60 protein-coding genes and 6 tRNA genes (2 of these 66 cut by a window edge) are annotated in these 55,510 nt (G+C 61.6%); 41 read left to right on the top strand and 25 right to left on the bottom strand.

The window, feature by feature from the left end:
• Positions 1-489 carry the 3' portion of a M14 family metallopeptidase gene (locus tag C440_RS11390; protein WP_008320628.1) on the top strand. 366 nt of this gene lie to the left of the window's left edge, so 489 of the gene's 855 nt are visible here — the last part of the coding sequence; its start codon lies off the left edge, out of view; it ends in the stop codon at positions 487-489.
• Between the two features lie 27 nt (positions 490-516).
• Here C440_RS11390 and C440_RS11385 read toward each other — a convergent pair whose 3' ends face one another.
• The 3 genes from C440_RS11385 to C440_RS11375 all read right to left on the bottom strand — a co-directional run bounded on the left by C440_RS11385 (position 517) and on the right by C440_RS11375 (position 2,161).
• Entirely contained in the window at positions 517-1,152 is a 636-nt protein-coding gene (locus C440_RS11385; RefSeq protein WP_008320627.1) for an HAD family hydrolase, read from the bottom strand.
• A gap of 153 nt (positions 1,153-1,305) precedes the next feature.
• Positions 1,306-1,755 carry a UPF0179 family protein gene (locus C440_RS11380; protein ID WP_008320626.1) on the bottom strand — a complete coding sequence of 150 codons (450 nt, stop codon included), beginning with the start codon at positions 1,753-1,755 and terminating at the stop codon, positions 1,306-1,308.
• A 25-nt stretch (positions 1,756-1,780) separates the two neighbouring features.
• Positions 1,781-2,161: a DUF5820 family protein gene (locus C440_RS11375; protein WP_008320625.1), complete on the bottom strand. Its 381-nt coding sequence runs from the start codon at positions 2,159-2,161 to the stop codon at positions 1,781-1,783.
• Between the two features lie 527 nt (positions 2,162-2,688).
• Between C440_RS11375 and C440_RS11370 the strand changes: the two genes are divergently transcribed.
• The 6 genes from C440_RS11370 to C440_RS11345 all read left to right on the top strand — a co-directional run bounded on the left by C440_RS11370 (position 2,689) and on the right by C440_RS11345 (position 12,437).
• The gene (locus tag C440_RS11370) at positions 2,689-4,761 is read left to right on the top strand and encodes a PrkA family serine protein kinase (RefSeq protein ID WP_008320624.1); all 2,073 of its coding nucleotides are present in this window, start codon (positions 2,689-2,691) and stop codon (positions 4,759-4,761) included.
• A 2-nt stretch (positions 4,762-4,763) separates the two neighbouring features.
• Positions 4,764-7,037 (top strand): PrkA family serine protein kinase, encoded by a 2,274-nt coding sequence (locus tag C440_RS11365; protein WP_008320623.1) that lies wholly within the window; start codon positions 4,764-4,766, stop codon positions 7,035-7,037.
• Positions 7,028-8,347 (top strand): YeaH/YhbH family protein, encoded by a 1,320-nt coding sequence (locus C440_RS11360; RefSeq protein WP_008320622.1) that lies wholly within the window; start codon positions 7,028-7,030, stop codon positions 8,345-8,347. The genes C440_RS11365 and C440_RS11360 overlap by 10 nt, the downstream gene beginning before the upstream one ends.
• On the top strand, positions 8,344-10,353 hold the full coding sequence (locus C440_RS11355; protein WP_008320621.1) for a SpoVR family protein: 2,010 nt from the start codon (positions 8,344-8,346) through the stop codon (positions 10,351-10,353). Before C440_RS11360 ends, C440_RS11355 begins: the two co-directional genes overlap by 4 nt.
• Positions 10,354-10,361: 8 nt before the next feature.
• The gene (locus tag C440_RS11350; protein ID WP_008320620.1) at positions 10,362-10,910 is read left to right on the top strand and encodes a DUF7344 domain-containing protein; all 549 of its coding nucleotides are present in this window, start codon (positions 10,362-10,364) and stop codon (positions 10,908-10,910) included.
• A gap of 66 nt (positions 10,911-10,976) precedes the next feature.
• The gene (locus C440_RS11345) at positions 10,977-12,437 is read left to right on the top strand and encodes a DASH family cryptochrome (protein ID WP_008320619.1); all 1,461 of its coding nucleotides are present in this window, start codon (positions 10,977-10,979) and stop codon (positions 12,435-12,437) included.
• A gap of 3 nt (positions 12,438-12,440) precedes the next feature.
• Here C440_RS11345 and C440_RS11340 read toward each other — a convergent pair whose 3' ends face one another.
• From C440_RS11340 to C440_RS11315, 6 genes are all read right to left on the bottom strand, one after another.
• Entirely contained in the window at positions 12,441-12,869 is a 429-nt protein-coding gene (locus tag C440_RS11340; protein WP_008320618.1) for a disulfide bond formation protein B, read from the bottom strand.
• A gap of 299 nt (positions 12,870-13,168) precedes the next feature.
• Positions 13,169-14,530 (bottom strand): MgtC/SapB family protein, encoded by a 1,362-nt coding sequence (locus C440_RS11335; protein WP_008320617.1) that lies wholly within the window; start codon positions 14,528-14,530, stop codon positions 13,169-13,171.
• Positions 14,531-14,709: 179 nt separating this feature from the next.
• A tRNA-Glu gene (locus C440_RS11330) sits at positions 14,710-14,784 on the bottom strand.
• A gap of 87 nt (positions 14,785-14,871) precedes the next feature.
• Positions 14,872-16,848 (bottom strand): 3-hydroxyacyl-CoA dehydrogenase/enoyl-CoA hydratase family protein, encoded by a 1,977-nt coding sequence (locus C440_RS11325; RefSeq protein WP_008320616.1) that lies wholly within the window; start codon positions 16,846-16,848, stop codon positions 14,872-14,874.
• Positions 16,849-17,010: 162 nt separating this feature from the next.
• A complete protein-coding gene (locus C440_RS11320; RefSeq protein ID WP_008320615.1) occupies positions 17,011-17,592 on the bottom strand; it encodes a DNA-3-methyladenine glycosylase family protein in 582 nt (193 codons plus the stop codon).
• Positions 17,593-17,652: 60 nt separating this feature from the next.
• The gene (locus C440_RS11315; protein WP_008320614.1) at positions 17,653-19,011 is read right to left on the bottom strand and encodes a putative ATP-dependent zinc protease; all 1,359 of its coding nucleotides are present in this window, start codon (positions 19,009-19,011) and stop codon (positions 17,653-17,655) included.
• Between the two features lie 228 nt (positions 19,012-19,239).
• Here C440_RS11315 and C440_RS11310 point away from each other — a divergent pair, with 228 nt between their 5' ends.
• From C440_RS11310 to C440_RS11280, 7 genes are all read left to right on the top strand, one after another.
• Positions 19,240-20,265 (top strand): succinylglutamate desuccinylase/aspartoacylase family protein, encoded by a 1,026-nt coding sequence (locus C440_RS11310; RefSeq protein ID WP_008320613.1) that lies wholly within the window; start codon positions 19,240-19,242, stop codon positions 20,263-20,265.
• 109 nt (positions 20,266-20,374) lie between these two features.
• Positions 20,375-20,770: a succinate dehydrogenase, cytochrome b556 subunit gene (gene sdhC / locus C440_RS11305; protein WP_008320612.1), complete on the top strand. Its 396-nt coding sequence runs from the start codon at positions 20,375-20,377 to the stop codon at positions 20,768-20,770.
• A 1-nt stretch (position 20,771) separates the two neighbouring features.
• The gene (locus tag C440_RS11300; protein WP_008320611.1) at positions 20,772-21,143 is read left to right on the top strand and encodes a succinate dehydrogenase hydrophobic membrane anchor subunit; all 372 of its coding nucleotides are present in this window, start codon (positions 20,772-20,774) and stop codon (positions 21,141-21,143) included.
• A 2-nt stretch (positions 21,144-21,145) separates the two neighbouring features.
• Positions 21,146-22,027, top strand: a complete 882-nt coding sequence (locus C440_RS11295) for a succinate dehydrogenase/fumarate reductase iron-sulfur subunit (RefSeq protein WP_008320610.1) — start codon at positions 21,146-21,148, stop codon at positions 22,025-22,027.
• A 54-nt stretch (positions 22,028-22,081) separates the two neighbouring features.
• Positions 22,082-23,929: an FAD-binding protein gene (locus C440_RS11290; RefSeq protein ID WP_008320609.1), complete on the top strand. Its 1,848-nt coding sequence runs from the start codon at positions 22,082-22,084 to the stop codon at positions 23,927-23,929.
• 166 nt (positions 23,930-24,095) lie between these two features.
• A tRNA-His gene (locus C440_RS11285) sits at positions 24,096-24,195 on the top strand.
• A 239-nt stretch (positions 24,196-24,434) separates the two neighbouring features.
• On the top strand, positions 24,435-24,653 hold the full coding sequence (locus C440_RS11280; protein ID WP_008320608.1) for a helix-turn-helix domain-containing protein: 219 nt from the start codon (positions 24,435-24,437) through the stop codon (positions 24,651-24,653).
• Here the strand turns inward: C440_RS11280 and C440_RS18280 are convergent.
• Together C440_RS18280 and C440_RS17560 are read right to left on the bottom strand one after the other, a co-directional pair.
• Positions 24,647-24,805, bottom strand: coding sequence for a DUF7563 family protein (locus C440_RS18280; RefSeq protein WP_449404602.1), 159 nt, complete (start codon positions 24,803-24,805; stop codon positions 24,647-24,649). The genes C440_RS11280 and C440_RS18280 overlap by 7 nt on opposite strands.
• Before the next feature lie 41 nt (positions 24,806-24,846).
• Positions 24,847-25,005, bottom strand: coding sequence for a hypothetical protein (locus C440_RS17560; RefSeq protein WP_161605931.1), 159 nt, complete (start codon positions 25,003-25,005; stop codon positions 24,847-24,849).
• Between the two features lie 88 nt (positions 25,006-25,093).
• On the opposite strand from C440_RS17560, the gene C440_RS11275 reads away from it, so the two are divergent.
• Positions 25,094-25,510, top strand: coding sequence for a hypothetical protein (locus C440_RS11275; RefSeq protein WP_008320607.1), 417 nt, complete (start codon positions 25,094-25,096; stop codon positions 25,508-25,510).
• Positions 25,511-25,664: 154 nt separating this feature from the next.
• Here C440_RS11275 and C440_RS11270 read toward each other — a convergent pair.
• Positions 25,665-25,738 (bottom strand) — tRNA-Thr (locus tag C440_RS11270).
• 11 nt (positions 25,739-25,749) lie between these two features.
• Positions 25,750-26,268 (bottom strand): GNAT family N-acetyltransferase, encoded by a 519-nt coding sequence (locus tag C440_RS11265; RefSeq protein ID WP_008320606.1) that lies wholly within the window; start codon positions 26,266-26,268, stop codon positions 25,750-25,752.
• A 330-nt stretch (positions 26,269-26,598) separates the two neighbouring features.
• On the opposite strand from C440_RS11265, the gene C440_RS11260 reads away from it, so the two are divergent.
• Genes C440_RS11260 through C440_RS11245 form a run of 4 tightly spaced genes read left to right on the top strand, consistent with a single transcriptional unit; the run spans position 26,599 to position 30,477 of the window.
• Positions 26,599-27,537 carry a branched-chain amino acid ABC transporter permease gene (locus tag C440_RS11260; protein WP_193788403.1) on the top strand — a complete coding sequence of 313 codons (939 nt, stop codon included), beginning with the start codon at positions 26,599-26,601 and terminating at the stop codon, positions 27,535-27,537.
• Positions 27,534-28,859, top strand: coding sequence for a branched-chain amino acid ABC transporter permease (locus C440_RS11255; RefSeq protein WP_008320604.1), 1,326 nt, complete (start codon positions 27,534-27,536; stop codon positions 28,857-28,859). The genes C440_RS11260 and C440_RS11255 overlap by 4 nt, the downstream gene beginning before the upstream one ends.
• Positions 28,856-29,719, top strand: coding sequence for an ABC transporter ATP-binding protein (locus tag C440_RS11250; protein ID WP_008320603.1), 864 nt, complete (start codon positions 28,856-28,858; stop codon positions 29,717-29,719). The genes C440_RS11255 and C440_RS11250 overlap by 4 nt, the downstream gene beginning before the upstream one ends.
• Entirely contained in the window at positions 29,716-30,477 is a 762-nt protein-coding gene (locus C440_RS11245) for an ABC transporter ATP-binding protein (protein WP_008320602.1), read from the top strand. The genes C440_RS11250 and C440_RS11245 overlap by 4 nt, the downstream gene beginning before the upstream one ends.
• A 33-nt stretch (positions 30,478-30,510) precedes the next feature.
• Here the strand turns inward: C440_RS11245 and C440_RS18080 are convergent, their stop codons facing one another.
• Entirely contained in the window at positions 30,511-31,620 is a 1,110-nt protein-coding gene (locus C440_RS18080) for a hypothetical protein (RefSeq protein WP_008320601.1), read from the bottom strand.
• Between the two features lie 127 nt (positions 31,621-31,747).
• Positions 31,748-33,064, bottom strand: coding sequence for an ABC transporter substrate-binding protein (locus C440_RS11230; RefSeq protein WP_049915737.1), 1,317 nt, complete (start codon positions 33,062-33,064; stop codon positions 31,748-31,750).
• Positions 33,065-33,250: 186 nt separating this feature from the next.
• Here C440_RS11230 and udk point away from each other — a divergent pair, with 186 nt between their 5' ends.
• Complete coding sequence (udk, locus tag C440_RS11225; protein WP_008320599.1) at positions 33,251-33,946, top strand: uridine kinase; 696 nt, start codon at positions 33,251-33,253, stop codon at positions 33,944-33,946.
• A 30-nt stretch (positions 33,947-33,976) separates the two neighbouring features.
• Here the strand turns inward: udk and C440_RS11220 are convergent, their stop codons facing one another.
• Positions 33,977-34,297, bottom strand: a complete 321-nt coding sequence (locus C440_RS11220) for a DUF5785 family protein (RefSeq protein WP_008320598.1) — start codon at positions 34,295-34,297, stop codon at positions 33,977-33,979.
• A gap of 110 nt (positions 34,298-34,407) precedes the next feature.
• On the opposite strand from C440_RS11220, the gene C440_RS11215 reads away from it, so the two are divergent.
• Both C440_RS11215 and C440_RS11210 read left to right on the top strand, forming a co-directional pair.
• On the top strand, positions 34,408-34,926 hold the full coding sequence (locus C440_RS11215; protein WP_008320597.1) for a CNNM domain-containing protein: 519 nt from the start codon (positions 34,408-34,410) through the stop codon (positions 34,924-34,926).
• 100 nt (positions 34,927-35,026) lie between these two features.
• On the top strand, positions 35,027-35,758 hold the full coding sequence (locus C440_RS11210) for a GNAT family N-acetyltransferase (protein ID WP_008320596.1): 732 nt from the start codon (positions 35,027-35,029) through the stop codon (positions 35,756-35,758).
• A gap of 122 nt (positions 35,759-35,880) precedes the next feature.
• Here C440_RS11210 and C440_RS11205 read toward each other — a convergent pair.
• The 5 genes from C440_RS11205 to C440_RS11185 form a co-directional block, all read right to left on the bottom strand.
• Positions 35,881-35,964: transfer RNA gene (locus C440_RS11205), tRNA-Ser, on the bottom strand.
• Between the two features lie 46 nt (positions 35,965-36,010).
• Positions 36,011-36,766, bottom strand: a complete 756-nt coding sequence (locus C440_RS11200; protein ID WP_008320595.1) for a hypothetical protein — start codon at positions 36,764-36,766, stop codon at positions 36,011-36,013.
• A gap of 53 nt (positions 36,767-36,819) precedes the next feature.
• Positions 36,820-37,455 (bottom strand): uracil-DNA glycosylase, encoded by a 636-nt coding sequence (locus C440_RS11195; protein WP_008320594.1) that lies wholly within the window; start codon positions 37,453-37,455, stop codon positions 36,820-36,822.
• Positions 37,456-37,756: 301 nt separating this feature from the next.
• Complete coding sequence (locus C440_RS11190) at positions 37,757-38,071, bottom strand: hypothetical protein (RefSeq protein WP_008320593.1); 315 nt, start codon at positions 38,069-38,071, stop codon at positions 37,757-37,759.
• Positions 38,068-39,108, bottom strand: coding sequence for an Mrp/NBP35 family ATP-binding protein (locus tag C440_RS11185; RefSeq protein ID WP_008320592.1), 1,041 nt, complete (start codon positions 39,106-39,108; stop codon positions 38,068-38,070). The genes C440_RS11190 and C440_RS11185 overlap by 4 nt, the downstream gene beginning before the upstream one ends.
• A 153-nt stretch (positions 39,109-39,261) precedes the next feature.
• Here C440_RS11185 and moaA point away from each other — a divergent pair, with 153 nt between their 5' ends.
• From moaA to C440_RS11155, 5 genes are all read left to right on the top strand, one after another.
• A complete protein-coding gene (moaA, locus tag C440_RS11180; protein ID WP_008320591.1) occupies positions 39,262-40,224 on the top strand; it encodes a GTP 3',8-cyclase MoaA in 963 nt (320 codons plus the stop codon).
• Between the two features lie 218 nt (positions 40,225-40,442).
• On the top strand, positions 40,443-42,068 hold the full coding sequence (locus C440_RS11175) for a COG1361 S-layer family protein (RefSeq protein WP_049915734.1): 1,626 nt from the start codon (positions 40,443-40,445) through the stop codon (positions 42,066-42,068).
• 21 nt (positions 42,069-42,089) lie between these two features.
• Positions 42,090-44,561: an efflux RND transporter permease subunit gene (locus C440_RS11170; RefSeq protein WP_008320589.1), complete on the top strand. Its 2,472-nt coding sequence runs from the start codon at positions 42,090-42,092 to the stop codon at positions 44,559-44,561.
• 286 nt (positions 44,562-44,847) lie between these two features.
• Complete coding sequence (locus tag C440_RS11160) at positions 44,848-45,255, top strand: zinc ribbon domain-containing protein (protein WP_049915732.1); 408 nt, start codon at positions 44,848-44,850, stop codon at positions 45,253-45,255.
• Positions 45,256-45,274: 19 nt separating this feature from the next.
• Positions 45,275-45,982 (top strand): TetR/AcrR family transcriptional regulator, encoded by a 708-nt coding sequence (locus C440_RS11155; protein WP_008320586.1) that lies wholly within the window; start codon positions 45,275-45,277, stop codon positions 45,980-45,982.
• 30 nt (positions 45,983-46,012) lie between these two features.
• On the opposite strand, the gene C440_RS11150 is transcribed toward C440_RS11155, so the two are convergent.
• The gene (locus C440_RS11150) at positions 46,013-46,360 is read right to left on the bottom strand and encodes a thioredoxin family protein (protein ID WP_008320585.1); all 348 of its coding nucleotides are present in this window, start codon (positions 46,358-46,360) and stop codon (positions 46,013-46,015) included.
• Positions 46,361-46,566: 206 nt separating this feature from the next.
• Between C440_RS11150 and C440_RS11145 the strand changes: the two genes are divergently transcribed.
• The 13 genes from C440_RS11145 (at position 46,567) to rpsB (ending at position 52,675) form a co-directional block, all read left to right on the top strand.
• A tRNA-Ser gene (locus tag C440_RS11145) sits at positions 46,567-46,651 on the top strand.
• A gap of 23 nt (positions 46,652-46,674) precedes the next feature.
• Positions 46,675-47,175: a 30S ribosomal protein S13 gene (locus C440_RS11140; protein ID WP_008320584.1), complete on the top strand. Its 501-nt coding sequence runs from the start codon at positions 46,675-46,677 to the stop codon at positions 47,173-47,175.
• Positions 47,172-47,699, top strand: a complete 528-nt coding sequence (locus C440_RS11135) for a 30S ribosomal protein S4 (protein WP_008320583.1) — start codon at positions 47,172-47,174, stop codon at positions 47,697-47,699. The genes C440_RS11140 and C440_RS11135 overlap by 4 nt, the downstream gene beginning before the upstream one ends.
• Positions 47,696-48,088, top strand: coding sequence for a 30S ribosomal protein S11 (locus tag C440_RS11130; protein ID WP_008320582.1), 393 nt, complete (start codon positions 47,696-47,698; stop codon positions 48,086-48,088). Before C440_RS11135 ends, C440_RS11130 begins: the two co-directional genes overlap by 4 nt.
• A gap of 6 nt (positions 48,089-48,094) precedes the next feature.
• Entirely contained in the window at positions 48,095-48,877 is a 783-nt protein-coding gene (locus tag C440_RS11125; protein ID WP_008320581.1) for a DNA-directed RNA polymerase subunit D, read from the top strand.
• Between the two features lie 144 nt (positions 48,878-49,021).
• Positions 49,022-49,106: transfer RNA gene (locus C440_RS11120), tRNA-Leu, on the top strand.
• A 26-nt stretch (positions 49,107-49,132) separates the two neighbouring features.
• On the top strand, positions 49,133-49,483 hold the full coding sequence (locus C440_RS11115) for a 50S ribosomal protein L18e (protein ID WP_004060267.1): 351 nt from the start codon (positions 49,133-49,135) through the stop codon (positions 49,481-49,483).
• Positions 49,480-49,917 carry a 50S ribosomal protein L13 gene (locus tag C440_RS11110; RefSeq protein WP_008320580.1) on the top strand — a complete coding sequence of 146 codons (438 nt, stop codon included), beginning with the start codon at positions 49,480-49,482 and terminating at the stop codon, positions 49,915-49,917. The genes C440_RS11115 and C440_RS11110 overlap by 4 nt, the downstream gene beginning before the upstream one ends.
• A complete protein-coding gene (locus tag C440_RS11105) occupies positions 49,911-50,309 on the top strand; it encodes a 30S ribosomal protein S9 (RefSeq protein ID WP_008320579.1) in 399 nt (132 codons plus the stop codon). Before C440_RS11110 ends, C440_RS11105 begins: the two co-directional genes overlap by 7 nt.
• Before the next feature lie 12 nt (positions 50,310-50,321).
• Positions 50,322-50,516: a DNA-directed RNA polymerase subunit N gene (locus tag C440_RS11100; RefSeq protein ID WP_008320578.1), complete on the top strand. Its 195-nt coding sequence runs from the start codon at positions 50,322-50,324 to the stop codon at positions 50,514-50,516.
• Entirely contained in the window at positions 50,513-50,689 is a 177-nt protein-coding gene (locus C440_RS11095; RefSeq protein ID WP_008320577.1) for a DNA-directed RNA polymerase subunit K, read from the top strand. The genes C440_RS11100 and C440_RS11095 overlap by 4 nt, the downstream gene beginning before the upstream one ends.
• Before the next feature lie 4 nt (positions 50,690-50,693).
• A complete protein-coding gene (eno, locus tag C440_RS11090; RefSeq protein WP_008320576.1) occupies positions 50,694-51,893 on the top strand; it encodes a phosphopyruvate hydratase in 1,200 nt (399 codons plus the stop codon).
• On the top strand, positions 51,890-52,675 hold the full coding sequence (rpsB, locus tag C440_RS11085; RefSeq protein WP_008320575.1) for a 30S ribosomal protein S2: 786 nt from the start codon (positions 51,890-51,892) through the stop codon (positions 52,673-52,675). Before eno ends, rpsB begins: the two co-directional genes overlap by 4 nt.
• A gap of 117 nt (positions 52,676-52,792) precedes the next feature.
• On the opposite strand, the gene C440_RS11080 is transcribed toward rpsB, so the two are convergent.
• Positions 52,793-53,611: a VOC family protein gene (locus tag C440_RS11080; protein ID WP_008320574.1), complete on the bottom strand. Its 819-nt coding sequence runs from the start codon at positions 53,609-53,611 to the stop codon at positions 52,793-52,795.
• A 99-nt stretch (positions 53,612-53,710) separates the two neighbouring features.
• Between C440_RS11080 and C440_RS11075 the strand changes: the two genes are divergently transcribed.
• Entirely contained in the window at positions 53,711-54,673 is a 963-nt protein-coding gene (locus C440_RS11075; protein WP_008320573.1) for a zinc-dependent metalloprotease, read from the top strand.
• A gap of 280 nt (positions 54,674-54,953) precedes the next feature.
• Here the strand turns inward: C440_RS11075 and C440_RS11070 are convergent, their stop codons facing one another.
• Together C440_RS11070 and C440_RS11065 are read right to left on the bottom strand one after the other, a co-directional pair.
• Positions 54,954-55,184, bottom strand: coding sequence for a hypothetical protein (locus C440_RS11070; protein ID WP_008320572.1), 231 nt, complete (start codon positions 55,182-55,184; stop codon positions 54,954-54,956).
• 103 nt (positions 55,185-55,287) lie between these two features.
• On the bottom strand, positions 55,288-55,510 hold the end of the coding sequence (locus C440_RS11065) for a hypothetical protein (protein ID WP_008320571.1). It continues 338 nt past the right edge of the window; 223 of the gene's 561 nt are visible here — the last part of the coding sequence; its start codon lies beyond the right edge, outside the window — the gene reads right to left on this strand; its stop codon occupies positions 55,288-55,290.

The following is a 55,510-nucleotide window of genomic DNA, read 5'->3' as shown; positions in this document are numbered from 1 at the left end:
CCGCGTCTCCCGGTCGGAGTGGCCGTCGAGACGAACAATTTCGCCGAAGGGCGACTCATCGAGCACGCCCACACCATCGAAGTCGAGGCCGGTCTCCAGCACTCCGAGGAAGCCGCTGGCAACGCCTACTGGCTTATCCGCGCGTTTCTCACCGCGACGAACGTCCTCCCTGCACCGGCGGTCGCGGGCGACGGAAGCGGTGGTACAGTGTCCGACTCGCAGACCGAAGACGACCGCTTGAAACTCGGGATTCCGGAGGAAAACTGCCTCGACGTGTTCCGATTGCTCGAAGAACTCCCCAAGCCCATCGCCGAGGAGTACGAAGTCCTCGCCACCAATTTCGAGGCTCTCACGACGGGGACGACGTTCGCCCGCGCCGACGACGAACTGTTCGTCGCAGACCGCGATTTCTATCCGATTTTACTCTCCGCGAACGGCTACGCCGACATCTTCGGCTACGCCGGTGAGAAAATTGGAACGCTCCCGTAGTGCTCGGTGACCGGCCCGTACCACCGTTTAATCGAAGATGCGAGCGACCGCGTCCGCCACCGACTCGACTCGCATCGGGTCGTCGTCGGGACCGTCGGTACCGACGTGAAACGCTCGCCAGCCGGCCTGCCGCGCCCCGACGATATCCTCGTCGTATGTGTCGCCGACGTAGACGTAGCCGTCCGCGGGGAGGGCCGCTTCGGCGGCCTCGAAAATATCGGCGTCTGGCTTTCGGACGGCGATATCGGGGTCGTTCGAGACGATGACGGCATCGACATCGCTTTCGAGACCGTGTCGCTCGATTTTCGCTCGTTGCATCTCCGCTGTGCCGTTCGTCAGAATCCCGGACGGTCCCCGTGACGCGGCACGAGCGAGGGCATCGCGGGCTTGTTCGGGGACGGTCGTCGCCGCGAGTTCGGCTTCGGTGTGTCGCGCCGCGAGCGCTTCGGGGTCGGCGTCAACGCCGAACTCGGAGACGACGGCGCTGAACCCTTCGTAGTAGGGGTCCGTCGAAAGCCGGTCGAACGAGTCGAAGAGGACTGAGACGTACCGCTCGTAGGCTCCCGCTGGCGCGTCCGGAACCGCCCGCTCGAAGATGGTCTCGAAATCGGTCGTGTACTGGAGAAGCGTCGAATCGAGGTCGAAGTAGACCGCGGTCGTCATCGTTCTCGTATCACAGACGGCCGGTAAAACGGTAGGGGGAGGCGATGGATGGCGGTGGTGGAGAAGACGATTGGGGGAGTCGGTGAAGGGCGGATAGAGGCCAGACGAGAGAGGATAATCGGTGGCGTCGGAGCGCCGCGAGTGGCAGTTAGATTACTCGTCGGCCGCTTCGAACTCGACGAGCGTCAGGTTGCGGTCGAGATGGCAGTGGTCGTGCGGTGGGTCGCCGACGACGGTGCTGATGCGGTACTCTTGGTCGAATTCTGCGCCTTCGGGGACGCAGTATTGGTGGCTCGGACACTCGGTGTGAGGACACGGACCCTGAAGTGTGGCCTTGCTTCCGGCGTAGGCGCCTTTCGACGGGACGTTCGCCCGAACCGGTGCGGGTTCGACTTCGACGGCGCGGACGCCCTCGTCGTGGACGGCGCAGTCGAGTACCTGCGTGTTTTCGCGCACGCCGCGGACGCGGTAGCGGACGCCTTCGGTGAGGTTGAGACACTGCTGGCGGTACGGACACCCCTCACAGGCGCTCGACGCACCGCGATAGACGAATTCGGTTCCCGGGTCGGTTAACCGAGCGCCGATGAGCGTGATGGAGGTCATGGGTGCAAATTTATCCGCGGGTCGGTTAAGACTCTCGCCCGGTCAGTTCGTCGAGTTTGTCGAAGTAGTCCTCACGCGGAATCTGGTAGGCCTCTCGGTAGTCTATCTCGCCGTCCGCAAACTGCTGAGCGATGGCTTCCGCGCCTTCGAGAGCCGTCTCGCGGGAATCGAACTCCTCGACGACGGCTTCGATTTCGGGTTCGAGGTAGAGCACGGCGTGCCACGTTTCGGTTCGAATCTGGGTTGCACCGGGTCGTTTCGCCCGCGACCCGTTCCACACGAAAATCGTCGGCATGCACTCGGCGGGGAACGAACTCTCGTTGAACACGTCGGGCCGGTACGCGAGGATGCGACGGCCCTCCTGCTCGTCGTTCCAGAGCGTCCATCCGTCGGGCAGGTCGGTCATACGTACGATAGTCGGTCTGTGTCCTAAGCCTTCTCGCTTTCATCTAACGCGAGGATGTCCGCAGAAAATCGGTGTCGAAGACTGACGCGGTCCGCCGAAGACCCGCGACATGATTTCGGAGCGACTCGATTAACGAGACCGTCAGCGGACTGAATCGCCGATTAAATCGGTACACGCCGGTCCGTGGGTGGCTAGATTTCGATGAGACGTATCTGGATGTCCCCTAATTATTGTTATTAATTTGACTAAAAACGGAGAAAGCGTTATATGCTAACGTCCCTCACTTCAAAACAGTCTCGGTCACCGGGCCGAGCGAGCCGCCGCGCATCGCCAACTAACCGCGCCGATTCTGTTGCCAATCGCCGAGCCGTCGTGAGTGCGCAGCGGCGGCGACGTACTGCCCTCCCCGCTCACAGCGACACCCTCGTCGCGTGACGGATGTGTGGTGTGTCGTCTGCGACCCGCGGACGCGGGCGCGTCGCCCTCGACCGTCTTCAGACGGCTGGTCCGACGAGGCTCCACGAACAATGACCGGCGAAATCGAAACACTCGCAGACCTGAGCAAGCACTACAAAGACTCGGTGCCCGCGGACCTGCGCGAGGCGAAGAGTTTCGAGTGGTACTTAGAAGAGGTCTACGCAGACCCGAAGATCGCTCGCAACGCCCACCAACGCGTGGCGGACATGTTCGACTTTTACGGCACCCGTTACGACGAAGACGCGGGCGTCGTGGAGTACCTCATGGCCTCAGAAGACCCGCTTCACAACGGAGAAAACGTCTTCTACGGCCGCGAAGTCCACGAGTCGATACACGAGTTCGTCAACAAGGTGAAATCTGGTGCTCGCGGCCTCGGTCCTGAAAAACGCATCAAACTCCTCTTGGGTCCCGTCGGCTCGGGGAAGTCGCACTTCGACTGGCTTTCTCGACGCTACTTCGAGGATTACACGATGCGCGACGAAGGCCGCATGTACACCTTCCGGTGGTCGAACCTCGGCGACGTCATCCGCGACCAAGACCCCGCTGACGACGTCGTCACATCACCGATGAACCAAGACCCGCTCGTGTTGCTCCCGCAGGAACAACGCGACATCGTCATCGAGCAACTAAACGAGAACCTCGATGCACCCTACACGATTCGGAACGACCAGGCGCTCGACCCCGCCTCGGAGTTCTACATGGACCGCCTGCTCGCGCACTACGACGACGACTTAGAGTCGGTCCTGGAGAATCACATCGAAATCATCCGTCTCGTCGCCTCCGAGAACAAACGGCAGTGCGTCGAGACGTTCGAGCCGAAAGACAAGAAGAACCAAGACGAGACCGAACTCACCGGCGACGTCAACTACTCGAAGCTCGCGGTCTACGGCGAATCCGACCCGCGCGCGTTCGACTACGCCGGGGCGTTCTGTAACGCCAACCGGGGTATCTTCTCCGGCGAGGAACTGCTGAAACTCCAACGCGAGTTCCTCTACGACTTCCTGCACGCCTCGCAGGAACAGACCATCAAGCCGAAGAACAACCCCCGAATCGACATCGACCAGGTCATCGTCGGCCGGACGAACATGCCCGAATACCGGGAGAAGAAGGGCGACGAGAAGATGGAGGCGTTCAACGACCGGACCAAGCGCATCGACTTCCCGTACGTCCTCGAATACGAACAGGAATCCGAAATCTACCGGAAGATGCTCCGGAACGCCGACGTGCCCGACATCCACGTCGAACCGCACACACTCGAAATGTCGGGGCTGTTCGGCGTCCTCACGCGCATCGTCGAACCCGATTCGGACACCATCTCGCTCGTCCAGAAGGCGAAAGCCTACAACGGCGAGTTGGACGACGGCGACGACATTGACGTGCGAAAACTCCGCGAGGAAGGCGAGGCCAAAGCCGACATCGCCGAGGGCATGGACGGCGTCTCCGCGCGCTTCATCGGCGACGAAATCGCCGAGGCGATTATGGATGCGACCCACCGCGGCCGGTCGTACCTCTCGCCGCTTTCGTCGTTTACCCACCTCGGAGAGAACTTGGAGACCCACGGGTCGATTCCCGAAGAGAGCCTCGAACGGTACCACCGCTACCTCGAAATGGTCCGCGAAGAGTACAAAGAACGCGCCATCGAAGACGTGCGCCACGCCCTCGCCTACGACATCGACGAGATTCGCAGACAGGGCGAGAAGTACATGGACCACGTGATGGCCTACATCGACGACGCGACGGTCGAAGACGAACTGACGGGGCGCGACCAAGACCCCGACGAGAAGTTCCTCCGCGCCGTCGAAGAAAAGCTCAACATCCCCGAAGACCGCAAGGACGACTTCCGACAGGAGGTCTCCAACTGGGTGTCGCGTCGCGCACGCGAAGGCACGTCGTTCAACCCGCAAGACAACGACCGACTCCGCCGCGCGCTCGAACGCAAACTCTGGGAAGACAAGAAACACAACATCAACTTCTCGGCGCTCGTGAGCGCGAACGAACTCGACGACGACGAACGAAACGCGTGGATCGACGCGCTCGTCGAACAGGGGTACTCGCGCGACGGTGCCCGGGAGGTGCTCGAGTTCGCCGGTGCGGAGGTGGCCAAGAGCGAACTCGAAGGGTGACCATGCGAGATTACATCCGCGACGCTGACGAGGCGCTCCGCGGCACCTACGAGGAGCCGATGAGCCTCGCCGAGTACGTCGAATCGGCGTTCGAATCGCCCTCTATCGCGTCGCACGCGTCGAAGTATCTGCTCGAAGCCATCGAGTCGATGGGGACTAGAGAGGTCGTCGAACAGGGCGAGAAAAAGGAGCGCTACTGCTTTTTCGACGACCCGGCGAACGACGGCGAGCACGCCATCCTCGGAAATACGGACGTGCTCAACGCGTTCGTTGACGACCTCAGAACCATCGCCGCAGACCGCGGCAAAGCCGAGAAAATCGTCTGGTTCGACGGGCCGACGGCGACGGGCAAATCCGAGTTGAAACGCTGTCTCATAAACGGCCTGCGAGAGTACTCGAAGACCGATTCGGGGCGGCGCTACACCGTCGAGTGGAACGTCTCAAACGCCGACGACACCCGAGGACTCTCCTACGGCGGCGAAGTCGATGCCGACGACGAAGACTGGTACGAAAGCCCCGTCCAGTCGCACCCGCTTTCGGTCTTCCCGAGCGACGTGCGCAAGCAACTGCTCAGAGACCTCAACCGGACGAACGACGACCACATCCCGATCAGCGTTGATGAGGGTCTCGACCCGTTCTGTCTCGAAGCGTACAACTACCTCGAAGAGGAGTTCCGCCGCGCCGGCAAGAACGAACTGTTCAGCGCCGTCACGGACCCGAAACACCTCCGGGTGAAAAACTACGTCGTAGACGTGGGACGCGGCATCGGCGTCCTCCACTCCGAAGACGACGGGTCGCCGAAAGAGCGACTCGTCGGGTCGTGGATGCCGAGCATGCTCCGCGAACTGAACTCTCGTGGGCGTAAGAACCCGCAGGCGTTCAGTTTCGACGGCGTGCTCTCGCAGGGTAACGGGCTTCTCACTATCGTCGAGGACGCGGCCCAACACGCCGACTTGCTCCAGAAACTCCTGAACGTCCCCGACGAGGGACACGTCAAACTGGACAAGGGCATCGGGATGGACATCGACACGCAACTCGTCATCATCTCGAACCCGGACCTCGACGCCGAACTCGACAAGTTCGCCGACAGGAACGGCCGCGACCCCCTGAAGGCGCTCAAGCGCCGACTCAACAAACACGAGTTCCGCTACCTGACGAACCTCTCGCTGGAGGCCGAACTCATCCGGCGCGAACTGACGAACGAGACGAGCGTCTGGACCGACGACCCCGAGGCGATGGCCGAACGCGTCGCCGAGGCGGTCACGCTGGACGTACGAAAGGGACCGGGGAAGGTCAAACTGCGAGAACTCGCGCCCCACACCATCGAGGCGGCGGCGCTCTACAGCGTCGTGACCCGACTCGACCCCGACGACATCCCGCGCGACCCGGAACTCGAATTCGACCTCGTTGACAAGGCGCTGTTGTTCGACCGCGGCTACTTGCAGGTCGGCGACCAGCGACGCGAGGTGTCGGCGTTCGAGTTCATCGGCGACACCGAGGGGACACACGGCATCCCCGTGACGTTCACCCGCGACGTCATCGCCGACTTGCTCCACGACCGCATCGACCGCCGTCACCCCGACCTCGACGTGGCGTCGGTCGTGATGCCGACCGACGTACTCGACGCGATGGTCGAAGAACTGCCGGACGCGCCCGTCTTCTCCCGCGCGGAGGCGTCGGAGTACGAAGGCCGCGTCGAGATAGTCGAAGACCACATCTTCGACCAACAGGAAGCCGACGTGCTCGACGCGCTACTCGCCGACAAGGGCGTCGAGCGCGAGACGGTCGAGGAGTACGTCGAACACGTCTACGCGTGGGCGTCGGACGGGCAGTTAGAGACCGAACACGGGCCAATCGACCCGGACCCGCTCCTCATGAAACTGTTCGAGACCGAACACCTCGGGCGGTTTTCCCCCGACGACTACGAGGGCAACGACCCGTCCGAGGCGGTCGAAACCTTCCGCAACGAGAAGGTCATCACCACGCTCAACCGCTACGCGTGGGAGAACCGCGACGCGGGATTCACGGTCTCGGACGTTGACCTGACCGAGATTCCCGTCATCCGGACGGTGCTCGAAACCCACGACTGGGAGGACGTGCGCCGGCTGTTTCCGGACCTCGAACCGCGCCAGTGGGACGACCCGCCGGCGAACACCGAGACGGAGCGCGTCAAAGAACGCACCATCGACGAGATGGTCACACGCGGCTACACCACGGCCTCGGCCGAACTCACGAGTCGCGCCGTACTGAAGCGGGTGAGTCACACATGGGACTGAGAGACGACCTCGAACGATTCCGAGAAGTGGGCGAAGAGCGACGCGAAGACCTCAAGGATTTCATCTCCTACGGCGACCTCGGAGCCTCTGGCTCGAAGGACATCAAGATTCCAATCAAGGTCGTTGACCTGCCGGAGTTCCAGTACGACCGCCTCGACATGGGCGGCGTCGGGCAGGGCAAAGGCGGCACCCCCGACGTGGGACAGCCACTCGGCCAGCCACAACCCGAGCCGGGCGAAGGTGACGAAGGCGAACCCGGCGAGGAAGGGACCGAACACGAGTACTACGAGATGAATCCCGAGCAGTTCGCCGAGGCGCTGGACGAAGAGCTGGGTCTCGAACTCGAACCGAAGGGCAAGGAGGTCATCGACGAAATCGAAGGCGACTTCACCGACATCACCCGGAGCGGTCCCCACAGCACGCTCGACTTCGAACGCCTGTTCAAGGAGGGTCTCAAGCGCAAACTGGCGATGGACTTCGACGAGGAGTTCGTCCGCGAGGCGATGAAGGTCGAAGGGACCTCCGCGAAGGACGTCTACCACTGGTGCCGTGAGAACAACATCCTCGTCTCGATGGCGTGGATCGACGACGAGTGGAGTCGCATTCCCGACGACGAACGCGGCACGTGGGACTCTTTCGAGGAGATGGAAGCGAACGTCGATCGGACGACGACCGTCCAGCGCATCCGCCGCGACGGTCTCAAAGAGATTCCGTTCCGCCGCGAAGACGAACGCTACCGTCACCCCGAGATAATCGAAAAGAAGCGCTCGAACGTCGTCGTCGTCAACATCCGAGACGTGTCGGGGTCGATGCGCGAGACTAAACGCGAACTGGTCGAACGGACCTTCACGCCGCTCGATTGGTACCTCACGGGCAAGTACGACCACGCGGAGTTCGTCTACATCGCCCACGACGCGGAGGCGTGGGAGGTCGAACGCGACGAGTTCTTCGGCATTCGCTCGGGCGGCGGGACGCGCATCTCGTCGGCCTACGAGTTGACGAAGGAGGTCTTAGACGAACGGTACCCGTGGCGCGAGTGGAACCGCTACGTCTTCGCCGCCGGCGACTCCGAAAACTCCTCGAACGACACGAAAGAGCGAGTCATCCCGCTCATGCAGGAGATAGACGCGAACCTTCACGCCTACGTCGAGACGCAACCCGGCGGCACCGCAATCAACGCGACGCACGCCGAGGAGGTCGAGAAGAACCTCGGCGACGAGGGCAACGTCGTCGTCGCGTACGTCTCGCAACCGGAAGACGTCATCGACGCGATATACCGCATCCTCAGCACGGAGGCGACAGCAGAATGAGTTTCAGACGACACCGCAGAGACGCACAGAGAGAAGCCGCCCGACTGGACGAACCCGTCCGCGAAGCGAGCGCGCTCGCCCACAAACTCGGGTTGGACCCGTACCCGGTGAACTACTGGGTCGTCAACTACGACGAGATGAACCAGCTCATCGCGTACGGCGGGTTCCAAGAGCGCTACCCGCACTGGCGGTGGGGGATGACCTACGACCGACAGCGCAAGACAGACCAGTTCGGCATGGGCAAGGCGTTCGAAATCGTCAACAACGACGACCCGGCCAACGCCTTCCTGCAGGAGTCGAACTCGCTGGCCGACCAGAAGGCCGTCATCACCCACGTCGAGGCGCACTCCGATTTCTTCAAGAACAACCAGTGGTTCCGGCTGTTCTCGGACGAAGGGCAGTTCGCCGCCGCGGCGATGCTCGAACAGCACGCCAAGGCCATCGAGCGCCACGTCCAAAACCCGGACGTGAGCCGCGACGAGGTGGAGAAGTTCATCGACGCCGTGCTGTGTCTCGAAGACACGATAGACCAACACCGGTCGATTCGTGAGGCCGCACGCGACTCTGACGGGCGCATCCCCGAGGACATTCGCGCGCAACTCGACAGCCTCGACATCTCCGACGACGTTCGCCGCGAGGTGTTCGACGAGGAGTGGCTCGAAGACGTCGAGGAAGCCGAGCGCGAGGCCGCGAAACTCACCGAACCGCGGAAGGACGTGCTCGCGTATCTCCGCGAACACGGGATGCAGTACGACGACGAGACGGAGAAAGCCGAGGAGATGGAGCCGTGGCAAAAAGACGTCCTCGACATGCTCCGCGAGGAGTCGTACTACTTCGCCGCCCAGAAGATGACGAAAGTCATGAACGAGGGGTGGGCGGCCTACTGGGAGTCGCTTATGATGGGCGACGAGCACTTCGCGGGCACTGACGAGTTCATCACCTACGCCGACCATCAATCTCGGGTGCTCGGCTCGCCCGGTCTCAACCCCTACAAACTCGGTAAGGAACTCTGGGAGTACATCGAGAACACGACGAACCGCGCCGAAGTTGCGGACAAACTCCTGCGCGTGACGGGCATCACGTGGCGGAACTTCCACGAGATGGTCGATTTCGACGAGGTACAGGACCTGTTGCGTCCCGACCCGGCTATCGACACGCTCCACGCGGAATCGGCGTCCGACCTCGCGGCCCTCGGCGAGGACGACCCCCGAGTTGACCACGAGGTGCTCGACAGGGCGCTTTCGGGCGACGACTCGCTCGATGTCGTCAAATACCCGTGGAAACTGCTCTCCTACGAGGGTCTCGCAGAGCGCCATTACTCGCTCGTCAAACCGCAGAACCGTGGATTCCTCCGTCGGATTCGGCGGTCCGAACTCGAACAGCTCTCGCGGTACATGTTCGACGACGACCAGTACGACACCGTCGAGGGGGCGATTGCCGACGTTGACAAGACGACCGGGTGGGACCGGATGCGCGAGATTCGAGAGAGCCACAACGACGTGACGTTCCTCGACGCGTTCCTCTCCGAGGAGTTCGTCCGCGACAACCACTACTTCGCCTACGAGTACTCGCGGTCCTCACAGCAGTTCCGCGTCTCGTCGTCCGAGTACGAGGACGTAAAAAAGAAGCTCCTGTTCCAGTTCACGAACTTCGGCAAGCCCACCATCGCCGTCTACGACGGGAACTTCGACAACCGCGGAGAACTGCTCCTTGGTCACCAGTACAACGGCGTCATCCTCGACAAACAGCAGGCGAAAGGCGTCTTGGAGCGGGTCTACCATCTGTGGGGTCGTCCGGTCAATCTGATGACCATCGTCAAGGAGTTCGACGACCACGAAATCGAAGTCGCTCGCAGACGCGGGCGCGAACCGACGCCGGTCGAACGAGCGATTCGCATCCGCTACGACGGGGACGACTTCGAGGAACACGACCTCGATTCGTCCCTCGAAGAACGCATCGCGGCTAGTGACATCGACTATGACACCAAACCCGACGACTGGCTCTAACCGGGACGATGGGCATTTCTGACCGTCTCACCGGCGGGTCAGAGAGCGGTTCCGCCGACCGAACGCTCGACGAAGCGGACATCCACGACGTGCTCAGAAACGAGCGGCGGCGGCTCACGCTCGAACGACTCCGCGACAGCGACGGCACCGAATCGGTCGGCGACCTCGCAGAACACATCGCGGAAGTCGAATCGGGTGAGTCGCCGCCGCCGAAGAACGTCAGACAGAGCGTCTACATCTCGCTTCACCAGACGCACCTCCCGAAACTCGACACGCTCCACATCGTCGCCTACGACTCGGCGGCGAAGATGGTCTCGCTGGGCGCGACCGCCGCCGAACTGGACCCGTACTTCGCCGACGGCGGTCATCGAACGATGCCATTTGCGGTGCTCTCGTTTACCACCTGTCTCGCTGGCGTCGTGCTCGTTCTCGCCGGATGGATGGGAATGCCCGTCATCGCCCGTGTTGACCCGCGTCTCGTCGCACTCGTCACGCTTCTCGTCGTCGCGCTCGTCATCGGTGCCGAACTCGGACTGAAGACACGAAACCGCGCGTAACCGCCGCCTCGACGCCCTCGCACGGCCACTCGACTCAAGTACGCCCCATCCTAAGCGCCGCCAAACATGACAGACACAATATCGCTCGTGTGGTTCCGGCGGGACCTTCGACTCCACGACAACGAAGCGCTCGTCGAGGCGTGCGCGGCCGACCGCGTCGTTCCCGTCTACTGTTTCGACCCGGGGGACTACGGCACCCGTCCCTTTGGCGGCGACGACTCGTTCGACTTCGAGAAGACTGGCGCACACCGCGCTCGCTTCCGACTGGAGTCGGTGGCCGACCTTCGGTCGTCGCTCCGCGACCGAGACAGCGACTTGCTCGTGCGAGTCGGCCGACCCGAGTCCGTGATTCCCGACGTTGCGGCCGCCGTTGACGCGGCGTCCGTGACGATGCACACGTGGCCGACAGCCGAAGAGATGCAGGTCGAAGCCGCGGTCAAACGCGAACATCGAGACGCCGACATCGACCCGCGACGGTTCTGGGGGCATACGCTCACGCACCTCGACGACCTCCCGATGGCGTACGACGACGTGCCGGACACGTACACCACGTTCCGCAACGCAGTCGAGCGAGACGCTACCGTTCGAGAGCCGCTTCATATCCCCGAGATACCGGCGTTCCCAGCCGACGCACCGGACCCCGGCTCGATTCCGAGTATCGCTGACCTCGACGAAACACTCACTACTCCTAGGTTCGACGACCGCGGAGTGCTCCGATTCGACGGCGGCGAAACGGCCGCGCTCGACCGGGTCGAGTCGTACATCTGGGAGGGCGACCACCTTCGGGAATACAAGGAGACGCGAAACCGGATGCTCGGTGCCGACTACTCCTCGAAGTTCTCGCCGTGGTTGAACGAGGGGTGCCTCTCGCCGCGATACGTCCAGTCCGAAGTCGAGCGCTACGAGGACGTTCGGGTGTCGAACGACTCGACGTACTGGCTCACATTCGAACTCCGCTGGCGGGACTTTTTCCAGTTCCAGTTCGCCAAACACGGGACCGAGTTCTTCCGTCGCGGCGGCATCAGGGACCGAACTGACATCGACTGGCGAACCGACGACGCGCAGTTCGAACGCTGGGCCGCGGGCGAGACGGGAATCCCATTCGTCGATGCCAACATGCGCGAGTTGAACGCGACGGGTTACATGTCGAACCGCGGGCGGCAAAACGCCGCGTCGTTCCTCGCAAACAATCTCCGACTCGACTGGCGACGCGGCGCGGCCTACTTCGAGACGCAACTGGTCGATTACGACCCCGCCTCGAACTACGGCAACTGGGCGTACATCGCGGGCGTCGGAAACGACTCCCGAGATCGCTATTTCAACATCGTCAAACAGGCCCGCCAGTACGACGCGAACGCCGACTACGTGAAACACTGGTTACCGGAACTCGACGGTCTCCCGGCCGAATACGCCCACGAACCGTGGACGATGACCGCCGACGAACAGGCCGACTACGGCGTGCAGTTGGGACGCGACTACCCTGAACCGATGGTCGATTTGGAGGCGTCCTACGAGACGCTCCGGTGAGACTCAGATTCCCCACGAATCGTCGGTCCCACCGACGCGGGTGACGGCGACCGCGAGCACCGCCACGAGCGAGAACGCGACGAGCGACAGTCGCGGAATGGTCAGCAAGCCGCCGAGCATCGGATACTGGATGGACGTACACGGTCCGCCGACGGTGCAGGTCGCACCCGGTGCAACCTGCAGGTACGTGTGATAGCCGGCCAGCGTAACGCCACCGAGCGAGAGCGGAAGCACGGTCTTCCAGACGCCCGACCGGTCTTCGAGGGCCGCAACCCCGAGAACGACGACGAGCGGGTACATGAGAATGCGCTGGTACCAACAGAGGTCACACGGCGTCAGGCCGAGTCCGAGGCTGAAATACAGGCTTCCGGCCGTCGCCGCGAGCGCGACGAGCGTTCCCGCGGCCAGCATCGCTCGCGTCGCCTCGCTCATCGGTACGCACCCCGACCCGACGGGTCTGTCGTCTGAGTTACGTGCGTACGGTTCGGTATCGGTTCGGCTTCGTCCTCGGGAGTCGGGTTGCGATTCATCGCCACGGTCGGTCTTGGCGCATCATTTACGCCGGCGTACCTGAAGCCATCGGCTGTTCGAGTCCGGAGAGTGGCCCTCGCCGCGTCGGGGGACGACCGACGGGCGAATCTTCGGGGCCGCTCGGTAACAAAATGGGATGCACCGAACCAGTGCGATTTGATTGGTGGGATACGTTGTAATCAATGTTGTGCCGGTCGCGGTCACGGCCGAAGCAAGACGAACAGCCCCCCGAGGACGCCGCTGGCGACGAGAAGTGCGCTCTTTCGGGCGACCGGGCGGAGCAGTTTGCGGTCGATGCTCGCCGCGAGGAGAATCTTGACGAGGATGCTCGCCGCAGTCCCAACCAATACGCCGACGACGGCCGTCGTCGCCCCGATTTGGCCGCCGCTGTAGAGCGTGACCGCGGTCGTCACGACGGACCCACTCGATACCAATCCGCCGAGAAAACTCGTCACGACGAAGCCGGTAGCACCGAAATACTGTTGTGCCGCGGCGGCGCTCAGAAGCACCACGAGAAAGAAGCCGCCGAACCGCAGGGCGCTTTCGAGGCTGAACGGCGATTCGAAGCCCACGTCGAGGTCAACGCGCCACTCCCGAGACTGCAAGGCATACCCGATTCCGACGACTGCGACGAGACCGAGCGGGACACCGACGTCCCACGCGAGGCCGGGAACAAACACCACGACGAGGGTGAGATTTCTAATCGCCATCGCGGCGTCGGCCATCAAAATTGCGCTGACCGCGAGCGGCCGAATCGACGGGTTTCGCTTCGCCCGCCCCGAGATGCCGCCGATGACTGCGGTCGAATTGACGAGACCGCCGAAAAAACCGGTGACTGCAATCCCTCGCTCGCCGTACCGTCGGATGACGACGTAGTTGGCGAAGCCGATTGCGCTCACGGCGATGACGAGAAGCCAGACCGTCCGCGGACTGACCGCGTTCCACGGTCCTACCTGACCCTCCGGAAGTAACGGGAAGATGACGAACGCGATGATTGCTAACTCGATTGCGCTCCGAACTTCGTCTACCGTCAACTGCCGAGCGAACCCGTGGAGTTCCCGCCGCAGGACCAACAGCAGTGACGACGTGAGCGCGACGATAACGCCCTCGATGATGTAACCCCCGACGACCGCGGCCCCGACCGCGTAGGCGACGAGAAGTGATGTCGAGGTCGTAAGCGACAGACTGACATCGTCGGCGGCGTCCGAGCGGTCCGGCTCGGTGGCGTCTGTCTCCGTGTCGGCGTCACCCGCGTCGTACGGGCTTCCTCCGGACCCCGTGACTCCACTTCTGAACTCGCCGTTTTTGATTCGTTGCTCGACGATTCCCCAGCCGCCGAGAAGCACCCCTTGAGCGACGACCAGCAAGCCGCCGACTGCGAGCAGAATGTCGCTTCCGATGACGACTGCGATGCCCCCGAGGAGACTCGTCAGTGTGAACGTCCGCATTCCGGCGCTCTTTTTCGCCCGTTCGCGTTCCAAGCCGAGAAACATCCCCAACGCCGCCGCGACGAACAGGCGGGCGACGATGGGTTCGATGGAGACGACTCCTTGGTCAAGCATCCGGAGGAGCCTGCGGCGTGAGTTCGTGGGGGCAGTGGTGAACCATTCTATGCATGCTATATGTTGGCAACAAGTAAAAGTCGAACCCGGCGACAGGTGTCCCCACTAACTCACGGACACCGCTTTACAACCCAAGCGACACGTACAGCGGTCGCTTGGAAGGTAGTTCAGCAGAGAAATGCTCGGTAGGGGATTCGAACCCCTGTCCTCGGCTCGAAAGGCCAAGATGATTGGCCGGACTACACCAACCGAGCTTCTGCATTCACGAGTGGTAGTTGGATTATTTTAAGGGTTGCGTTCCGAACCGAGTGAGTGAGAGGAACCCACTCACGATATGAGCCTTACTCGCCGGTGAATTCGGGGTCGCGGTCGCTCGTGAACGCCGCGATGCCTTCCATCAGGTCAGACGTGGTAAACAGCAGGCCGAAGCCCTGTGCCTCGACTTCGAGACCGGCATCGGTGTTCTCCCAGCCGTTGTGCATCGCGCGCTTGGTGTAGCGCTGTGCAATCGGCGGGCCTTGGGCGAACTTCTGGGCGTACTCGAAGGCGCGTTCTTCGAAGTCTTCGTTTTCGACGACCTCGTTGATGAAGCCGTAGTCGGCCATCGTCTCGGCGTCGTAGCGTTCGGCGGAGAAGATAATCTCTTTCGCGCGGCCGGTGCCGACGATGCGCTGGAGGCGGACGGTGCCGCCCCAGCCGGGGATGAGACCGAGGTCGTGTTCGGGCTGTCCGAGCTCGGAGCGCTCCGTGGCGATTCGGAGGTCGGCGCACATCGAGAGTTCCATGCCGCCGCCGAGACAGAAGCCGTCGATACCGGCGATGACGGGCTTGTCCATCTCTTCGAGTTTGCCGAATGTCTGTTGGCCCTTACGGGAGATTTCGACGCCCGAGACGGCGTCGCCGCCGCCCGCGGCGATGCTAGTCACGTCGGCACCGGCGGAGAAGGCGCGGTCGCCAGCGCCGGTCAGGAGAATTGCGCGTACCTCGTCGTCGTCGCCGAGGATGTCGAGCGCGTCGGAAAGGTCGTCCATCAGCTCGGTGCTGATGGTGTTGAGGCGGTGCGGACGGTCGAGCGTGATGTGTCCGATACCCTCGCGGACCTCGATTGCGACGTTGTCGAAGTCGAGACCGCCGTCTTCGCTCTCTTCGCCGCCGTAGAAGCCCGAACCGGACTCTGCGAGGTCGCGGAGGTACTCGACGACTTCGTAGCGCTCTTCACCGGTCTCTTCGTGCAGGTCGTCGAGCGTCTCGACGAGCGTTGCGATGTCGGCTTGGTCGGCCATCTTCGCCGGGCCGTCGGGGAAGCCAGCGCCGAGCATGACAGCGCGGTCGATTGCGTCGGGGTCGGCGACTTCGTTTTCGACGAGTCCGGCGACTTCGTTCGCCATGAGCGCGAGCAGGCGGTTTTTGATGTCCTCGCTTCCTTCGCCGTGGGGAATCTGTGCACCCTCACCGTCCTCGTAGTCGTAGAAGCCCTTGCCGGTCTTCTTGCCGAGCGTCTCTTCTTCGACTTTCTCGGAGAGAAGCGGACACGGCGCGTAGGCGTCGCCGAGGACTTCATGCATGTATTCGAGGACGTGGTAACCCACATCGATGCCGACCTGATCTGCGAGTTCGAAGCTTCCCATCGGAAGCCCGAGGTCGTACTTCGTCGTGGAATCGACTTCCGCGATGGTCGCGTCGCCCGCGTGGACCGTCCACGCCGCTTCGTTCATCAGCGGGACGAGAATGCGGTTCACGATGAATCCGGGGCTGTCCTTGCGGACGCGGACGGGTGTCTTTCCCATCTCCTCTGCGAGGTCCTCGATAACGTCGAGTGTCTCGTCGTCGGTGTGTGCACCGGAGATGACCTCGACGAGGTCCATGCGAACCGGCGGGTTGAAAAAGTGCATGCCGCAGAAGCGCTCGGGACGCTCTGTCACTTCGGAGAGCTCCGTGATGGAGAGACTGGAGGTGTTCGTGGCGAAGACGGTGTGCTCGGGCGCGTGTGCTTCCAGTTCCGTGTACACGTCCTTCTTGATGGCCATCTTCTCGGGAACGGCCTCGATAACGACATCGGCGTCGGAGACGGCTTCACCGAGGTCAACGACGGCCGTCACGCGGTCGAGCGCGGCGTCGGCGTCTTCCTGCGAGAGTCGGTCCTTCTCGGCGAGTTTGTTGAGCGACCACTCGATTTGGTCGTAGCCCTTCTGGACGAACTCCTCTTTGATGTCGCGCAGGACGACGTTGTAGCCGGCGAGGGCGGCGACTTCCGCGATGCCGTGGCCCATGTTGCCTGCTCCGAGAACAGTGATGCTGTTGATATCGTCTACCTTCATGGACGAACGTTACAGTGTGTATCGGTTTCAACGTTTCCCTCGCAGAAAATGTAAACGTGACTCTCGTTTATTTTTGAAGTCGTCGCCGATAACCCTCCTGACGACGCCGACCACGGTGCCGACAGCGATGGCGGTTGCACCACTGGCTTCGGTACTGGCGAATCAGTCCACGCTCCGCCAGAGATAGAGACTGGCGTAGCTTCGATATGGCGTCCACTTCGCCGCTCGCTCGCGCATCGTTCCTCGTGAAACGGTGTCCACGTCGAAGCCGAAGACGCGTTCCATGCCGCGCCGAATCCCGAGGTCTTCGACCGGAAACACGTCCTCGCGCGCGAGAACGAAGATGAGGAACATCTTCGCGGTCCAGACGCCGACGCCGCGAATCTCGGTCAGCGAGTCGATAACGTCGTCGTCGTCCATCGCGCGCAGTGACTCGGCCGAGAAACCGTCTTGGAACGCCTCGGCGACGTTGCGGACGTAGCCGATTTTCTGATTCGAGAGGCCGCAATCGCCTAAGACGGCTTCGTCGGCGGCGAGGAGTCCGGCAGGCGTGACTTCGACGCGCTCGAACAGCCGGTCTCGAATCGTCGCCGCCGCGGACGTCGAGAGTTGCTGGTTGACGATGGAGACGACCAGTCGCTCGAAGGGGTCGTCGGCCGGGTCGAGCGAGAGCGGGCCGTGTTCTTCGACCACGTCGCCGAGATGGGGGTCGCATTTGAGTTCGCGGTACGCGTCGTCGCTCATCGACTCGACGTTCGGCCGTCGAGAAGAAAAATTCGTGTGTCGGGTCCGCCGACGGTTCTCTTACTCTTCGAGGAGTTCTTCTTCTTCGTCGTCGCCGTTGCGGTCGGTGTTCGCGCGGCGGCGCACGTCAACGCGGTAGTGTTCGAGGATGTCGCGGCCGAGGAGAAGCGGGTAGTCCATGTGCGAGCGGTCTTCGACGCTGGCGGTGACGGTGTGTTGGGTGCCGCCGATACCGATAACGAGGTCAACGACCGGGCGCGCTTTGCCGGTCTTGAGACTGCCGGACTTCACGCGCGTCATGCTCTTTATCGGCCCGGCACCGATTTCGGCGGCGAGACTCGTGTCGATGCTGGTCCGGGTCGCACCCGTGTCTGACTTGGCGAGCGTCTGTTGGGACCCGCTTGTCCCGTTGACGACGACTTCCTCGATGTAGCCGATAATCGGGGCTTCGCCGTCGAGGATGGGCGATTCGTTGGGTGCACACGAGGGCGTCGAATCGTCGAGCGTCGCCGAGAGTTCTTCGACGCGCGTCTCATCGACGTCGCCGCCGGCGCGCTCGATTGCGAGTTGTGCGATGTACGGCGCGGGACTCTTCCCCGTCGCTTTGTACAAGCCCTTGAAGCCCGCCGTCGGATTCGCTTCCAGGACGAACCAACCGTCGTCACCCTCGACGAGGTCGACGCCGACGTAGTCCATCTCCATGACTTCTGCGGCGTAGAGGGCCGTCTCTTTCGCCTCCTCGGGCATCTCGTCTGTCGCGTCGAGAACGTCGCCGCCGAGGGCGACGTTCGTCCGCCAGTCCCCTTCAGGCGCGTAGCGGTACATCGCGCCGATGACCTCGCCATCGACGATGTAGACCCGGAGGTCGCGGTGGCGGTCGTTGTCGCGGTCGATGAGTTTCTGGAGAAACGCCTGTCGGTTGCCCACTTTCGGGTTGACCGGCTCGGTCAGATCAACTTTCCACGTCCCGCCGCCGTGGGTGCCGATTGCAGATTTGTAGACGCCGACCTCGCCGAACCGCTCTCGGCCTTGGTTCAGACGGTCGTTCGAAAGCGCGAGCAGGGCGTCTGGAACCTTGATGTTCCAGTTAGCCAGCGTCGCGGCCGTGGCGAACTTGTGAATCGCCGCGAGCACCGAATCGGGTTCGTTGAGCATCGGTCGGATGCGATTGAACGTCGTCGCCAGCCCGAGGAGTTCGGCTGGTTCTTCGGTGTTCGACAGGAGCAGTCGATTCGCAATGATGTCCACCTCAGGTTCGACTGTCACCTCACCGTCTTGAATGTTGACCGCCGCGTTCTCCCGGCGAAGCCAAACTGGTTCGTGGCCAAGGTCCTCGACCGCGTTGAGGATTGCCTTCGTCTCCTTGCTGTTGTGCAGGGAAAGCACTCCGACGCGCACGGTGTCGTTTGTGGTGGACATACACCATTGATACAAGCCTGCTTTCAAAGCTATGACGGTAGAGACGCGTCTATACGCGAGTTAGCGACTGCAAACTCTGTTTACTGATAGACAGAAGTTCAACCTCAAGAATATGACTCCACTGGCGTATCACGAGGTGATTCGGAGACAACACAGTATTCAGATTTGAAAACGGTCTCTTTGGGTTCGGGTTCACCGTTTATAATCCCGGCCGCCCCATCGGTTCACATGGCCGACAACGAGGCCTTCACCTACAACGGAGGGAAGGTCGAGCCGGGCGAAACACAGGACATCCGGTACGGTATCTCGGAGACGTATCTCGGCGATCCGGTCCGCATCCCCGTCACGATTATCAACGGGGAACGTCCCGGTCCGACCGTCTTCCTCTCCGCCGCCGCCCACGGCGACGAACTGAACGGCATCGAAGTCGTCCGCGAGGTGGCCTACGAGTGGGACCTCTCAGACCTCGCCGGAACGCTCGTCTGCATGCCCGTGATGAACGTCCCCGCGTTCCTCGCCCAACAGCGCTACCTCCCGATTTACGACCGCGACCTGAATCGGTCGTTCCCCGGGTCAGAGACATCGACCGGTGCGAAGCGGATGGCGCACCGAATCTACCAAAACTTCATCGCCCCCTGCGACCTCGGCATCGACTTCCACACCTCGACGCGGGGGCGAACTAACATGCTCCACGTTCGCGCCGACATGTCGGACGACGCCGTCGCGCGCCTCGCAAACGCGTTCGGGTCCCACGTCATCATCGACAGTTCCGGCTCCGACGGCATGCTCCGAACCGAGGCGTCGAAAAGCGGAACGCCCGCAATCACCGTCGAGATGGGCGAGGCCCACCGCTTCCAGCGCGAACTCATCGACGAGGCGCTTGCAGGCGTCGAGAGCGTCTTCGCCGAATACGGACTCCGTGAGACTTCGACGGTCAACTGGCCGGGCTGGCGAACCGTCATCTCCGACGAAAACGAAAAGACGTGGCTCCGCGCCGACGCGGGCGGTATCGTCGATATGCACCACGACCGCGGCGCACTCGTCCACGAAGGCGACCGAATATGCACGATTACCAACCCGTTCAAAGACGACAACGTAACCGTCGTGGCTCCGTTTACGGGACTTCTCGTCGGTGTTCTCGAAAACCCGGTCGTCTATCCCGGCAACCCGATTTGCCACCTCGTCGAACTGAAAGACAAGGTCCGGCGCGTCGTCGAAGGCGAGCAGTCAGCACCGCTCGAATCGTCGGTTTGAGCCGGTCGCGTCCGGACTGAGGTCCCGGTGTCCGGCGATTTTTGCCAACCTTGATGAAACATCATACACGTAAGTTCTATACCTTCCCCGTCCCGACGCTCACAAGAGCATGAGTCAGTCTTACAACCGGGGCCTCATCGAGGACTTCAGCCGATGGCGGGAGTTCTCGGCTGGCATGTGGGCCTGGATATTCCACAAGTTCACCGGCTGGGTGCTTGTGGGGTATCTCTTTACCCACATCGCCGTGTTATCGACGGCCCTCTCGGGCGCGACGGAGTACACGACTACGATACAGGGTCTGGAGAGCCTTCTTATCGTGCGCATCCTCGAGGTCGGACTGCTCGCCGTGGCGGTGTTCCACATTCTCAACGGGCTACGTCTGTTGTTCGTCGATTTGGGTGTCGGGCTGGAAGCACAGGACAAGAGCTTCTATGCCTCTCTCATCCTGACGGGTGTCATCGTCGTTGCGAGCGTCCCCACGTTCCTCGCAGGGGTGACTATCTAACATGGCAGAACGTTACACGTCCTTCAAACCTGGCGGACGCCGGTGGCTGTGGCAACGCCTCACCGCCGCGTTCCTCGTCGTCGTATTGGCATTCCACTTCTTCCTCCTGCACTTCCTCAACCACGCAGACGAAGTGACGTTCGCGCTCTCGCAGGCGCGAATGGAGAGTCTCACGTACTTCTCGCTGATGATTCTGTTCCTCGTCACCGCGACGTTCCACGGAGTCAACGGCGTCTACAACGCACTCGTCAATCAGGGGCTTTCGGGCACCCGTAAGACGGCGGTCAAGGTGACTCTCGGCTTCGCAAGCCTGCTCCTCATCGTGCAGGGCGTCCGTACCGCACTCGCGTGGGCTGGAGGTGTCCCCATCTAACCATGAGTACGCAAGTACCCGAACAAGTCGAAGACGAATCAGCCTCGGAGACGGTATCAACCGGCAAGCAGAAGCGCGACGCGAAAAAGCGTGAGCGCGCCGAGCGCGTCCAAGAACAACGCGAGGTCGAAGCGGCCGAGAAAGCGCGTACGGCGGACGACACGTACCACCTCAAGGTCTTCCGGTACGACCCCGAGGTGCCGGAGAAACAGGAACCCCGCTTCGACGACTTCTACGTCCCGTACAAGCAGGGGATGACGATTCTCGACGCGCTCATGTGGGCGCGCGACCACTACGATTCGTCGCTCACCTTCCGGCACTCGTGCCGACAGGCCATCTGCGGGTCCGACGCGCTGTTCGTCAACGGGTCACAGCGACTCGGTTGCAAGACGCAACTGTCGGACCTCTCGGAGCCAGTTCGCGTCGAACCGCTCCCGCACGCCGACGTGGTCAAAGACCTCGTCGTCGATATGGAGCACTTCTACGACCAGATGGAAGCGGTCGAACCGTACTTCCAGACCAACTCGCTTCCGGACGGCGAACTCGAAGAACAGCGCCAGACCCGCGAGAACCGCGAGAAGGTCAAGATGTCCACGCGCTGTATCTGGTGTAGCGCATGTATGTCCTCGTGTAACATCGCCGCTGGCGACAACGAGTATCTCGGCCCGGCGGCCATCAACAAGGCCTACCGTTTTGCGATGGACGAACGCGAAGGCGAGGACATGAAACAGCGCCGCCTCGAAATCCTCGAACAGGAACACGGCGTCTGGCGTTGTCAGACGCAGTTCTCCTGTACCGAGGTGTGCCCGAAGGACATCCCCCTCACCGAGCACATCCAGGAACTCAAACGCGAAGCGATCAAGAACAACCTGAAATTCTGGTGAACTTCCGGTGAAACCCTGAAGTTCGACCAACCCTACGACACACTCAAACACACCATGTACGAACACGACGTTATCGTAGTCGGCGCGGGCGGGGCGGGCCTGCGCGCGGCGATTGCGGCAGACGAGGAAGGAGCCGACGTGGCCATCGTGTCGAAGCTCCACCCGGTTCGGAGTCACACGGGCGCGGCGGAAGGTGGCATCAACGCCGCCCTCCGCGAGGCCGACTCGTGGGAAGACCACGCGTACGACACGATGAAGGGCTCGGACTACCTCGCCGACGCACCGGCGGCCGAGACCCTCTGTAAGGACAGTCCGAAAGAGACCATCAAACTCGAACACTGGGGGATGGCGTTCTCCCGTGACGACGACGGTCGCGTCAGTCAGCGACCGTTCGGCGGCCTCTCGTTCCCGCGGACGACCTACGCGGGTGCCGAGACCGGTCACCAGTTGCTCCACACGATGTACGAGCAACTCGTCAAGCGTGGCATCAAGGTCTACGACGAGTGGCACGTGACGCGACTCGCCGTCTCCGACGAGGAGCAACCCGAGGACCGAACCTGCCACGGCATCGTCGCGTACGATGTCCAGACCGGACAGGTCGAAGGCTTCCGCGCCCGCAACGGCGTCATCCTCGCCACCGGCGGACTCGGACAGGTTTACGACCACACGACGAACGCGGTCGCCAACACCGGCGACGGCGTGGCGATGGCCTACCGCGCCGGCGCGCCGATGGAGGACATGGAGTTCATCCAGTTCCACCCGACGACGCTCCCCTCGACCGGGGTCCTCATCACCGAGGGTGTCCGCGGTGAGGGTGGTATTCTCTACAACGAAGACGGCGAGCGCTTCATGTTCGAGTACGGCTACGCGAACAACCTCGGCGAACTCGCGTCCCGCGACGTCGTCTCCCGCGCCGAACTGACGGAAGTCAACGAAGGTCGCGGTATCGAAGACGAGTACGTCCACCTCGACATGCGTCACCTCGGCGAAGAGCGCATCATCGACCGTCTCGAAAACATAATCCATCTCTCGGAGGACTTCGAGGGCGTCAACCCGCTCGAAGCGCCGATGCCGGTCAAGCCCGGCCAGCACTACGCGATGGGCGGCATCGAGACCGACGAGAACGGCGAGACGTGTATTGCCGGTCTCTACGCGGCCGGCGAGTGTGCGTGTGCCTCCGTCCACGGCGGCAACCGCCTCGGCGGCAACGCACTCCCCGAACTCATCGTCTTCGGCAAGCGCGCCGGCCACCACGCCGCGGGCAAGGACATGAAGGAAGCCGAAATCACGACCGGCAAGGTCGGCGACTACGAGACCGCAGAAATCGAATCGCCGGTCGAACTCGGCGAATCGGGTATCGGCGAAGACGTCGTCGCCGACGGCGGGGCCGCCGCGGATTCCGGTACGGCAACCACCGGGTCCGACCTCGTCCAGCGCGCCGTCGAAGACGAGCGCCAGACCATCGACCACCTACTGGAGAAAGACGACGGCATCCAGCACGCGGAAATCCGCGAGCGCGTCCAGAAGTCGATGACGCAGAACGTGAACGTCTTCCGCGAGGAAGACGGTCTCAAGCAGGCGCTCCGCGACATCCGCGAGGCGCGTGAACTCTACCAGGACGTGTTCGTCGGCGACAAGTCCCGGACGTTCAACACGGACCTGCTCCAGACACTCGAAACGCGTAACATCCTTGACATCGCCGAGGCGATTACCCTCGGCGCGCTCGCGCGCAACGAGTTCCGCGGTGCCCACTGGCGCAAAGAGTACCAAGAGCGCCGCGACGAGAAGTGGCTCAAACACACGCTATTGTCGTGGAACGACGGCCGGCCGGAACTCTGGTACAAGCCGGTCATCCTCGAAGGCGAGAACAAGACGTACGAGCCGAAGATCCGGAGCTACTGAGTCGGTTTCTCAGTCTCCCGACCCCGAAACGACCGCGATTCTTTCGACGCCGACGCCCGAGAGCGACCGCGCAGTTGTCGGCAGAACGGCGCGCCTTTGCCGTGAACCGGCCGAGTACGGCGGGGTGATCAACGGCTATTTGTCCGACGGAACCGTATTTTCGGGCGGAAGGGTGGCTCAGTGGTAGAGCACACCGGCAGTGACCGCTCGTGGTCGTCCCGGTGGTTTTCAATTGGCTTCGCGTGGTTCGACTCCCGCCCCTTCCATCTCGAATTTTGTCGCGCGCCCATCGTCTCGAACTACGCTCTGTGTCTCGATTCGGTGCTTCGACGACAGTCGAAAGTGGAGTCCGTCGAAGGGCACATTTTATCGCATGTATGTTCGTTATGAATACAACGATTCGCTCGAATTCGAGTTCCTCGTGGCCTCAAACCCGTTCTTCGTTATTCGACGATTGTTGTAAGAGAGTTTTATTATCGTCGAAGCAAACTGAACGACAACGACCATGCAACAGACGGTTCCGACCATCGAAGTCCCGGGAGAACTCGATTCTCCATCGGCAAAGCTCGTGTACCTCTATCTCACGACACACGACGGCGCATCTATCGACGACTTACAGAGTGGTCTCGAAATGAAGAAGATTGCACTCTACAGTATTCTCAGTACGCTCAGCAAGCGTGGCCTCGTTCGACAGGAAGCTGAACGCTACCACATCGTTCAGTGATTTCTCGGCGAGCGCGCCGCTCGCACCTGTGCACCGTCACGAACCATATCCTCGCAGTTCGGACAGACGCGTGGCTCGTCCATGTCATCGGGCGTAAAGACTCGGGCGTATGTGGGGGTCACGAACGAGCCACAGTTCTGACATTCCGGCATGATGTCTAGTATCCTTAATGAATATCACATAAGTTTTCTCCCTAGATGTACGCGAGGAGTGCGCCGAGTACGAGAAGCGCGAAGATGAGGAGCGTCACCGCGAGCATGAACTGGTCTGTCGCGTTCATACCGAAATGACGTTCCGGATAAAGATAAAACGCCGTCACGGTGGGCGTCGCGCTGGTGATCCACGCGGACATCCCAGTATTCGTTCTGATTTTCGCATCCGATAATGGCAGAGATAGAACTAAAGTCTCGCGCTACATCGCATCCGTAACGGTCCCCCCAATGGAGTACGTGTATGCGATGTCTGGGCTACTCGCCGGACTCCTTCTCGGAGCCATCGCAGTCGTAACTGCACTCACGTACACTCCTTACGGGGCGTCGCTCTTCGACACCGCAATCACCGCGCTGACCGGGATTACGCTCCAATTGGGGAACTTACTCTCGATTTCTGCACTCACCGCGTTCGCCTTCGAGGGTCTCGCAATGAGCGGGATTCAGTATCCAATTGTCGTTCCCGCAAGCTTCGCGTACGTGTTGACTCACGTGACGGTCTACTACTCGTGTCTCCGAATCACGGACCTCCAATCGGAGCCGCTCGACCCCGACATTATCATTAAACATAATCCGTTCCGCGCACTCATCCTCGGCGTGCCGGGTTCTTTGCTCTTGATTCGCGTTCGCTCGTCGGGTCGTAACTGACCGCTCTCGTTTCGGCGCGTAATCAGTGTCAGTCAAAGGTAGATAGCGGAAATTGTCGGTAGTACTCAATAACAGAAATCTGGCTTGACCCAGATTTTAGAGGGGAGAAAGGGAACTAGTTACGTTCTAGATTAGGTCTGTTAGAAAGTGGTAGAGCCAGGAGTGGGATTTGAACCCACGAAGTCTCGATTACAAGTCGAGTGCATGAACCGCCCATGCTCTCCTGGCGCGTCTCCCGATTATCCGTCCTCCCTTGAGTGTGTATCGTTTTGTATCGGTTTTTCTAGTTCGACTCGATAGGGTCGATAGCCGTGCCGTCGGTAGAATCTGCGGGCGGCGTCGTTGGTCGCCATCACGTCGAGCGCAACCGTCTCAACGCCCGCAGTTCGCAGTTCTCTTTCCGCGGCGTCGAGCAAGCGACTCCCGATACCCGAATCGCGCCTGTCAGGGACGACGAACAAGTTGCGGACGACGCCGCGGGTAACGTCCTGTTCGTACGCCCCCGATTCGGTGTCGAACATGACGAACCCGACGATGTTCGAATCCGAAGCTCTGGCCGGTACGTCGTCGTCGGGCGATTCGTCGCGCGCGACGAGGATACCACCGACTGAGAGGTGATACGCCATCGCGTCTCGTATCGTCGCCCTGTTGGCCTCGGCCGCGAGGTGTGAGCCGAACGTCCGCTGTCCGCGAGCGAGGGCGACCCAGAGGTCCGAAAGCGTGTCGAGGTCAGACAACCCGGCCGAAGTGACGCGCATGGTCTTGTATCGGGCCGCAGTGGGTTTTTACGTGTCGCCGTTTCCGACGGTCTGGACCTAATCGCGCACCAGCGGATAGTACTTAGTTGTCAATTCCAGGTAACTGATTGGGAAAGATTTATGCTTGTTTATCGTCCGCACATACCATGAGGATAGTTATCAATGGGTATTGCAGAAACATACTCCCGGGGGCGGCGGTTCGCCATCGAGCGTCCGTTCGTGCTCGTACTGGCGGTCATCGCAGCCGTACTGATCGGTGACCTGCTTCTCGGGATTGCAACGGGGCAGACACAGTTTGCCGACATTGGCACGCTTGTCTGGGATGGTCTGATGCGGGGGCTCGTAATCGGCCTCGCGGGCATCGGGTTGTCGATGACGTACAGCATTCTGAACTTCGCAAACTTCTCGCACGGCGACTACATCACGGCCGGAGCGTTCTCCGGATGGGCGACGACGTACCTCATCGCGGGTCTCGGCAGGGCCGACGTGGGGGCGCTCTTGTTGGTCGGAGCGGGTGGCTCCGTCTACGGTGGGGCGCTCGACATCGGGATGCTCTCGACGCCGCTCGCCGTCGTCGCGGGCATCGTCGTGGCCGGCGGGTTCGCAATCGTGCTTTCACTTGCGGTTGACCGGACCATCTTCCGTCCGGTTCGGAACGAAGACGGCATCACGCTCCTTATTACGAGCATCGGTGTCGCTTTCGCGCTTCGCTACCTGATGCAGTTCGTCTTCGGTTCCGACGTCCGCGGAACGACCGCACAACCGCCCTCGATGGGGCTGTACCTCGTCGATGGCACCGTCTTCATCGACGCACACGACATCACGCTTCTCGTTGTCGCGGCCGGGCTGATGCTCGGCGTCCACCTGCTCTTACAGCGGACGAAACTCGGGAAGGCGATGCGCGCGATGGCCGACAATCAGGACCTCGCGCTCATCACGGGTATCCCGACCGAGCGCGTCGTCCGCGCGACGTGGGTCATCGGCGGGGGTCTCACGGGTGTCGCGGGATACATGTTCATCCTCTGGAAGGGGACCCTCGGCTTCAACGATGGGTGGCTCCTGTTGCTCCTCATCTTCGCCGCGGTCATCCTCGGCGGTATCGGGTCCATCTACGGAGCCATCACCGGCGGTCTCGTCATCGGCCTGACGGCGTCAATGTCGGTCCTGTGGATTCCGTCCGCGTTCGCGCGGGCCGCCGCGTTCGTCGTGATGATCGTCATCCTGCTCGTGAAACCGTCCGGTCTCTTCAGCGGGAGGGCAACAGCATGAGCGTCCGAGACGACCTCGCCGCTCGCATGCCGGGCGGCGACGCGGGACTCATCGTGTTCGTCCTCGTATCCGCGTACCTCCTGTACATCCTTGCGGGGATTGGACTCGGGTACGACCTTCGCGGACAACTGAACTCCATCGCCACGCTGACGTTCTACATCGGCGTGTTTGCGATGCTGTCGCTCGCCCTCAATCTCCATTGGGGTTACACCGGGCTGTTCAACATCGGCATCGTCGGCTTCATGGCCGTCGGTGTGTACGTGATGGCGCTCGTCTCGAAACCGGTGTTCGTCCCCGGCGGCGCGGCGCAAGTCGGTGGTCTCGGCTTGCCACTGTGGGTCGGTATCCTCGCCGGCATGCTCGCGGCCGCCCTCTTGGGACTCGTGGTCGCGCTCCCCGCGCTTCGGTTGCGGGCGGACTACTTGGCAATCGTGACGATTGCGATGTCGGAAATCGTCCGCTTTAGTTTCCTCTCCGGGGAGCTTCAGCAGTTCTCGGTGCTCGGAAACACCGTCGGATTCGGCGGCGGGTCGGGGCTTATCCTCGACTTCGTGCCGCCGCTCCAAGCGCTGTTCCAATCTGTGGGGCTGTGGGGCGTCTACCTCGGCTTCGTCGATGCGTTCCAAGTCATCGTCCCGACGAATCCGAAACCCGTCGTAGACGGCATCGTCTACGGCCTGTTGCTCCTCGGGTTCGTCAGCGCGTTCTACTGGTTGCTCAAGCGCACCGGTGAATCGCCCTTCGGTCGCGTGCTGAAGGCCATCCGCGAGGACGAAGACGTGGCGAACGCGCTCGGGAAGGACACTGACAAGTTCAAGATTAAGTCGTTCATGCTCGGCTGTGCGCTGATGGGTCTCGCCGGTATCCTCTGGCTCATACCGCAGGGTGCCGTGACGCCGAACTTCTTCCGGCCGCGCGTGACGTTCTTCATTTGGATCGCGCTCATCATCGGCGGTGCGGGCTCCAATACCGGGAGCGTCCTCGGCGGGGCGGTCTTCGCCGCAGTGCTCTACCAGGGACCGCGGTACTTCCAGAACCTCGTCTCGGCGGTGTTCCCCAATCTCGGCTCCCCGGCTGGATTCGGGCAGGCCATCGGCCCGCTCATCTCGCAACTCGACCCCGTCCCGCTCCTCCTGTACACGGTCGATAGCATCCGGCAACTCCAACTCGTGGTGATGGGTCTCGTGCTCATCTGGCTGATGCACAACCGCCCCGACGGGCTTCTTGGCCACCGCAAGGAGACGGCGTCCGTCATCTCGCTGTCGCGTCCGAAGACGATGGCAACTGACGGCGGTTCGGTCGAAGGAGGTGACGACGAATGAGCGACGCGGCGGACCCACCCGTCGATGACGTCGCAACCAAACCCGACGAGGACGCACTCGGCGCGTTCGCGTCGGGCGTCGAGACGACGGTCGATTTCCCGTTGCAAGTCGAGGGACTGCACAAGTCCTTCGGCGGTATCACCGCCGTCGATGGCGCGTCGTTCGAAGTCGAAGCCGGGAGTCTCACGGGACTTATCGGTCCCAACGGAGCCGGCAAATCCACGACGTTCAACCTCATCACGGGTGTGCTCAAGCCCGACGCGGGGACTGTCACGTTCAACGGTGAAGACATCACCGGCGAGGAGCCACACGAAATCGCCAACCGCGGTATGGTTCGGACGTTCCAAATCGCCCGCGAACTGAGCGACATGACCGTCCTCGAAAACATGATGCTCGCGCCGAAACACCAGCGCGGCGAAGAACTCTGGCGGTCGGTCATGCCGGGCGTCCGCGACGACGTGCGCGAACAGGAAGAAGAACTGCTCGAACGCGTCTGGGAAGTCCTCGACTTCTTCGACATCGCCCACATCGCAGAGGAGTACGCGGGCAACCTCTCAGGCGGCCAGCGGAAACTCCTCGAAATGGCGCGGGCACTCCTCACGGACCCCGACATGTTGCTCTTAGACGAGCCGTTCGCCGGGGTTAATCCCACGCTCGAAAAGAAGCTACTCAAACACGTCCACGAACTCCGCGAGCAGGGCTACACCTTCCTCCTCGTGGAACACGACATGGACCTCATCATGAACAACTGTGAACACGTTATCGTCCTCCACCAAGGGAAAGTGCTGACCGAGGGGACGCCGGACGACATTCGGAGCAACGAGGAGGTCATCGAAGCCTACCTCGGAGGGAACGTATGAGCGTCGATGCCAACACCAGTGCGACGAGCGGTGCGGGCGTCGAAGACCGAAGCGACGTGCTCCTGCGCGTCCGCAACCTCGACGCCGGCTACGGCGACCTGCAAATCCTCACCGACGTCGATATGGACGTCTTCGACGGTGAGTACGTCACCATCGTCGGCCCGAACGGGGCCGGCAAGTCCACGACGATGAAGTCCGTCTTCGGCCTGACGGCGCACATGGGTGGCAAGGTGCAGTTCAAAGACGACGATATCACCGGCCGACGTCCCGAAGACATTATTCACGTCGGCATCGGGTACGTCCCGCAGAACGACAACGTGTTCCCGACGCTGACGGTCGAGGAGAACCTCGAAATGGGCGCGTACATCCTCGACGATGTCCCGACCGAGTCGATGCGCGCGGTCTACGACCGGTTCCCAATCCTCGAAGAGCGAAAACACCAGAAGGCGGGCACCATGTCCGGCGGGCAACAGCAGATGCTTGCGATGGGTCGCGCCCTCATGCTCGACCCCGACTTGCTCTTGCTTGACGAGCCATCGGCGGGGCTCGCTCCCGACCTCGTAGACGAGATGTTCGACAAGATCGACGAAATCAACGAGGCCGGCACGGCCATCCTGATGGTCGAACAGAACGCGATGGAAGCGCTCCGGCGATGCGACCGCGGCTACGTCCTCGCCAACGGACAGAACCGCTACATGGACACCGGCACCGCACTGCTCGAAGACGAGCAGGTCAGACAGGACTTCCTCGGCGGATAGCTATCCACGCCCCCGGTTCGTTTTTATCTCCGTTCACTCACACCAGTAGTGGAACGTCTCGACGGCCGGTGTTCCACCGGCGAGCGTCACCGTCACGCGTGTGTTCCAGCAGTAACAAGCGGCGTACGTCACGGTTTCCGACCCGCCGTCTGTCTCGACTGTCAACTCGTACTCGTCGCCGATGGGGACATCGAAAGCGTACTCCGACTCGCCGGGCGATACCGTCTGTGTCGTCTCGGCCACGGTGCTTCCGTCGCCCGAAACCATCAGCGTCAGCTCGTGGTCGGTTTCGTCGGTGTTCTCGACGGAAATCGAGCGCCTGCGAGGCCACGAACACCCGACCATGAGCGACCCGTCCTCGGCGACGAGAATCGCCAGTAACGGCCACCCCCAGTTCTCTGGAATCGTCCACTCGTAGGACGCGCTTCGACCGTCGTCGGTCTCGACGCTCACGTCGTAGGTCGCGTGCGATTTCACGAGCGGCGGGGTCGAAATTTCGCGGTCCGTCTCGGCGTTGAACGTGTGCTCGAAAAACCGGTCGCCGTCGTGTTCGATGCCGATAGTCAGCATGGTGTCTTCGTCACTCTCGTTTCGGATTTCGGCGCGCGGAGGTGCGAAGATGTCTTTCGCCCCCGAGACGTCGTACGGGAGGTTCCCGTCGCCACCTTCGGCGAGTCGCTGACGCGGTTCGAGGCTTCCGTCGCTCGTGATGACGATAGAGAGGTCTCGTGCTACCGCTGTGACGCGCCACTCGTAATCGAGCGTCGCGCCGGTGTCGAGTTCGGCAGTGACGCGGTACGTCCCCTCGCCGACGCGAGAACCCGCGACGCCCATCCCGAAGCCAGGACCGTCACTCACATCGACAGACCGGTCGAGAATCGCGGTACCCTCGTCGCCGGCGGCGTTTCGAACTCGAATCGATAGCGTGTGCTCCTCGTCGTCGTCGTTTTCGACGATGAGGTTGGCACGCGTGGGTTCGGGCGTTTTCGTCTCCGACCCCGTACCCGTCGGTGGCGACGTCGATTTGGTCGTCGTTGATTGCGGATTCGACGGCGTCCCCGACGTCCCGTTTTGTGAGAGACAACCGGCGGTGAGTGTGAGATACGACCCACCGAGCGTCGAGAGGAGGGCGCGACGCTTCATTATCGATTTTGTACCAATTATCAGACAAGTGTCTTGTGGCGGCCGGGGACCGATACCTGTCGGTACCGGTGCTCACAGCGTCTCCGAAAAAAGCCGAATCTGTGTCTGCCCGGGTCTCTCGCCCTGCTCAGTTCTCCGGACCGGAGAGCGCCGTCCCGATGACCGAGGAGTACGACGACTCACCGATGTTGAACGCGACCTGATTGTACACTTCCCCATCGAATTGGTCACTGAAGACGCTACTGAAGCGCTCGGAGAGTTGTTGCCCGTAGTCGTTGTTGACGAACAGCGTCGATACCGTGCTGACTTCGAGGCGTTCGGACATGACCTGTGCCATGACGCGACCCTGCAGGAAGTCGGACGGTGCCGTCCGGAAGATGAAGTCGTTGTCTTCGAGGTTCGAGACGGACAGTGCCGTCGAGGACGGCGAACAGCCGACGATTTCGTTCGGGATGAACGCCTGTTGTGAGACGGGGACGTTCACACCGGACGATGCCGACCCACAGACCGACGGGACGCCGGCGGAGACGAGCGATTGCGCGGCCGAGACACCGACGTCGGGAGACGTTTGGGTGTCTTCGATCTGCGCGTTGACCGAGATGCCGGCCGGGTTGGCGTCGTTGACCTGCTTGACCGGTATCTGTGCGGCCTGAATCATCGGTTGCCCGACGGCCGCGAGATCACCGGTCTCCGGCAGGAGAATCCCCACGTCGATTTCGCGGTCGGTCCCCCCCGGCCCGCTGTCTGCGGCCGGTCCGGACCCGTCGGGGTTGTCGCCAGCGAAACTCTGTTTATCGACTTCTGTCGTCGCGTTGTTTTCGGCGTCGAACTCCCAGATGGCGTAGGCCGCCTCCGCGGGGTCGCCCAACTCGTTGAAGTTGACCGAAGACGACGCTCCTTGGTAGTCGATGTCTTCGCCGTTTGCGGCCGCTTCGATACCCTCTACGAGGTTGTCCGGTCCGACCGTCATGCCGCCCGGATTCGCCATCCGGCGCATCTGGTCTTTGATTGCCGGTCCGGAGTTCTCACCGGCCGCGGCGTTCGAGAGGAGTTGGATTGCGACGGAGTCGTACGTCTGTGACGTAAAGACCCCCGGTGCCCCCCCGTACTCGTCTTGGAACAGTTGGTTGAACGTCTCTTGATTCGGACCGCCAGCCGCCGGTGCCGTTCCGGTGACGTTCTCCATGTCGTTTCCGACCTGCCCGGGCATCGACCCAGAGCGAAGCCCGTCGGGAACCAGAATCGACTCGCTCCCGTCGGATGCGCTGTAGTAATCACGGAACAACTGAATCCCGCTTTCCGGGTAGCCGATGACGACAAGCCCCTCCGGGCCGCCACCACCGTCGCCGCCGCCACCGATGCATCCTGATAAGCCAGTCAAGCCTGCCGCGCCCGCGGCTCCCACTCCCTTGAGGAAGTCGCGTCGTACGATATCACGTACCATGTCAAATGGCATGGACGGTGTAGTTTATAAATTTAACCCCAAATGTTCAGAAATCAGTAATAATTACGGACGACAGCGGTATGAGAGACGGCTGATTGATATAGACTACCACTGTGTTTTATATACTAACTCGGTGAAAAGAGCGAATCGCTGTGTTCAAACGTGTACGCGGGCGTGGTTCGGTAGATGACTATTCCGTCGTTCGTCATCGGCATCGCCGGGGGCAGTGGTGCCGGAAAGACGACCGTGGCCCGACTCATCACGGAGAACGTCGGCGAATCCGTGACGCGGATTCCGATTGACAACTACTACAAAGACCAGAGTCACCTCGAAATGGCCGAGCGGGAGCAGATGAACTACGACCACCCGTCGGCGTTCGAGTGGGACCTATTGCGCGAACAGCTCTCCGAACTGCTCGAAGGCCGGTCCGTCGAGATGCCGCAGTACGATTTCGAGGTCCACAACCGGAAACCAGAGCGCGTGACCGTCGAGCCGACCGACGTCATCATCCTGGAAGGAATTCTCGCGCTCTACGACGAGGACGTAAACGAGATGCTCGATTTACGCCTGTACGTCGAAACCGACGCCGACGTTCGTATTCTGCGGCGTATCCAGCGCGACGCCATCGACCGCGGCCGCGACCTCCAAGGTGTCATCGACCAGTATCTCTCGACGGTCAAGCCGATGCACGAGCAGTTCATCGAGCCGACGAAGAAACACGCCGACCTCATCATCCCCGAGGGTGCAAACAGTGTCGCCGTGACGCTTCTCGAAGAGAAAGTACAAGCCGAGGTCGAAGGCGACGAGACGCGTACGTGGGAACGCGACGCTATCGAACAGGAAGTACAGGAACGAGCCTCCTACGAGCGGTCGGATACGTAAACCGGTCGTCTAACTCCGTCTGCGTCGGAATTACGCTTTCTTGCCGGTGACGAACTGTTCTGCTCCCTCGTAGAACCAAAAGTCGTTTTCGCGCATCGCTTTGCCGACGGCCTTGTGGAATTCGACGAAGTCGCCGAACGATTCGCCTTCGACGTGTTCGAAGATATCCGAGAGTGAGACAACACGCTCGTAGTCGAGTCGAATCGGGTGGTCACCGAACTCATCGACGAACTCCACTTTGTTCAGCGGGAAGTCCTCGTCTTCGTCGATCTTCTTTGCGATGACTGCCTGGCCGTACTTGCGTCCGCCTTCGCTCCCTTCTTCGCCGTCCGGGTCGTGTGGCCAATCCATACCCGAACGTTGGCAGGCCGATTCAAAGCCGTTACGCATTTGTTGATATCTGTCATTCGGGATTCGCCGAGGCGGAAGGGTTTCTGTCTTCGCCCTGATGGACTACGTATATGACCACGACCACTCTCCTCGTCGGTGGACTCGTCGCAGTTGTCCTGTTGTTGGTGTGTAGCGCGTTTTTTTCCAGTTCTGAGACGGCTATCTTCTCGCTGCCTCGGGAGTGGATTCGACAGCAAGCAGTGACCACGGGCGACAGCCGAGCGGCCACTCTGGCCGAACTTTCCGACGACCCACACCGACTGCTCGTGACGCTCCTCGTCGGAAACAACGTCGTAAACATCGCTATCTCCAGTATCGTGACGGTACTTGTTGTCAGCTATCTCCCTCCCGGCCTCGCAGTCGTCGCAACGACTCTCTTTACCAGCTTCGTCATCCTGGTATTCGGAGAGATTGTCCCCAAATCTTTCGGCCTCGGAAACGCCGAACAGTGGGCGACAACCGTCGCCCCAGTCATTCGACTCGTCGGAATCGCACTCTTTCCACTCATCACCCTCTTCGACTGGATTACGCGCCACATGAATACGCTCATCAGTGGTGAGAGTGCGATTGAAACCCCGTATCTGGAGTAACCCGTGCGAGCGACCGTCCGCGACGTTATTCTCCACGAAGTTTGTCATGTGGTGCCGCTGAACAAGAAATATACGCATGGCCATCTATCTTCATGGGAGTATGCGAGCGACCGAACACCCAACGTTCGAATCAGAGGCCAGTAAGCTGATTTACGAGTACGTAGAGCGCCACGGAACCGCAAAACGGAACGTACTCCTCGATATCGCCCCCGTCTCGTCCGACGAATTCGGGACCGAGCTTGACCGCCTAAAGTCACGAGGCTATCTGGAGGAAGACGGCGGGACGCTCCAGTTAGCGCTCGACGTCGGTGCAATCGAAGAACACCAGACCGACGTGGGCGTGGTCACCATCCGGCCGGGTCGCCAGCAGGATTTCGAAGGACTCGTTGACGCGATTCGGGACGTCACGTCGGAGAAGACCTACGTTATCGCCGAAAGCATCGCCGAGCAACTGCTCTACGAAGAGACCGTCACGCGCCACAATCGGGTGGCGTCGCGGGTGTTTTTCGTCGCCACCGTCGAAGGAGAAGTCGTCGGGTGGACGCATCTCGACCTCCCGCAAGTCGAGAAGGTTCGAGAGACTGCACAACAGACCGTCGGCGTCACAGACGACTTCCGCGACTCGGGTATCGGGAGTCTGCTTCTCCAGCGCGGCCTCGATTGGGCGGAAGCAAACGGCTTCCGCAAGGTCTACAACAGCATTCCCATGACGAACGACCGCGCTCTGGAGTTCCTCGGCGACCACGGCTGGGAGACCGAAGCGATTCGCAGAGAACACTACACCATCGACGGCGAGTTCGTTGACGAAGTGATGATGGCGTATCGGTTTTGAACGAGGGTTTCGATTTGGTTGCCCTGCTCTCTGAGAATGCGGTGGGACTGGGAGTTGATACAGACGCTCACGAAGGCGAGTACACGCTACGCGGTGCTCGCCGAGTTGTTCGCGTCAGAATGCGGTGGGACTGGGATTTGAACCCAGGATTCCGTGAGGAAACCTGCTTTCAAGGCAGGCGCGTTAGGCCGCTCCGCCATCCCACCCTCGCACGACAGTTCTAATTCACGTACCTAAGAGTTGTCGCTTTCGTTAGCCGCGAACGAGTTCCAGCACGCCGTCTGTCTCCTCGACGCGAAGCGCTTGTTCGAACACGAACGTCGTCGTGTGCTCGGGAACGACGCGCTCTGCCTCGACGCGCGAGCGGAGCATCGGCACGACGGTTGCGAGGTCGGCACCCGTTTCGAGAACCGGAAGCATCGGAATGTAGTCGAGTCCGTGGTCGGCGTCGTCGGCCGCCTCGGCGAGCGTCTCGACCGCCGGTGTCTCGTACGCGTCGGTAAAATCGACCAACTCACGGAAGCCGGAGAAGTAGACTCGTCCCTCCGTCGAGGGACCGAGAACGACCGGCGTACTGCGGAGTTTCATCGCCGCGCTGTCGATGTGGGTACGACCCAAAAGCGGTGCAATCGGCCGAACGACGGCGACCGAGTGGACTTCTTCTTCGTTCAGGAGGTGCGAGACGGTGTTGCCCGCTCGGGCGGAGAACGTCGAGCCGACCTGTGGCTCGAATCGAACGTCGCCGGTCCCGCCGAGGGCGTCGGCGACGACACTCCGAATCTCGGCCTCTGCGGTGTGCTCGCCGACGAACGCTTCCGGGAGTTGGTCGTCGGGGCGATAGTTTACGAGCAGGTCGCCCCCCGACCGCTCTACGGCGATACAGATGTCCTTGAGCATCGCGGCGTAGAGCGCGGCGGCGTCGTCTTCGGAGAGCGGACTCGTCTCGGCGAGGTCGGAGAGGACCAGTCCGGGCCGCGGCGGTTCGGCGAGTACGGCGATGACGGTCATGGTCTCTTCTCGCGCCGGGAAACCCTTGAACCCGCCGCTTGCCGACGGCCGTCTCAGCGACTCTGCCGGCCTTTCGTCTGCCGATAGTCCCGGGCGAAGACGGACTCTCGGACGTGTTCGACGAACGCCTCGGTCTCGGCGTTCGTCTGCCGGGTCGGTTCCTTCATCGGCACGAGTTCGAACCCGCGCCCACGGATTGTCGTCGCGTGCTCCGCGTCGATGTCGAAGCTATCGACCGCGCGCGTCGTGTAATCGAAGGCGAGCGCCTCCAGTGCGGCCTGTCCGACGGGAACGATGATGTGTGGGTTTATCATCCGAATCTCGGCGTTCAAAAACGGCTCACACGTCGAAATCTCTGCATCGGTCGGACCTCGGCCGGGGTGGCGACAGCGAGTCAGACACGTGAGAAAGACGTTCTGTACGTCCGGTTCGTCGGCGTCGGGGTCGGACCGCGAAAAGCCGAGGGCACCGAGAATGCGCTGGACTCGCTCGCCGGCCGCGTCGCCGGTGAACGGGACACCCGTCTTCTCTGCGGCCGCAGAAGGAGACTCGCCGACAAACAGGAACTCCGCGCCCACGTCGCCGTAGCCGTGGACGACCTGTTCGCGGACCTCACAGAGACCCGTGCAGTTGGTGCAGTCGGTGTCCATCGAGAAGGGGTTCCGAAACTGGCGTTGGTGTGCGTCCACAAGTAGGAATTCGGCTCAGGAACCAAAACGAACCCGGTCTGTACAGTCTCCACCTGTCGGTGAGGACACGGTCACGCCGCCTGAGGCTCGACTACTGACGCCGGACTGGTGTCCCGACAACCTCCCCCTCATCTCGGTCGCTGTCACGTTCGTCTCGTGTGGCCCGCAGTGCATAGTGAAAGTGAAATACTACGATAGTCGGCACTAATCGCTCAACACCGACCGCTGTAAGGGAACCAGTGAAAATCCGATAGCGGATGTGAAACCCGAGGCATCGCCGAACTGTGGATTCTCCCGCCTCTCAGCGGTCGAGACCGCCTTGTGCCTTGATATCCATGATGTGGCGGACGTTCAGGTATATCTCTTCGGGCGAGGTATCGCCGTCCGGGTCGTAGAGGTCGCTCACGCGGTAGAGGATGGCCGACACCTGCTTGCTCTCCGAGGAGTCACCGTAGATGTCGTCGGCGACTTCGCGGAGGAGTTCGACCGTCTCGGGGTCAGCGGGAAATTCGGCGTCGGAGTCGGGGGCCATCTCCCAATCGACATCGTCAGCGTCGGCGTCTGGCCGGGTATCGGCGTCGTCCTGTTCGTCAGCAGATTGCCCCTCACCGCTCATTTCTCGCTCACGCTCTGTCGCTGAACGATACCGACCATATCGGCGACGTTCTCGGTCATGACGCGGAAGGCGTCGGCCGTCTCGTTTTCGTCTTCGAGGACGATGGGCCGCCCGCCGTCGCCACCTTCGCGGACCGCCGGGTCGAGGGGGAGCGCACCGAGGAACGGGAGGTCGTTCGACGCGGCGAAGTCACGGCCGCCGCCCGCGCCGAAGATGTCGTGGTTGTTTCCGCAGTCGGGACAGCGGAACGTGCTCATGTTCTCGACGATGCCGAGGACGTTCGTATCGTGCTTGCCGAACATTCGAAGTCCCTTGTTTGCGTCGTCGAGTGCGACGTCCTGTGGCGTCGTGACGATGACCGACCCGGTAAGCGGGAGGGTCTGGAGGATTGTCAGTTGGGTGTCGCCCGTGCCCGGCGGCAAGTCGAGAACGAGGTAGTCGAGGGAACCCCACTCCACGTCTTCGACGAGTTGCGTGAGGAGTTGGTGCACCATCGGGCCGCGCCAGATGACCGGGTCGTCCTCGCCGACGAGAAACGCCATGGACATGAGTTTCATGCCGTACCGCTCCGGCGGGACGATGGTCTGGTCTTGCGTCGCCTGCGGCGCTTCCTCGGCGGAGACCATCCGCGGGACGTTCGGGCCGTAGATGTCGGCGTCGAACAGACCGACGCGAGCGCCGAGTTTCGACAGGCCGGCGGCGAGGTTTACGGCGACAGTCGATTTGCCGACACCACCTTTCCCGGAGGAGACGGCAATGATGTTCTTGACGCCCGGCAAAACCTCTTCGTCGGGGTCGCGGTCGGTCGGTATCTTGGCGGTGAGGTCGGCTTCGAGTCCGTCTTCCGCGAGCACTTCGCGGATGCGACGACCGATAGCCGTCTCCGACGGGGAGTACGGTGCCCCGAGCGCGAGCGAGATGCGGGCGGTGTCGCCATCGACTTCGACGGCGTTCACCAGTCCAAGCGAGACGATATCGCCTCCGAGGTCGGGGTCCTCGACCGCTCGCAAGCGGTCGCGTACGTCGGCTTCGTCCATATCGGTTCTTCCGGGGTGCGGCCGATAAGGGTTTTGTAAGGGTTCGTTTGGCGACCCCGGTTCGGCCACATATCGGTCGTTTGTAACCAGAATTGGTTACTCGTTGGCCGCTAGCGTCATCGAATTTATCAACGTACGACCTAACCTCTCAGTATGGTGCTGGTGGACGACTTCGGGAGAGCGGTGACCGGCGTTCGTGTCTCTTTGACCGACCGGTGCAACTTCGACTGCGTCTACTGCCACAACGAAGGACTCGGTGACACTCGCGGCCCGATGGACGCCTCCGACGCGGAGATGACCGCGGACGATGTGGTCCGGTTTCTCGAAGTCGTCGAAGACTACGGCGTCGAGAAGGTGAAATTCACGGGCGGAGAACCGATGCTCCGCGCCGACCTCGAAGAAATTGTTCGACGGACGCCGGACTCAATGGAAACGTCGTTGACGACGAACGGTACCTTTCTCGGCGAGCGCGCGACCGACCTCGTCGATGCCGGTCTCGACCGGGTGAACATTTCACAGGACGCACTCGACCCGGAGGCGTTCGCCCGGATTACGAACTCGGGCGCGTACGACAGCGTGATAGAAGGCGTCAAGGCGGCCGTTGAAGCCGGTCTCACCCCCGCCAAACTCAATATGGTCGTGTTCACCAAGACCGCGGGATACGTCGAAGAGATGGTCGAACACGTCGCCGAAAACGAGGGGCTTCAACTCCAACTCATCCAGTACATGCCGGAACTCACCGGCCGTCCCGAGTGGAATATCGACATCGAACGCGTCCACCGATGGCTCGCGGACCTCGCGGACGACATCGAACGCAGAGACATGCACCACCGCCGTCGCTACCACGTCGGGCGAGGGATGGTCGAAATCGTAGACCCGGTCGAGAACCCGGAGTTCTGTGCAAACTGCCACCGCGTGCGCGTGACGCACGAAGGATACCTCAAGGGCTGTCTCAACCGCAACGACGACCTGCGACCGATGGGCGAGATGACGCGACCGGAAATCGAAGCGGCCTTCGAGGACGTCGTCGCCAACCGAGTTCCGTACTACGGCGAGTACCTCGTCCGCGACGAAAACGACGAGTGGACGATAAACGAGGAGTATATCGGCGTTTGAGAGACCGTACGAGACCGTTGACGACTCTCTACGGAAGCGGATTAAACCTGTAGGGAATTTTTTGAAGTTCCGTTCAGTTTATGTATCTACTCTCCTCACGATAGCGTGTTGATTGTACGTTCAGTCAACTGGGATTCGACTCGACTGTCGGACGCCACCGGCCGCCCACACGACTGGACAACACAGAAACCCCAATCCCCATCACAACTCCACACTCCATGAAATTCTCACGTGCACTTGCGGTCTTCCTGATCGTCTTGGTCGCAGTACCAGGCCCAGCGATGGCCGGCATCGTCGGTGACCCGAATCTTCAGGCGTACGCGCCGAGCAACCAACTCGTCCCCGGACAGGCGACCTCGCTGAACGTCGCCGTCACGAACTACGGCGGCGACACCGAGTATCGACGGTTCTCCTCGACTGAGAGTCCCGCGACGCTGAGCGACCAGCGGCGGACGCAACTCGAACAGAAGGTCCGGTCCGCTCGGAACGTTCGCCTCACGCTCAAATCCGGCGGCGCACCCATTGACGTGAACACCGCGACCGTCCCAATCGGGGACCTCCCGCACGCGACCCAGCGGGAGTCGCAGTTCTCCGTTTCGGTACACGAAAACGCCACGCCGGGCACTTACGACATGAAACTCGTCGCGCGGTACGAACACGACGAGTCCGTCCGCGACAACGGTGACGTGAAAAATGAAGCAGACAAGAAGGTCACGATTCCCGTGACCGTCGTCATCGAGCAGGCCCCGCGGTTCGAAGTTGTCTCGGTCGAGACGACCGCACAGGTCGGTGGAAGCGGCACCACCACCGTCACGATGCGCAACGTCGGGACCCAAACTGCCTTCGATTCCTCGGTCTCGATGAACTCCGAAAACAGCGACGTCACGTTCGGACAGGCGGCCTCCGCGAGTCGGTACGTTGGCAAGTGGGGTGTCAACGAGACGCGACGCCTCGACTACGAGACGACCGTCGCGCGGTCAGCGGCCGCACAGCAGTACTCGCTTTCTGCCCTCGTGAACTACGAGGACGAAGACGGCATTCCCACGAAGTCGAGCGCGCTCACGACTGGCGTGAAACCGCTCGCCGAGCAATCGTTCGACCTCGACGCGGAAGACTCGACACTCCGCGTCGGCCGGGAGACGACTGTGAGCGGCACCATCACGAACGATGGCCCGCAGACGGCCCGCGATGCCGTGCTCACTATCTCCTCGAAATCCCCCAACACGAACATCAAAGAGACCGAGTACGCTCTCGGAACGCTCGAAGTCGGCGACGCGTCGGACTTCTCGTTCTCCGTCGAAGTGACTGACTCCGCAGACGCCGGACAGCGACAACTGAGCTACACCGTCGAGTATCGCAACCCCGACGGCGACACTCAACAGTCGAAGGCACTGTTGATGAACGCCGACGTGAAACCGAAGCAGAACCTCTTCGACGTCACGCCCAAAGACGGCTCTATCGAAGCCGGCGACTCACAGACCGTCACGCTCGTCGTGACCAACAACGGCGACGAAACGTACCGCAACATCGACGCGGAGGCCTTCGCAGACAGTCCGCTGACGCTCGACGACGACACGGCGTTTATCCCCGAACTCGCACCCGGTGAGTCAACCGAGGTTCCGCTCGAAATGACCGCCGATGCGTCGGCGAATCCGAAGACCTACTCGTTCGACATCGACTTCCAGTACGAAAACGAGGACGGCGAGCAGAAACTCTCTGACTCGTACCCCGTCCCCATCGAAATCACCGAATCGTCGGGTGGTGGCGGCCTCTCGGTGCCGCTTATCGGTGGCGTTCTCATCATCGGACTCGGCATCGTCGGGTTCCTCTGGTACCGCCGCTAATCGCCCCACATTCCCCTCACAATGATTGACTACGAAGTGTACGTTGACCGCCTTGGCGAGTTCGTCGTCGGGAACCCCGGGAGAGTCGTCGCGCTGTTCTTCGTGTTGACGCTCGTCTTCGGGGCCGGTCTCGGGAATATCTCGACCGACGCCGGGACCTCGCAGTTCACCGAGGACTCTCCCGCACAGGAAGCACTCGACGACGTCAACCGCGAGTTCACACCGGCGTTCGAGACGAGTTCCGGGAGTACGCAACTCATCCAACGGGACGAAAACGTCCTCTCGAAACCGGCGATGCTCGACATGTTGCGGCTCCAAGAACGAATCTTGGACCGCCCCGACCTCCGCGCAACCTCCGCATCGGGCGTCGCATCGACGGTCGCACAGACGCTCGACCCATCGGCGACGACGCTCGATGAACAGATAGACGCGCTCGAATCGGCGTCACCGAGCGAAGTCCGCGCCGCGACGAAGCGGGCGACGGCGAACCCGCAGGTCGCGTCGTTGCTGAGCGACGACTTCAACCGCAAATCCGTCACGGCCTCTTCGACTATCGGCGTCGTCAGCCACGAGGTTCCCGGACTCTCGTCGAGTGCCGGAACCTCGGGCACGAGCCCGCTGTCCGGTATCCAAGAGGAAATTCAGTCGATGACCTCCGTCGCCGACAGCGACATCCGCGTCTTCGGGAGGGGTATCATCTCCAGTGAGTTGGGGAACGTCATCGCCGACTCGCTGTTGCTCGTCGTTCCCGCCGCAGTGCTTCTCATCTTCGGGTTCCTCGTCATCGCCTACCGCGACCCGATCGACCTCTTCCTCGGAGTCATCTCGCTCGGACTCGCAGTCATTTGGACGTTCGGGTTCATGGGTCTCGCAGACATCGCGTTCAGCCAGATGCTCATCGCGGTTCCCCCGCTTCTCTTGGCGGTGGGTATCGACTTTGGTCTCCACGCAGTGAATCGCTACCGTGAAGAGCGCGTCAAGGACGTCGCACCCGTGCCGTCGATGCGCACGACGGTCAAACAGCTCTCCGTCGCGTTCTTCATCGTCACCGGTACGACGGTCCTCGGGTTCCTTGCGAACGTCACGAGCGACCTCGCACCGATCCGCGACTTTGGTCTCGTCGCGGCGGTCGGCATCCTGTTTACGTTCCTCATCTTCGGGGTGTTCCTCCCGGCGGCGAAGCTCTACGCCGACCAACTCCGAGCGCAGTACAACGTCCCTGAGTTCGGTTCGACACCGCTCGGCAACGAAGGCGGGCTTCTTGCCCGAGTGCTCTCTGTCGGGGTCGTCATCGGTCGTAAAGCCCCGCGCGCGTTCCTCGTCGTCATCCTCTTGACGACTGTCGTTGCGGGCGCGTACGGGACCGGCGTCGATACGACGTTCTCACAGGAAGACTTCCTCCCGCCTGAAGAACAGCCTGCGTATCTCCAGGACCTCCCCGAGCCGTTCAAACCCGGCGTCTACACCGTCACGAAGGACCTGAACTATCTCGAAGACAACTTCGAAACGACGCAGGGCGACAGCGTGACGATATACGTCGAAGGGGAGATGAGACGGGACCACGCCCTCGAAGACATGTACCGTGCGGGCGAGAGTCCCCCCGACTCGTTCGTCACCGAGGACCGCCGTGCGGACTCACAGAACATCATCACGGTCATCCAGAACTACGCGGCGCAAGACCCCGAGTTCGCGGCGCTCGTTGACCGGAACGACGCGAACGGGAACGGCGTCCCCGACGACAACCTCGAAACGATATACGACGAACTGCTGGCTTCGCCCGTCTCCGGGCAGGCGTCGTCGTATATCACAGATGACTACCGCAAGACGCGCATCGTCTACACGGTCGAGGCTGACGCCAGCCAAGACGAGATTGTCGCCGACGGCAAGGTCGTCGCAGACGAACTCCGGATGGGAGCCACTGCGACCGGGAGCACGGTCGTGTTCAAGGATATCTCCGACACGATCTTCATGTCCGCAATCGAGAGCCTCGTGGTCGCCCTCGCGGCGACGGCGCTGTTCTTGGTCCTCATCTATCAGGTCTTGGAAGGCAAGTGGACGCTCGGCGTGGTCAATCTCGTTCCCATCGTCGTCTCACTCGCGCTCCTCGCGGGGTCGATGCGCTATCTCGGCATCCCGCTGAACGCGTTGACGGCGACCATCCTCTCGATTGCCATCGGGTTGGGTATCGACTACTCCGCCCACGTCGTCCACCGCTTTGCCGACGAATACAACGGCACGAACCTTGACGAGGCGCTTCGACTGACCGTCGGCGGGACCGGCGGCGCGCTCACCGGGAGTATGCTCACGACGACGACCGGACTCGGTGTGCTCGCAATCGCCATTACGCCCGTTCTCGGGCAGTTCGGTGTCGTGACCGCGCTGAGTATCTTCTACTCGTATCTCACCGCGCTCGTCGTGACGCCCCCGACGATTGTCGTCTGGGAGCGATTGACCGACCAGAATCCGGCCGCGTCTGAGCCAGCGGCAACCTAATCGAAACTGACGGACAGCCTCTCGACCAGCCCACGATGCCCGAACCGCTCGCTGACCAGCCAAGTTCGACCCGGCCGCCCGCGACCCACGCTGGCGGTACCGGTCGCTCGCCCCTGCCCACACGCCCGAACCGCTCACAGAACAACGCTGTATCGCCTCCCGAACACGAACGGACGGACTCTCACCGACCGCAACTCGACGACTCGACCGTCGGACTCACCACCGAAACGCCACACGAGACACCACAAACAGAACCCTCATGAGCGAGAATCAACCGAATCAAAGCATGAACGGACTCGACAAGCTCCGTCCGTGGATCGCCGCGCTCTTCGGCGTCTTCATCACCGGAGCGGGCCATCTCTTCCTTCGGCGCTGGCGACGCGCCTCGGTTTGGATAGCGCTCGCCATCTCTGTGGTCTTCCTGTTTGTTCCGGAGTCGGCACGCGTTGCCCTGCTAAGCGGCGGGCCGCGACCACCATTGATGGATGTCGCCCCGGCTCTCGCGGTCACTCTCGTTAGCGCTCTCGACGCGTTCTTGTTGGGCGTACAGCAGGCCGCCGAATCCAGCACGCCTCACACACCCGGCGAGGATGCAGAGACAGTTTCGTGCCCGCAGTGCGGCCGCGAAATCGACGCGGAACTCGACTTCTGCCACTGGTGTACGGTCCGATTCGACGAACCGAGAGACGACTGAAAACGCTACGCAACAGAACATGAACGACGACCGAATCGACACCGGACGAAGCGAGACCGAGCAAGCGATTATGGACGCAACGCTCAGAGCGCTCGTAAAACACGGCTATGCAGACCTTTCGATAAAGAATATCGGCACGGAATTCGAAAAGAGCACCTCGCTTCTGTACTACCACTACGAGAACAAAGACGAACTCCTGTTGGCGTTTATCGACTACGTTATCGACCTCTTCGTCGAGAATATCGACCCCGAAGCGGAAGACCCCGAGGCAGAACTCCGGGAGTTCGTCGAGTACGTCTTGGCTTCCGAAGACGAGACTGGAGACTGTGAAGACACCGTCCATAGAATACCGTTCCGTGAAGGGCCGAGAGCGTTCCAGCGAGTTATTTTCGAGCTTCGGACCCAGACGACGCACAACGACGCGTACCGCCGGAAATTCCGGCGTATGGAGTCTCACGTCATCGACACCATCGCTACGCTCATCGAACGCGAGATGGAGATGGGACGGTACCGCGAGTTGAACGCGGAGATGATGGCCGAGAATTTGATGGCGTTTCTCTTTCGAAGTCTCGACGTTCAGGTCACCGGAACCCGCCCCGAGTCCAAGCATGCGATGCGCGAGTCGGTCTACTTCCTCCTGGACAACGTCATGCCAAAAGGTGGCCGCCCCACCGACGCGGCGCTACGAGACGCCAACACGGACAGTGACGACGATACCGATACTTAACGACTGCTGAGCCGCCGCCATCGACGGCTCCTATTCTGCCCGTTCGACGAAATCGACAACCGCCTGTGCGCCTTGGAATCCGTCCGCGAGTCGGTCGGTGAGCGTTCCGTCTTCGAACAACAGGAGCGTCGGCACGCTCCGAATCGTGTACCGGTCGGCGACGGTCATGTCCGTCTGCGGATTTATCATCGCAACGACCACGTCGGTCGCCTTTGCGACGTTTCCGAGAACCGGCTCGATGCTCTGACACAGCGTGCATCCCTTCGTGTAGATGTCGAGGAGCACGCGGTCGTGTTCGTCGAGGAGGGCGTCTAATTCGTCCACCGTCTCGATTCGAATCGGTTTCGTCGGTGGGTTGACCGAGTCTGTCGAACTCATTGGGCGAAATACGTAACTGTGAAAGTTATGATTTTGGTGAATTGCCATGACACACCACAGTATGGGCGTGAGAGGCGATATCTCGGCGTCACACGTGAGGGGGCTTTCGTGATGTTTAAGTAATGCCCCCGTCTCGTAACGGATGCAATCGCTGTAGGGGAATGTCGTCCCCGAGTCCGTATGGGCGAAAATAACCAGAACGCAGTGTTGCGGTAGCCAAGCCTGGCCCAAGGCGCTGGGTTGCTAACTCAGTGGCGTCAAGCCCCCGGGGTTCGAATCCCCGCCGCAACGCTCACAATACGACTTTCCAAGTCATGAGTGCAGAAGAACCACAGGACGGCTCTCCGGAGGAGGAAGAGGACCTCCGTTACTTCATCCGTATTGGTCAGACCGACCTTGACGGGACGAAGACGGTAGAGCGCAGTCTGACGGACATGAAGGGTATCGGCAAGCGCACAGCGCGCATCATCGCCGACGCCGCGGACGTTGACCGAACGGCGCTGTTCGGTAAACTTCCCGAAGACGAGATCGACTCCGTTGTCGGTGTCGTCGAGAACTTCGAGGACCACGCCCCGACGTGGATGGCAAACCGACAGAAGGACTTCTTCTCCGGTGAAACCGGCCACATCACGGGTTCGGACCTCGAAGAGAAGCGGCGGCATGACATCAACCGCATGAAGATGATCAGCTCCTACAAGGGCGTTCGACACCAACGCGGCCAGAAGGTTCGCGGCCAGCGGACGAAGTCCACTGGACGTACTGAAGGCACCATCGGTGTCAACGTCGAGGAGATCAAAGAGGCGCAAGAAGAATGACAACGGGCAACAACACAAAGTTCTACGAGACGCCCAACCACCCGTTCCAGGGCGAGCGCATCGCTCAGGAATCGGACCTCCTCTCTCGGTACGGTCTCAAGAACAAAGAAGAACTCTGGCGTGCGCAGTCCGAACTGCGTAACATCCGCCGTGAGGCACGGAGCCTCCTCGGTGAGGCCCAGGGTGACGTTGAGGAAGCCGAGGCGCTCGGTGCCGAGTTCATGGCACGCCTGCGTCGCTACGGCATCCTGTCTGCGGAAGACGATATTTCGCAGACCCTGCGTCTCGACGTGACGGACATTCTCGAGCGACGGTTCCAGACGGTCGCCTACCGCAAGGGTCTCGGACAGACCCCGCAACAGGCCCGTCAGTTCATCGTCCACGGTCACGTGACCGTTGGCGGCGCTCGAACGACCGTCCCGTCCCGCAAGGTCGAAGTTGACGAAGAGAACACCGTGGCTTTCGACGAGACGTCGAAGCTCTCGGACGAACTGCACCCTGAGCGCGCGGAGGCCCAAGAATGAGCGAATCAGAAACTGGTGACAAGTGGGGAATCGCCCACGTTCACGCATCGTTCAACAACACGCTCATCACGGTCACTGACATCACGGGCGCCGAGACGATTGTCAAATCGTCCGGTGGTTCCGTCGTCAAGCAGAACCGTGACGAGGCATCTCCGTACGCGGCCATGCAGATGGCAGAGAGTGTCGCCGACCAGATCAAGGCGGCTGGCATCTCCGGTCTGCACGTTCGCGTCCGCGGTCCCGGTGGCAACCGTAACAAGAGCCCCGGACCCGGTGCACAGGCAACGATTCGCGCCCTCGCTCGCGCCGGTCTCGAAATCGGCCGCATCGAGGACGTGACGCCGATTCCGCACGACGGAACTCGCGCGCCGAAAAACAGCCGACTCTAAATCACCATGGCAAACGACTTCGAGGTCGAGTTCATCGAACGCGAAGACCGACGCGCACGCTTCGTCGTGCACGGTCTGACTCCGGCACTAGCCAACGGCATTCGCCGGGCGATGGTCGCCGACGTGCCGACGTTCTCTATCGACACCGTTCGGTTCGTAGAGAACACATCGGTCATGTTCGACGAGATGATCGGGCTTCGTCTCGGTCTGGTTCCGTTGACGACGCCCCTCGACGACTTCGAGCCCGGTGACACCGTCACCGTCGCACTCGAAGTTGATGGGCCGGCAACCGCGTACTCTGGGGACATCGAATCCGCGGACGACATGATCGTTCCTGCGGACGAGAACATCCCAATCATCGAACTGAAGGAAGGCCAGCGCCTCGAATTCGAGGCTGACGCCGTCCTCGGTTACGGAAAAGACCACGCCAAGAACCAAGGTGGGGTCGCCGTCGGCTACCGACATCTCCAACGCGTGGAGGTCGTCGGCGACGCCGGCGAGTTCGATGAACAGGAGCCGAACATTCTCCGTGGCGTCATCGAAGAGGCCGCGGCGGAACACGCGGACGACGAGGACGCCGAAGACGGCGACCTCGTGGTCACAGACGCGTTCGGCAACGACCTGACGAAGCGGTACCCCGGAAAAGAGGTCGAAGTGCACGACGTTCCCGGAGCGTTCGTCTTCAGTGTGGAGACGGACGGTTCCTTTAGCGTTGACGAGCTTATGAAGCGCGCAGTCGCCTCCTTAGGCGACCGAGCGGCTGAGCTCGAAGAGAAGGTCGCACTGTAAGAATGGATACTGCCCCGTCTCAACACCGACGTTCGCCCACTCCGCGAGGAGTCACATCCACCGACAGCGTGGCGTGTGACGACCTCTCGGCACCGGGCCGGACCGAAGGTGTTTTTACGGGGCATGAAGTACAGCGGAATGCTTGCAGGGATAGCCAAGTCTGGCCAACGGCGCAGCGTTCAGGGCGCTGTCTCATAGGAGTCCGCAGGTTCAAATCCTGCTCCCTGCACTCCGCTTTCTCTCTGGAGGTAGACAATGAGTAAGACGAACCCGAGACTCAAGAGTCTCATCGCCGAGCTGAAGGCGGTCTCGCGTGAGTCCGGTGCCAACGTCTGGCAGGATGTCGCGGACCGTCTCGAAAAGCCACGGCGCACCCACGCGGAAGTCAACCTGGGACGTATCGAACGATACGCCCAGGAAGACGAGACCGTCGTCGTGCCCGGCAAGGTGCTGGGTAGCGGTGTGCTACAGAAGAACGTCACCGTCGCGGCTGTGGACTTCTCGTCCACCGCTCGAACGAAAATCGAGCAGGTCGGCGATGTTGTGACGCTGGAACAACTCGCAGAACAGAACCCCGATGGGTCCAACGTACGGGTGATCCGATGAGTTTCGCCGAATTCGACGCAGACGTCGTTGTTGACGCCCGAAACTGCATTATGGGACGCGTCGCCTCGGAGGTCGCTCAGCGCGTCCTCGCAGGCGAAACGGTCGCCGTCGTCAACGCGGAAGACACCGTCATCACGGGCTCCGAAGAGGACGTGATGGGCGTCTACCGCAAGCGCGCCGAAGTTGGGTCGGACCAGGGTCCCTACTACCCGAAGCGTCCCGACCGAATCTTCAAGCGTGCCATTCGCGGCATGCTCCCGTACAAGAAACCCCGCGGCCGCGAGGCGCTCTCGAACGTCCGCGTCTACGTCGGCAATCCGTACGACGAAGACGGCGAGATGCTCGAAGACACCTCGTTGGACCGCCTTTCGAACATCAAGTTCATCTCGCTCGGAGAGGTTTCCGAGAAACTGGGTGCTAACGTCACATGGTAACGAACACGTCCGGTAAGAAGAAGACCGCAATCGCTCGCGCAACCGTGCGCGAGGGTGAAGGTCGAGTTCGTATCAACTCGCAGCCGGTCGAGCTGGTCGAGCCGGAGATGGCCCGCCTGAAGATGCTGGAACCGTTCCGCATCGCAGGCGAGGACCTCCGCTCGCAGGTCGATATCGACGTGCGCGTCAACGGCGGCGGCGTGGCCGGTCAGGCCGACGCAGTCCGCACCGCGCTCGCTCGTGGGCTGGTGCAACATCTGAACGACGCGGAGCTACGCGACGCGTACATGGATTTCGACCGTTCGCTTTTGGTCAACGACGTTCGCCAGTCCGAACCCAAGAAGTGGGGTGGACCGGGTGCACGCGCTCGCTACCAGAAGTCCTACCGCTGAGGTGATCTAACCATGATGATTCCCGTCCGGTGTTTCACCTGCGGCACAGTGATTGGCGAACACTGGGACGAATTCCAGGCTCGTGCCCGCGAGGGCGATGAGGACCCCGCAGACGTCCTCGACGAGCTCGGCGTCACCCGTGCCTGTTGCCGGCGGATGATGGTGTCGCACAAAGACCTCGTAGACGTCGTGTCACCTTACCAATGATACAACGGTACAACAGATACGAGAAAGCCCGAATCCTCGGCGCGCGAGCGCTGCAGATCTCCTACGGTGCACCCGTGCTCGTAGAGAGTGAGCAGACCGAACCTATACTAATCGCCGCTGAGGAGTACGACGCAGGTGTACTTCCGTTCACCGTCAAACGAGAGGGCAAGTGACAACATGACTCGAATCACATCCGTATCTCTACGCCGCGTACTCGACTCCCGTGGAAACCCGACGGTCGAAGCCGACGTTCTCACCGAATCCGGTGGGTTCGGTCGTGCCGCGGCCCCGAGTGGTGCGTCCACCGGCGAGTACGAGGCAATCGAACTGCCGCCGACTGAGGCCATCGCGGCCGCACGACGACACGCTGTTCCCCGACTCGTGAACGAAGTTCACGCGGGCAACCAGCGTGAGGTTGATGCCGCACTTCGTGCCGCCGACGGTTCCGAGAACTTCTCGGAAATCGGCGCGAACAGCGCCGTCGCAATCTCGATGGCGGCCGCAAAGGCCGGCGCTGACGTGCTCGGTGCACCGCTGTACCAGCACCTCGGCGGCGCGTTCCGCGGCGACAACTTCCCGACGCCGCTCGGGAACGTCATCGGTGGCGGTGAACACGCCAAAGAAGCGACGAACATCCAAGAGTTCCTCGCCGCACCGGTCGGTGCGCCGAGCGTCTCCGAGGCCGTCTTCGCCAACGCGAAAGTGCACGCCCGCGCGTCCGAGATTCTCGACGAGCGTGACGTGCCCGCCGCGAAAGGCGACGAGGGTGCATGGGCACCCGCCGTTTCCGACGCCGATGCGTTCGAAATCATGGCCGAAGCCGTCTCCGATATCGAAGACGAACTCGGATTCGAGATTCGGTTCGGACTCGACATCGCGGCGTCTGAAATGTTCGAAGATGGCGTCTACCACTACGGTGACGAGACGAAGACGACGGACGAGCAGATCGACTACGTCGCCGAGATGGTTGACGAGTACGACCTCGTTTACGTCGAAGACCCACTCGACGAGAACGACTACGAAGGCTTCGCGGAACTCACAGAGCGCGTGGGCGACCGCACGCTCATCTGCGGTGACGACCTGTTCGTCACCAACGTTGACCGTCTCTCCGACGGCATCGACGTGGGTGCCGCGAACTCGATTCTCATCAAGCCGAACCAGATCGGAACGCTGACCGACGCGTTCGACGCCGTCGAACTCGCGTCCCGAAACGGAATGGATGCCGTCATCTCTCACCGCTCTGGTGAGACGGAAGACACGACCATCGCACACCTCGCCGTCGCCACCGACGCGCCGTTTATCAAGACTGGCACGGTGCAAGGCGAGCGAACCGCCAAACTGAACGAACTCATCCGCATCGCGGACGACGCAGTATGAGCGACAACGAAAACGACGCGGTGGAGGTCGCCGACGAGGAACCCGAGACGGAGACCGAAGCGGTCACCGAGACGGGCACCGACGAGGCCGCCACCGAAGACGAGACAGTAGAGACCGCCGAGGCGGCCGACAAGGCCGCCGAGGCAGAAGAAGCGGAAGAGCCGGAACCGGCCTTCGACGAGGACGTTATGCCCGACGAAGACGCCGACCTGCTCATCCCGGTCGAAGATTACCTGGCCGCCGGTGTCCACATCGGTACCCAGCAGAAGACCAAGGACATGGTTCGGTTCATCCACCGTGTCCGCGACGACGGGCTATACGTGCTCGACGTCAGCCAGACGGACTCGCGGATCCGCACCGCCGCGGACTTCCTTGCGAACTACAGTCCGGAGCAGATTCTGGTTACGTCCTCCCGTCAGTACGGTCGCTTCCCGGCCGAGAAGTTCGCCGACGCGGTCGGCGCACGTGCCCGCACGGGACGCTTTATCCCCGGCACGCTGACGAACCCGGACTACGCCGGCTACATCGAACCCGACGTGGTCGTCGTCACCGACCCGATTGGTGATGCGCAGGCAGTCAAGGAAGCAATCACGGTCGGCATCCCGGTCATCGCGATGTGCGACTCCAACAACCAGACCTCGAACGTTGACCTCGTCGTCCCGACGAACAACAAGGGTCGTCGTGCGCTGTCGGTCGTCTACTGGCTTCTCGCCAACGAGACGCTCGACCGCCGCGGCTCCGACACCGTCTACGCCCTCGAAGACTTCGAGGCCGAACTCTAAGACGGGACGAGGTTTTCATTCGACTTTTCTGACGCTCGACCCGTGAGCGACTGCGTTCGGCGCAGTGGCGATATCACTACACGGGCAACCGAGTGCATGCGTTTGTTTTCGAACTCGTTACGGCAGTTCGACGACGCCTAACCGATCGTCGAACAGTTCGTGGTCGAACCACGCCATCCGGCGGTCGCTGTACTGGGTTTCGGCCCCGAGAGAGAGCACTTGGCGTGCCCTGTCGAGGTCGGTGACGCCGACGAGGAACGCACAGGGTCCTTCACCGACCTCGTCGATTCGCTCGGCGAGCACGCCGTCACCGGGTTCGCACAACGCGACGGGTGTCCCGGGCAAGACGGCGAACTGCTCGAACGGACCGGTAATCTCGACCGGAGACGGGTAGTGATGCCGGCGAGCGAACGTATCGGCGGTCGCTTGTCGGTCGCGGGTAGCGATGACGGCGGTCTGTAGGCCTCGGACAGACGTGTTCTGTGCCGCCTTTGGGACGCGATACCCGCGAGGGGTCCGGTCTCGGAGAGTGAAGGGAAGTCGTTGGTCGCTCCCTTCGAAACACATGTCCCATTCGACGAGTCGGCCATCCGGTCGTTCTCTGGCGGCGGCGTGCGGGCCATCGATGGGGATTCCGGCGTCGATAGCGGCCTTGGCACTGGCGGTGATATCGGGAACTTCGATACACCACGCGGTCGGGCCGGCACCGGTGGCGAGGTGAGACGGCCAGAACCCGGCTTCCTCGGCGTCGGTGCCGAGCGTCGGCGCGATGAGTTCGAGATACGAACCGTCGGGAAACGGAACCACGGCCATGTGCGTCGTTCCGGTACTGTGTTCACCGCCGTAGGTAGGGGTAAGTCCGACTTCGTTTGCGGCGGCGCGGAGTTCGTACAGTTCGAGACCACCGAATGCGACGTGGTCGATGGTTCGGTCCATACGCACCTCACGTCGGACTGCATATAGTGTCTAGGGCCTCTTGTCTGTGAGTCTGAGCATCGACCGAAGCGTTTTGGCTCCGGCCCACCTCGATAGCGTATGAATCTCTTTCGGAGCGTCAGAGCGGTTGCGGACGCTTCGGCGACCGGCTCTGGTACGATCGACTGGGACGCCGTCGCCGAAGCCTCAAAAGCCGCGACTGACCCGGGTTCGCTCGACCTATCGTCGGCCGAGCGAACGGGCTACGCGGCTGACGTCAGCGATGCCCGTGAACGTCTCGCGGTTGTCGCTGACGTGTCATTCGACGTGCCCGACGTCGTGGAAGTTCAAAACCGCCACCACTGGATCGACGCCAACGTCGAGACGTTCCGTCGTATCATGCGCCCGTTCGAGGAACACGGACCGATGGTCTTCCCGGGCGTCACACGCGCCGTCAACACCGGAACGTTCGCGTTTGTCCTCTCGTTTTTAGGAAATAACGTCCTCGGACAGTACGACCCGTTGCTTCTCGCCGAGGGTGACGACGACCACGGACTGTATTTCGTCCACCCCAACATCCGCCGCGTCGCCGACTCGCTGGACGTCGAGTACCCGCGGTTCCGGCGTTGGATTGCGTTCCACGAAGTATCGCACGCGGCGGAGTTCGGCGCGGCCCCGTGGCTCTCGACGCATCTCGAATCACGGATGGAACGGGGCGTTGACGCGCTCATTGACGGTGACCTCGACCGCGACGCGTTCCGCGAACTCGACACGGCGATGACGGCGGTCGAAGGCTACGCGGAACTCCTGATGGACCGCGCATTCGACGACGACTACGAAGACCTCCGTCGAAAACTCGACGAGCGACGACGAGGTGGCGGACCGGTTGCGAAAATCGCACGCCGCGTCCTCGGTCTCGGTCTCAAACGCCGCCAGTACGAACGCGGCGCTCGGTTCTTCGAATACGTCGCGGATGAACGCGGTGTCGCCGCCGCATCGCTCGTGTGGGAACATCCGGAGAATTTGCCGACCGATGCGGAATTGGACGCGCCCGAGCGATGGATCGCACGGGTGTCGCCCTGAGGAGACTGCAACTCCATCAGAATGCGCACCCGATGCCCGAACAGCGTTCGGGTCGTGCACGCACCTTGGGTAGGAACGCCGCGTCGAACCAGAGGCCCAACTCCGGAACGCCGCGGCGTATTCCGGGTAGAACCAGGTCGTTGCCCCTGCCCTGGTTACCGGCGAAAAATTGTGCTCAGACCATAGGTATATACCCTGCGATTCGTTGTCACACGTTTAATTCGGTTTACGTATATTTTCGTGAATATATTGGGATATAACGTTATTGTCTAACGTTTTGTCAGTATCTGCGATTTACTTCGGTGAACTCTCGACTCCAGCGTGACAGATACCACATAAGGAGCGCCCCGAGGACGACGCCGACGACGAGTACGATACCGGTTTGTAGAAGCGTTGCACCCGCTTGGACGGCAATGAGGGCCGCAGAGAAACCGATGAGGAGAATGAAGAAGGCTCTGAGGCGATTGCTTGCGAGTTCCGTCTCGTCGTCGCTCAGACTCGGTCCAACCACGCCGTCTCCCTCGTCTGGACCGAAAACAGCCGTGATAGTCCCCGCGCTAATCGTTCGTCCATATCGGAGATAACGGTCTGAGACGGTTTGAAACCGCTGGCTCTCACTGGAATCCGCGGCCGACGCCGTCGGATTCGATGAGGTCGTCGAGTTCCGACGACAGCAACTCGTCGGCGTCGGTGAACTCGTCCGAGAGACCGTCGAGACGGTCGGGTCGGGCGTCGAACTCGTAGTCCATCGGGCCGAACGCCGGGCTTTCCAGTGCTTCCATCACGTCGGTAAAGAAGTCGTCGGGCGTGGTCGGGGCTTCCGCGTGGACCTTCACC

Origin of the sequence: Haloferax mucosum ATCC BAA-1512 (assembly GCF_000337815.1) — an archaeon.
GTDB classification, from domain to species: Archaea; Halobacteriota; Halobacteria; order Halobacteriales; family Haloferacaceae; genus Haloferax; species Haloferax mucosum.
The sequence above is the reverse complement of the archived record's forward strand: the minus strand, read 5'-3'. Positions and strand labels throughout refer to the sequence as shown.

Bases quoted from the DNA above. Each gene is read 5' to 3' on its own strand.
- C440_RS11385 (WP_008320627.1), bottom strand. From the start codon at position 1,152: ATGACGACCGCGGTCTACTTCGACCTCGATTCGACGCTTCTCCAGTAC.
- C440_RS11380 (WP_008320626.1), bottom strand. From the start codon at position 1,755: ATGACCTCCATCACGCTCATCGGCGCTCGGTTAACCGACCCGGGAACC.
- C440_RS11375 (WP_008320625.1), bottom strand. From the start codon at position 2,161: ATGACCGACCTGCCCGACGGATGGACGCTCTGGAACGACGAGCAGGAG.
- C440_RS11370 (WP_008320624.1), top strand. From the start codon at position 2,689: ATGACCGGCGAAATCGAAACACTCGCAGACCTGAGCAAGCACTACAAA.
- C440_RS11365 (WP_008320623.1), top strand. From the start codon at position 4,764: ATGCGAGATTACATCCGCGACGCTGACGAGGCGCTCCGCGGCACCTAC.
- C440_RS11360 (WP_008320622.1), top strand. From the start codon at position 7,028: ATGGGACTGAGAGACGACCTCGAACGATTCCGAGAAGTGGGCGAAGAG.
- C440_RS11355 (WP_008320621.1), top strand. From the start codon at position 8,344: ATGAGTTTCAGACGACACCGCAGAGACGCACAGAGAGAAGCCGCCCGA.
- C440_RS11350 (WP_008320620.1), top strand. From the start codon at position 10,362: ATGGGCATTTCTGACCGTCTCACCGGCGGGTCAGAGAGCGGTTCCGCC.
- C440_RS11345 (WP_008320619.1), top strand. From the start codon at position 10,977: ATGACAGACACAATATCGCTCGTGTGGTTCCGGCGGGACCTTCGACTC.
- C440_RS11340 (WP_008320618.1), bottom strand. From the start codon at position 12,869: ATGAGCGAGGCGACGCGAGCGATGCTGGCCGCGGGAACGCTCGTCGCG.
- C440_RS11335 (WP_008320617.1), bottom strand. From the start codon at position 14,530: ATGCTTGACCAAGGAGTCGTCTCCATCGAACCCATCGTCGCCCGCCTG.
- C440_RS11325 (WP_008320616.1), bottom strand. From the start codon at position 16,848: ATGAAGGTAGACGATATCAACAGCATCACTGTTCTCGGAGCAGGCAAC.
- C440_RS11320 (WP_008320615.1), bottom strand. From the start codon at position 17,592: ATGAGCGACGACGCGTACCGCGAACTCAAATGCGACCCCCATCTCGGC.
- C440_RS11315 (WP_008320614.1), bottom strand. From the start codon at position 19,011: ATGTCCACCACAAACGACACCGTGCGCGTCGGAGTGCTTTCCCTGCAC.
- C440_RS11310 (WP_008320613.1), top strand. From the start codon at position 19,240: ATGGCCGACAACGAGGCCTTCACCTACAACGGAGGGAAGGTCGAGCCG.
- sdhC (WP_008320612.1), top strand. From the start codon at position 20,375: ATGAGTCAGTCTTACAACCGGGGCCTCATCGAGGACTTCAGCCGATGG.
- C440_RS11300 (WP_008320611.1), top strand. From the start codon at position 20,772: ATGGCAGAACGTTACACGTCCTTCAAACCTGGCGGACGCCGGTGGCTG.
- C440_RS11295 (WP_008320610.1), top strand. From the start codon at position 21,146: ATGAGTACGCAAGTACCCGAACAAGTCGAAGACGAATCAGCCTCGGAG.
- C440_RS11290 (WP_008320609.1), top strand. From the start codon at position 22,082: ATGTACGAACACGACGTTATCGTAGTCGGCGCGGGCGGGGCGGGCCTG.
- C440_RS11280 (WP_008320608.1), top strand. From the start codon at position 24,435: ATGCAACAGACGGTTCCGACCATCGAAGTCCCGGGAGAACTCGATTCT.
- C440_RS18280 (WP_449404602.1), bottom strand. From the start codon at position 24,805: ATGCCGGAATGTCAGAACTGTGGCTCGTTCGTGACCCCCACATACGCC.
- C440_RS17560 (WP_161605931.1), bottom strand. From the start codon at position 25,005: ATGTCCGCGTGGATCACCAGCGCGACGCCCACCGTGACGGCGTTTTAT.
- C440_RS11275 (WP_008320607.1), top strand. From the start codon at position 25,094: ATGGAGTACGTGTATGCGATGTCTGGGCTACTCGCCGGACTCCTTCTC.
- C440_RS11265 (WP_008320606.1), bottom strand. From the start codon at position 26,268: ATGCGCGTCACTTCGGCCGGGTTGTCTGACCTCGACACGCTTTCGGAC.
- C440_RS11260 (WP_193788403.1), top strand. From the start codon at position 26,599: ATGCGGGGGCTCGTAATCGGCCTCGCGGGCATCGGGTTGTCGATGACG.
- C440_RS11255 (WP_008320604.1), top strand. From the start codon at position 27,534: ATGAGCGTCCGAGACGACCTCGCCGCTCGCATGCCGGGCGGCGACGCG.
- C440_RS11250 (WP_008320603.1), top strand. From the start codon at position 28,856: ATGAGCGACGCGGCGGACCCACCCGTCGATGACGTCGCAACCAAACCC.
- C440_RS11245 (WP_008320602.1), top strand. From the start codon at position 29,716: ATGAGCGTCGATGCCAACACCAGTGCGACGAGCGGTGCGGGCGTCGAA.
- C440_RS18080 (WP_008320601.1), bottom strand. From the start codon at position 31,620: ATGAAGCGTCGCGCCCTCCTCTCGACGCTCGGTGGGTCGTATCTCACA.
- C440_RS11230 (WP_049915737.1), bottom strand. From the start codon at position 33,064: ATGGTACGTGATATCGTACGACGCGACTTCCTCAAGGGAGTGGGAGCC.
- udk (WP_008320599.1), top strand. From the start codon at position 33,251: ATGACTATTCCGTCGTTCGTCATCGGCATCGCCGGGGGCAGTGGTGCC.
- C440_RS11220 (WP_008320598.1), bottom strand. From the start codon at position 34,297: ATGGATTGGCCACACGACCCGGACGGCGAAGAAGGGAGCGAAGGCGGA.
- C440_RS11215 (WP_008320597.1), top strand. From the start codon at position 34,408: ATGACCACGACCACTCTCCTCGTCGGTGGACTCGTCGCAGTTGTCCTG.
- C440_RS11210 (WP_008320596.1), top strand. From the start codon at position 35,027: ATGCGAGCGACCGAACACCCAACGTTCGAATCAGAGGCCAGTAAGCTG.
- C440_RS11200 (WP_008320595.1), bottom strand. From the start codon at position 36,766: ATGACCGTCATCGCCGTACTCGCCGAACCGCCGCGGCCCGGACTGGTC.
- C440_RS11190 (WP_008320593.1), bottom strand. From the start codon at position 38,071: ATGAGCGGTGAGGGGCAATCTGCTGACGAACAGGACGACGCCGATACC.
- C440_RS11185 (WP_008320592.1), bottom strand. From the start codon at position 39,108: ATGGACGAAGCCGACGTACGCGACCGCTTGCGAGCGGTCGAGGACCCC.
- moaA (WP_008320591.1), top strand. From the start codon at position 39,262: ATGGTGCTGGTGGACGACTTCGGGAGAGCGGTGACCGGCGTTCGTGTC.
- C440_RS11175 (WP_049915734.1), top strand. From the start codon at position 40,443: ATGAAATTCTCACGTGCACTTGCGGTCTTCCTGATCGTCTTGGTCGCA.
- C440_RS11170 (WP_008320589.1), top strand. From the start codon at position 42,090: ATGATTGACTACGAAGTGTACGTTGACCGCCTTGGCGAGTTCGTCGTC.
- C440_RS11160 (WP_049915732.1), top strand. From the start codon at position 44,848: ATGAACGGACTCGACAAGCTCCGTCCGTGGATCGCCGCGCTCTTCGGC.
- C440_RS11155 (WP_008320586.1), top strand. From the start codon at position 45,275: ATGAACGACGACCGAATCGACACCGGACGAAGCGAGACCGAGCAAGCG.
- C440_RS11150 (WP_008320585.1), bottom strand. From the start codon at position 46,360: ATGAGTTCGACAGACTCGGTCAACCCACCGACGAAACCGATTCGAATC.
- C440_RS11140 (WP_008320584.1), top strand. From the start codon at position 46,675: ATGAGTGCAGAAGAACCACAGGACGGCTCTCCGGAGGAGGAAGAGGAC.
- C440_RS11135 (WP_008320583.1), top strand. From the start codon at position 47,172: ATGACAACGGGCAACAACACAAAGTTCTACGAGACGCCCAACCACCCG.
- C440_RS11130 (WP_008320582.1), top strand. From the start codon at position 47,696: ATGAGCGAATCAGAAACTGGTGACAAGTGGGGAATCGCCCACGTTCAC.
- C440_RS11125 (WP_008320581.1), top strand. From the start codon at position 48,095: ATGGCAAACGACTTCGAGGTCGAGTTCATCGAACGCGAAGACCGACGC.
- C440_RS11115 (WP_004060267.1), top strand. From the start codon at position 49,133: ATGAGTAAGACGAACCCGAGACTCAAGAGTCTCATCGCCGAGCTGAAG.
- C440_RS11110 (WP_008320580.1), top strand. From the start codon at position 49,480: ATGAGTTTCGCCGAATTCGACGCAGACGTCGTTGTTGACGCCCGAAAC.
- C440_RS11105 (WP_008320579.1), top strand. From the start codon at position 49,911: ATGGTAACGAACACGTCCGGTAAGAAGAAGACCGCAATCGCTCGCGCA.
- C440_RS11100 (WP_008320578.1), top strand. From the start codon at position 50,322: ATGATGATTCCCGTCCGGTGTTTCACCTGCGGCACAGTGATTGGCGAA.
- C440_RS11095 (WP_008320577.1), top strand. From the start codon at position 50,513: ATGATACAACGGTACAACAGATACGAGAAAGCCCGAATCCTCGGCGCG.
- eno (WP_008320576.1), top strand. From the start codon at position 50,694: ATGACTCGAATCACATCCGTATCTCTACGCCGCGTACTCGACTCCCGT.
- rpsB (WP_008320575.1), top strand. From the start codon at position 51,890: ATGAGCGACAACGAAAACGACGCGGTGGAGGTCGCCGACGAGGAACCC.
- C440_RS11080 (WP_008320574.1), bottom strand. From the start codon at position 53,611: ATGGACCGAACCATCGACCACGTCGCATTCGGTGGTCTCGAACTGTAC.
- C440_RS11075 (WP_008320573.1), top strand. From the start codon at position 53,711: ATGAATCTCTTTCGGAGCGTCAGAGCGGTTGCGGACGCTTCGGCGACC.